54 protein-coding genes (2 of these 54 only partly in view) are annotated in these 56,219 nt (G+C 59.9%); 30 read left to right on the top strand and 24 right to left on the bottom strand.

Features of this window, described 5'->3' with window-relative positions; all coding sequences use genetic code 11:
• The 4 genes from ACR0KJ_RS02680 to ACR0KJ_RS02665 form a co-directional block, all read left to right on the top strand.
• Window positions 1-450, top strand: the 3' portion of a protein-coding gene (locus tag ACR0KJ_RS02680; RefSeq protein WP_170451267.1) for a DeoR/GlpR family DNA-binding transcription regulator. It extends 312 nt beyond the left edge of the window; 450 of the gene's 762 nt are visible here — the last part of the coding sequence; its start codon lies off the left edge, out of view; its stop codon occupies window positions 448-450.
• A 93-nt stretch (window positions 451-543) separates the two neighbouring features.
• Entirely contained in the window at window positions 544-900 is a 357-nt protein-coding gene (locus ACR0KJ_RS02675; RefSeq protein ID WP_170518099.1) for a DUF3302 domain-containing protein, read from the top strand.
• 21 nt (window positions 901-921) lie between these two features.
• On the top strand, window positions 922-2,067 hold the full coding sequence (locus ACR0KJ_RS02670; RefSeq protein WP_170621679.1) for an HlyD family secretion protein: 1,146 nt from the start codon (window positions 922-924) through the stop codon (window positions 2,065-2,067).
• 11 nt (window positions 2,068-2,078) lie between these two features.
• Window positions 2,079-3,641 carry an efflux transporter outer membrane subunit gene (locus tag ACR0KJ_RS02665; protein ID WP_170451273.1) on the top strand — a complete coding sequence of 521 codons (1,563 nt, stop codon included), beginning with the start codon at window positions 2,079-2,081 and terminating at the stop codon, window positions 3,639-3,641.
• A 3-nt stretch (window positions 3,642-3,644) separates the two neighbouring features.
• Here ACR0KJ_RS02665 and mprF read toward each other — a convergent pair whose 3' ends face one another.
• Window positions 3,645-6,254, bottom strand: coding sequence for a bifunctional lysylphosphatidylglycerol flippase/synthetase MprF (mprF, locus tag ACR0KJ_RS02660; protein WP_480625918.1), 2,610 nt, complete (start codon window positions 6,252-6,254; stop codon window positions 3,645-3,647).
• Between the two features lie 126 nt (window positions 6,255-6,380).
• Complete coding sequence (locus ACR0KJ_RS02655; protein ID WP_170451276.1) at window positions 6,381-6,809, bottom strand: Lrp/AsnC family transcriptional regulator; 429 nt, start codon at window positions 6,807-6,809, stop codon at window positions 6,381-6,383.
• 86 nt (window positions 6,810-6,895) lie between these two features.
• Between ACR0KJ_RS02655 and rocF the strand changes: the two genes are divergently transcribed.
• Together rocF and ACR0KJ_RS02645 are read left to right on the top strand one after the other, a co-directional pair.
• A complete protein-coding gene (rocF, locus tag ACR0KJ_RS02650) occupies window positions 6,896-7,816 on the top strand; it encodes an arginase (protein WP_480625917.1) in 921 nt (306 codons plus the stop codon).
• Entirely contained in the window at window positions 7,816-8,859 is a 1,044-nt protein-coding gene (locus ACR0KJ_RS02645) for an ornithine cyclodeaminase (protein ID WP_480625916.1), read from the top strand. Before rocF ends, ACR0KJ_RS02645 begins: the two co-directional genes overlap by 1 nt.
• Window positions 8,860-9,120: 261 nt before the next feature.
• On the opposite strand, the gene ACR0KJ_RS02640 is transcribed toward ACR0KJ_RS02645, so the two are convergent.
• Genes ACR0KJ_RS02640 through ACR0KJ_RS02630 form a run of 3 tightly spaced genes read right to left on the bottom strand, consistent with a single transcriptional unit; the run spans window position 9,121 to window position 12,234 of the window.
• Window positions 9,121-10,524: a TRAP transporter large permease gene (locus ACR0KJ_RS02640; RefSeq protein WP_170451282.1), complete on the bottom strand. Its 1,404-nt coding sequence runs from the start codon at window positions 10,522-10,524 to the stop codon at window positions 9,121-9,123.
• Between the two features lie 3 nt (window positions 10,525-10,527).
• Window positions 10,528-11,157: a TRAP transporter small permease subunit gene (locus ACR0KJ_RS02635; protein ID WP_480625915.1), complete on the bottom strand. Its 630-nt coding sequence runs from the start codon at window positions 11,155-11,157 to the stop codon at window positions 10,528-10,530.
• A gap of 60 nt (window positions 11,158-11,217) precedes the next feature.
• Window positions 11,218-12,234: a C4-dicarboxylate TRAP transporter substrate-binding protein gene (locus ACR0KJ_RS02630; protein WP_170451286.1), complete on the bottom strand. Its 1,017-nt coding sequence runs from the start codon at window positions 12,232-12,234 to the stop codon at window positions 11,218-11,220.
• Window positions 12,235-12,662: 428 nt separating this feature from the next.
• On the opposite strand from ACR0KJ_RS02630, the gene acs reads away from it, so the two are divergent.
• The 8 genes from acs to ACR0KJ_RS02590 all read left to right on the top strand — a co-directional run bounded on the left by acs (window position 12,663) and on the right by ACR0KJ_RS02590 (window position 22,133).
• Complete coding sequence (gene acs / locus ACR0KJ_RS02625) at window positions 12,663-14,627, top strand: acetate--CoA ligase (protein ID WP_170451290.1); 1,965 nt, start codon at window positions 12,663-12,665, stop codon at window positions 14,625-14,627.
• Window positions 14,628-14,634: 7 nt separating this feature from the next.
• Window positions 14,635-15,318 (top strand): adenylate kinase, encoded by a 684-nt coding sequence (locus ACR0KJ_RS02620; RefSeq protein WP_170451292.1) that lies wholly within the window; start codon window positions 14,635-14,637, stop codon window positions 15,316-15,318.
• Between the two features lie 181 nt (window positions 15,319-15,499).
• The gene (locus tag ACR0KJ_RS02615; protein ID WP_170451294.1) at window positions 15,500-15,784 is read left to right on the top strand and encodes a DUF4212 domain-containing protein; all 285 of its coding nucleotides are present in this window, start codon (window positions 15,500-15,502) and stop codon (window positions 15,782-15,784) included.
• Between the two features lie 15 nt (window positions 15,785-15,799).
• A complete protein-coding gene (locus ACR0KJ_RS02610; RefSeq protein WP_170451296.1) occupies window positions 15,800-17,584 on the top strand; it encodes a sodium:solute symporter family protein in 1,785 nt (594 codons plus the stop codon).
• Between the two features lie 109 nt (window positions 17,585-17,693).
• Window positions 17,694-19,517, top strand: a complete 1,824-nt coding sequence (locus tag ACR0KJ_RS02605; protein ID WP_480625914.1) for a DUF294 nucleotidyltransferase-like domain-containing protein — start codon at window positions 17,694-17,696, stop codon at window positions 19,515-19,517.
• 93 nt (window positions 19,518-19,610) lie between these two features.
• Entirely contained in the window at window positions 19,611-20,129 is a 519-nt protein-coding gene (locus ACR0KJ_RS02600) for a hypothetical protein (protein WP_480625913.1), read from the top strand.
• Between the two features lie 2 nt (window positions 20,130-20,131).
• Window positions 20,132-21,544: a 3'-5' exonuclease gene (locus ACR0KJ_RS02595; RefSeq protein ID WP_480625912.1), complete on the top strand. Its 1,413-nt coding sequence runs from the start codon at window positions 20,132-20,134 to the stop codon at window positions 21,542-21,544.
• An 88-nt stretch (window positions 21,545-21,632) separates the two neighbouring features.
• Entirely contained in the window at window positions 21,633-22,133 is a 501-nt protein-coding gene (locus ACR0KJ_RS02590) for a flavin reductase family protein (RefSeq protein WP_170451303.1), read from the top strand.
• Here ACR0KJ_RS02590 and ACR0KJ_RS02585 read toward each other — a convergent pair.
• From ACR0KJ_RS02585 to ACR0KJ_RS02575, 3 genes are read right to left on the bottom strand one after another with little or no spacing between them, the layout of a single operon-like run.
• Complete coding sequence (locus ACR0KJ_RS02585) at window positions 22,130-22,609, bottom strand: DUF6505 family protein (RefSeq protein ID WP_480625911.1); 480 nt, start codon at window positions 22,607-22,609, stop codon at window positions 22,130-22,132. The genes ACR0KJ_RS02590 and ACR0KJ_RS02585 overlap by 4 nt on opposite strands.
• Window positions 22,609-23,304 carry a biotin/lipoate--protein ligase family protein gene (locus tag ACR0KJ_RS02580; protein WP_480625910.1) on the bottom strand — a complete coding sequence of 232 codons (696 nt, stop codon included), beginning with the start codon at window positions 23,302-23,304 and terminating at the stop codon, window positions 22,609-22,611. The genes ACR0KJ_RS02585 and ACR0KJ_RS02580 overlap by 1 nt, the downstream gene beginning before the upstream one ends.
• The gene (locus ACR0KJ_RS02575) at window positions 23,301-24,362 is read right to left on the bottom strand and encodes an Mrp/NBP35 family ATP-binding protein (protein ID WP_480625909.1); all 1,062 of its coding nucleotides are present in this window, start codon (window positions 24,360-24,362) and stop codon (window positions 23,301-23,303) included. The genes ACR0KJ_RS02580 and ACR0KJ_RS02575 overlap by 4 nt, the downstream gene beginning before the upstream one ends.
• A gap of 105 nt (window positions 24,363-24,467) precedes the next feature.
• Here ACR0KJ_RS02575 and ACR0KJ_RS02570 point away from each other — a divergent pair, with 105 nt between their 5' ends.
• Entirely contained in the window at window positions 24,468-25,196 is a 729-nt protein-coding gene (locus tag ACR0KJ_RS02570; protein WP_170451310.1) for a hypothetical protein, read from the top strand.
• Here ACR0KJ_RS02570 and ACR0KJ_RS02565 read toward each other — a convergent pair.
• Complete coding sequence (locus ACR0KJ_RS02565) at window positions 25,190-27,145, bottom strand: 4Fe-4S binding protein (RefSeq protein ID WP_480625908.1); 1,956 nt, start codon at window positions 27,143-27,145, stop codon at window positions 25,190-25,192. The two genes, ACR0KJ_RS02570 and ACR0KJ_RS02565, sit on opposite strands and share 7 nt — an antisense overlap.
• A 263-nt stretch (window positions 27,146-27,408) precedes the next feature.
• On the opposite strand from ACR0KJ_RS02565, the gene ACR0KJ_RS02560 reads away from it, so the two are divergent.
• The 10 genes from ACR0KJ_RS02560 to ACR0KJ_RS02515 all read left to right on the top strand — a co-directional run bounded on the left by ACR0KJ_RS02560 (window position 27,409) and on the right by ACR0KJ_RS02515 (window position 36,590).
• Window positions 27,409-27,963 carry a DUF3305 domain-containing protein gene (locus tag ACR0KJ_RS02560; protein ID WP_480625907.1) on the top strand — a complete coding sequence of 185 codons (555 nt, stop codon included), beginning with the start codon at window positions 27,409-27,411 and terminating at the stop codon, window positions 27,961-27,963.
• Window positions 27,960-28,529, top strand: coding sequence for a DUF3306 domain-containing protein (locus tag ACR0KJ_RS02555; protein WP_170518063.1), 570 nt, complete (start codon window positions 27,960-27,962; stop codon window positions 28,527-28,529). Before ACR0KJ_RS02560 ends, ACR0KJ_RS02555 begins: the two co-directional genes overlap by 4 nt.
• 3 nt (window positions 28,530-28,532) lie before the next feature.
• Entirely contained in the window at window positions 28,533-29,144 is a 612-nt protein-coding gene (locus ACR0KJ_RS02550) for a molecular chaperone TorD family protein (RefSeq protein WP_170451314.1), read from the top strand.
• A 61-nt stretch (window positions 29,145-29,205) separates the two neighbouring features.
• Window positions 29,206-29,394 (top strand): twin-arginine translocation signal domain-containing protein, encoded by a 189-nt coding sequence (locus ACR0KJ_RS02545; RefSeq protein ID WP_170451315.1) that lies wholly within the window; start codon window positions 29,206-29,208, stop codon window positions 29,392-29,394.
• A gap of 132 nt (window positions 29,395-29,526) precedes the next feature.
• The gene (locus tag ACR0KJ_RS02540; RefSeq protein ID WP_480625906.1) at window positions 29,527-32,421 is read left to right on the top strand and encodes a formate dehydrogenase subunit alpha; all 2,895 of its coding nucleotides are present in this window, start codon (window positions 29,527-29,529) and stop codon (window positions 32,419-32,421) included.
• Between the two features lie 17 nt (window positions 32,422-32,438).
• Window positions 32,439-33,035, top strand: a complete 597-nt coding sequence (gene fdh3B / locus ACR0KJ_RS02535) for a formate dehydrogenase FDH3 subunit beta (RefSeq protein WP_039530246.1) — start codon at window positions 32,439-32,441, stop codon at window positions 33,033-33,035.
• A gap of 70 nt (window positions 33,036-33,105) precedes the next feature.
• Window positions 33,106-34,314, top strand: a complete 1,209-nt coding sequence (locus ACR0KJ_RS02530) for a formate dehydrogenase subunit gamma (RefSeq protein WP_480625905.1) — start codon at window positions 33,106-33,108, stop codon at window positions 34,312-34,314.
• Complete coding sequence (locus ACR0KJ_RS02525) at window positions 34,315-35,577, top strand: c-type cytochrome (protein ID WP_480625904.1); 1,263 nt, start codon at window positions 34,315-34,317, stop codon at window positions 35,575-35,577.
• Window positions 35,578-35,591: 14 nt separating this feature from the next.
• Window positions 35,592-35,717 (top strand): hypothetical protein, encoded by a 126-nt coding sequence (locus ACR0KJ_RS02520; protein WP_480581542.1) that lies wholly within the window; start codon window positions 35,592-35,594, stop codon window positions 35,715-35,717.
• Window positions 35,718-36,590, top strand: a complete 873-nt coding sequence (locus ACR0KJ_RS02515; RefSeq protein ID WP_480625903.1) for a substrate-binding domain-containing protein — start codon at window positions 35,718-35,720, stop codon at window positions 36,588-36,590. It begins immediately after the preceding gene.
• Between the two features lie 53 nt (window positions 36,591-36,643).
• On the opposite strand, the gene ACR0KJ_RS02510 is transcribed toward ACR0KJ_RS02515, so the two are convergent.
• The 10 genes from ACR0KJ_RS02510 to ACR0KJ_RS02465 all read right to left on the bottom strand — a co-directional run bounded on the left by ACR0KJ_RS02510 (window position 36,644) and on the right by ACR0KJ_RS02465 (window position 45,976).
• Window positions 36,644-37,459 carry a substrate-binding domain-containing protein gene (locus ACR0KJ_RS02510; RefSeq protein WP_170621657.1) on the bottom strand — a complete coding sequence of 272 codons (816 nt, stop codon included), beginning with the start codon at window positions 37,457-37,459 and terminating at the stop codon, window positions 36,644-36,646.
• Window positions 37,460-37,479: 20 nt separating this feature from the next.
• Window positions 37,480-38,214, bottom strand: coding sequence for an ATP-binding cassette domain-containing protein (locus ACR0KJ_RS02505; RefSeq protein WP_170451321.1), 735 nt, complete (start codon window positions 38,212-38,214; stop codon window positions 37,480-37,482).
• A complete protein-coding gene (locus ACR0KJ_RS02500; protein ID WP_170451322.1) occupies window positions 38,207-38,920 on the bottom strand; it encodes an ABC transporter permease in 714 nt (237 codons plus the stop codon). The genes ACR0KJ_RS02505 and ACR0KJ_RS02500 overlap by 8 nt, the downstream gene beginning before the upstream one ends.
• 158 nt (window positions 38,921-39,078) lie before the next feature.
• Window positions 39,079-40,068, bottom strand: a complete 990-nt coding sequence (locus ACR0KJ_RS02495; RefSeq protein ID WP_170734569.1) for an ABC transporter substrate-binding protein — start codon at window positions 40,066-40,068, stop codon at window positions 39,079-39,081.
• Window positions 40,069-40,130: 62 nt separating this feature from the next.
• Complete coding sequence (locus ACR0KJ_RS02490) at window positions 40,131-40,976, bottom strand: ABC transporter permease (RefSeq protein WP_170518042.1); 846 nt, start codon at window positions 40,974-40,976, stop codon at window positions 40,131-40,133.
• Window positions 40,973-41,905 carry an ABC transporter permease gene (locus ACR0KJ_RS02485; protein ID WP_480625902.1) on the bottom strand — a complete coding sequence of 311 codons (933 nt, stop codon included), beginning with the start codon at window positions 41,903-41,905 and terminating at the stop codon, window positions 40,973-40,975. Before ACR0KJ_RS02485 ends, ACR0KJ_RS02490 begins: the two co-directional genes overlap by 4 nt.
• Entirely contained in the window at window positions 41,902-42,336 is a 435-nt protein-coding gene (locus tag ACR0KJ_RS02480) for a GNAT family N-acetyltransferase (protein ID WP_170451326.1), read from the bottom strand. The genes ACR0KJ_RS02485 and ACR0KJ_RS02480 overlap by 4 nt, the downstream gene beginning before the upstream one ends.
• Entirely contained in the window at window positions 42,329-43,126 is a 798-nt protein-coding gene (locus ACR0KJ_RS02475; RefSeq protein ID WP_170451327.1) for an ABC transporter ATP-binding protein, read from the bottom strand. The genes ACR0KJ_RS02480 and ACR0KJ_RS02475 overlap by 8 nt, the downstream gene beginning before the upstream one ends.
• Before the next feature lie 53 nt (window positions 43,127-43,179).
• Window positions 43,180-44,634, bottom strand: coding sequence for a dihydropyrimidinase (gene hydA, locus ACR0KJ_RS02470; RefSeq protein WP_480625901.1), 1,455 nt, complete (start codon window positions 44,632-44,634; stop codon window positions 43,180-43,182).
• A 91-nt stretch (window positions 44,635-44,725) separates the two neighbouring features.
• Window positions 44,726-45,976 carry a Zn-dependent hydrolase gene (locus ACR0KJ_RS02465; protein ID WP_170451330.1) on the bottom strand — a complete coding sequence of 417 codons (1,251 nt, stop codon included), beginning with the start codon at window positions 45,974-45,976 and terminating at the stop codon, window positions 44,726-44,728.
• Window positions 45,977-46,146: 170 nt separating this feature from the next.
• Here ACR0KJ_RS02465 and ACR0KJ_RS02460 point away from each other — a divergent pair, with 170 nt between their 5' ends.
• Window positions 46,147-46,755 carry a TetR family transcriptional regulator C-terminal domain-containing protein gene (locus ACR0KJ_RS02460; protein ID WP_170451332.1) on the top strand — a complete coding sequence of 203 codons (609 nt, stop codon included), beginning with the start codon at window positions 46,147-46,149 and terminating at the stop codon, window positions 46,753-46,755.
• A 3-nt stretch (window positions 46,756-46,758) separates the two neighbouring features.
• On the opposite strand, the gene ACR0KJ_RS02455 is transcribed toward ACR0KJ_RS02460, so the two are convergent.
• The 4 genes from ACR0KJ_RS02455 to ACR0KJ_RS02440 all read right to left on the bottom strand — a co-directional run bounded on the left by ACR0KJ_RS02455 (window position 46,759) and on the right by ACR0KJ_RS02440 (window position 50,851).
• On the bottom strand, window positions 46,759-47,238 hold the full coding sequence (locus ACR0KJ_RS02455) for a hypothetical protein (RefSeq protein ID WP_170451334.1): 480 nt from the start codon (window positions 47,236-47,238) through the stop codon (window positions 46,759-46,761).
• A gap of 73 nt (window positions 47,239-47,311) precedes the next feature.
• Window positions 47,312-48,616, bottom strand: coding sequence for an NAD-dependent dihydropyrimidine dehydrogenase subunit PreA (gene preA / locus ACR0KJ_RS02450; RefSeq protein ID WP_170518020.1), 1,305 nt, complete (start codon window positions 48,614-48,616; stop codon window positions 47,312-47,314).
• A gap of 20 nt (window positions 48,617-48,636) precedes the next feature.
• Entirely contained in the window at window positions 48,637-49,473 is an 837-nt protein-coding gene (locus ACR0KJ_RS02445; protein WP_170451338.1) for a methyltransferase domain-containing protein, read from the bottom strand.
• Window positions 49,474-49,516: 43 nt separating this feature from the next.
• Complete coding sequence (locus ACR0KJ_RS02440) at window positions 49,517-50,851, bottom strand: NAD(P)-dependent oxidoreductase (RefSeq protein WP_170451340.1); 1,335 nt, start codon at window positions 50,849-50,851, stop codon at window positions 49,517-49,519.
• 288 nt (window positions 50,852-51,139) lie between these two features.
• On the opposite strand from ACR0KJ_RS02440, the gene ACR0KJ_RS02435 reads away from it, so the two are divergent.
• The 3 genes from ACR0KJ_RS02435 to ACR0KJ_RS02425 all read left to right on the top strand — a co-directional run bounded on the left by ACR0KJ_RS02435 (window position 51,140) and on the right by ACR0KJ_RS02425 (window position 54,213).
• Window positions 51,140-52,135 (top strand): hypothetical protein, encoded by a 996-nt coding sequence (locus ACR0KJ_RS02435; protein WP_170621649.1) that lies wholly within the window; start codon window positions 51,140-51,142, stop codon window positions 52,133-52,135.
• 71 nt (window positions 52,136-52,206) lie between these two features.
• Window positions 52,207-53,499 carry an O-acetylhomoserine aminocarboxypropyltransferase/cysteine synthase family protein gene (locus tag ACR0KJ_RS02430; RefSeq protein WP_170451344.1) on the top strand — a complete coding sequence of 431 codons (1,293 nt, stop codon included), beginning with the start codon at window positions 52,207-52,209 and terminating at the stop codon, window positions 53,497-53,499.
• A 3-nt stretch (window positions 53,500-53,502) separates the two neighbouring features.
• Window positions 53,503-54,213: a GNAT family N-acetyltransferase gene (locus ACR0KJ_RS02425; protein WP_170621648.1), complete on the top strand. Its 711-nt coding sequence runs from the start codon at window positions 53,503-53,505 to the stop codon at window positions 54,211-54,213.
• Between the two features lie 2 nt (window positions 54,214-54,215).
• Here the strand turns inward: ACR0KJ_RS02425 and ACR0KJ_RS02420 are convergent, their stop codons facing one another.
• Window positions 54,216-54,917 (bottom strand): SIMPL domain-containing protein, encoded by a 702-nt coding sequence (locus tag ACR0KJ_RS02420; RefSeq protein WP_480625900.1) that lies wholly within the window; start codon window positions 54,915-54,917, stop codon window positions 54,216-54,218.
• A 158-nt stretch (window positions 54,918-55,075) separates the two neighbouring features.
• Here ACR0KJ_RS02420 and ACR0KJ_RS02415 point away from each other — a divergent pair, with 158 nt between their 5' ends.
• A protein-coding gene (locus ACR0KJ_RS02415) for a hypothetical protein (protein ID WP_480625899.1) crosses the window boundary here: on the top strand, window positions 55,076-56,219 show its 5' portion. 818 nt of this gene lie beyond the right edge of the window; 1,144 of the gene's 1,962 nt are visible here — the first part of the coding sequence; its start codon is at window positions 55,076-55,078; its stop codon lies off the right edge, out of view.

The raw sequence follows: 56,219 nt of genomic DNA, 5'->3' as shown, positions 1-56,219 counted from the left end.
GCCGTCGCGCGGCAATTGCTGAACCACAAGACCCTGATGGTGGTGACCAACAATATGAATGTTGCAAACATACTGGTCGAAAACCCGGGCTGCGAGATTGTTGTGGCTGGCGGCGTGTTGCGGCGCTCGGACGGTGGTCTGATCGGCAACCAGACCGTCAACACGATCCGACAGTTCAAATTCGACTATGCGGTAATCGGATGCTCGGCGTTGGATACCGAGGGCGATTTGCTGGATTTCGACTTTCAGGAAGTGCATGTCAGCCAAACCATCATCGCACAGGCGCGGCGCACGTTTCTGGTGGCCGATCATTCAAAGTTCCAACGCTCGGCCCCGGCGCGGATCGCCTCACTGGCCGAAATCGACACGGTGTATACCGATCAGCCACTGCCTGCGGACCTGTCGGGAAAATGCACCGCCTGGGACACAAACGTTCGACTGTGCCCGTGACCCGGGATTGCGACCGCCTTCCACCATAAATGGATTGACGATCGTCCCCCTACACCTGAGGATGGGGCAACCGTCCAGAAAGGAGGCGCGAGCATGGGACTTCTGGGACAGCCTTTGGGCTACTACGATTACCTGACCTTCGTTGCATTGATCCTGTTGCTGGCCGCTGTGATGGCGCTGTTTCTGTTCATCATGGGTCTGCCCGGTCGCATCGCGATCAAACGCAACCATCCGCACGCCGAAGCCGTCAAGATCATGGGATGGATGGGGTTTCTGGCCGTTGTGCCATGGGTCCATGCCTTCATGTGGGCATTTCACGACGGCATCACGGTTGATATGCGTCGCGGCCCCGACGAAGAAAAAGAAGCCATCCGCAAAGACATTGAACGCTTAGGCGGGACCGTCAAAGAAGAATATCAGGCCGCGTCGGACGAGACGCAGAAAAGCTAAGGCCAAAGGAAACATCCGCACATGTTCGTCGCCCTGGGCATCACGCTTTTCTACATCATTTTCGTCTGGTTCATCTTCTTCAAGATGGAGTGGCTGAAGTTCAACATCGCCTGGGGGATTGTATCCTTCTGGGTCGGCGCGCATCTATTGCTGATCTTTTTGGTCGCGCTACGGTTCTTCCAGCCTTTCTCGGTCGACAGTCACGTCGTACGGTCCACCATTCAGATCGTACCCAAGCTAACACAGCCGACGATCCTGACCGAAGTTCTGGTGGAACCGAACACACCCGTCACCAAGGGCGATCCGCTCTATCGCTTCGACGATACGGTGTTTTCGCTGGCGGTGGACAATGCGCAGGCGCAGTTGGTGGCCGCGCAGCAGAACGCTAAAATCTTGGAACAGGATGTCATCGCCTCGACCGAAGCGGTTGAGCGGGCCATTGCGCAACTGGATTATGCCTTCACCCAGCAAGCGCGATACGAAAATCTCGTTCCCGCCGGAGGTGCGCGACAGGATGAGCTGGATCGCTGGAACGAACAAGTGACCGAGGATCAGGCGGCGGTGAAACAAGCCGAAGCCAATTTGCAAAAATCTATTCTCGCGCAGGAATCCCAGATCGACGGTGTGAATACCGGCATTCTGCAAGCGCAGGCGCAATTGGCCGAGGCCGAGTATTTCTTAAACAACACAACGATCTATGCCCCGGAAAACGGCATGATCGTCTCACAACAGGCCCGCCCCGGTCTTGTGGTCGGTGACATTCGACTGGGCGCAATCGCCAGCTTCGTGACCGAGGATAACCCTTATCTTCTGGCAACGTTCCGGCAGCAAAACCTGAAATTCGTCGAGGTCGGACAAGAGGTTGAGGTCGCCCTTGATCTATATCCCGGCGAAATCCTACCCGGCAAGGTCGAGGCGATCTGGTGGGCGACGCGACAGGGTCAGTATCTACCCTCGGGCCGCCTGCCCGGTTTCGAATTGCCGAAACTGCCCGGTCGGATCGCGGTTCAGATCACGGTCGATCTGCCCGAAGACCATATTCTTCCCGCCGGCGGTCACGCTGCCGTCGCCATCTATACCGGTCAGGGCAAAAGCTTTGAGTTTCTGAGGCGCATCAATATCCGCCTCTACTCCTTCGCCAATTTCATCCGACCGCTGGACATTTGAGGACGCAGAGCATGACACGGGCCAAACCCTTTCGATACCTGATGGGAACGGCCCTGTGCGCAGCGATGCTGACCGCCTGCACGCCGGTTGGCCCGGATTTTGTGCGCCCGAACTCTCCGGTCGTGAAAGAGTGGATCGAGGTCAACAGCCCCAGCACAGGGCCAAGCGGCCTGACCTCGCGCAGCGCGCCGGTGGTGAAGTGGTGGGAGACGTTCAATGACCCCACCCTCAACAAGCTGGTGGCCGAGGCTTATGCCCAGAACCTGACTTTGCAGGTTGCCGGAGCCCGTGTGTTGCAGGCCCGCGCGCAGTTGGGGATCGCCTTTGGCGAGCTTTACCCTCAGTCGCAGGCAATTGGTGGATCTCTGGAACGGCGACAGATCAGCGATAACCTTGGGCCGATCTCGGATATCAACCGCATCATCCCGCTGGATACCGAGTTTTCGACCTCGCAAGTAGGCTTTGATGCGCAATGGGAGCTGGATGTCTGGGGCGCGCAACGACGGGGTGTTCAGGCTGCACGGTCGAACCTTGCCCTTCAGGTTGCCAATTACGATGACGCGCTGGTGACGCTGACCGGGGATGTGGCGGCACTGTATGTCAATATCCGTGCCTTGCAGGAATCTTTGGCCGTTGCCCGCGAAAACATCACCCTTCAACAAGAGTCGCTGGACCTGACCCAGCTACGTTTCAACAACGGCGTCACAACCGAACTGGACGTTCAGGAATCCACCGCCCTGTTGAACAATACCAAAGCCTTGGTGCCCGAGTTAGAGAGCGACCTGCAACAAACCAAGAATGCGCTGGCCGTCTTGCTTGGCGCAACGCCCTCACGGATGACCAGCCTTTTGGGCAACTTCGGGCGCATCCCTTCCGCCCGGTCCAATGTCGCCGTGGGTGTTCCGGCAGAATTACTGCGTCGCCGTCCGGATGTGCGCGCGGCGGAACTGGCGGCCGCCACGCAATCGGCGCAGGTGGGTATCGCCATGGCGGACCTGTATCCACAATTCGTGTTGTCCGGCTCGATCGGCTTGCAGGCCTCGGGCGGGCGCGATCTGTTCAGCTCGAACAGCACGACGGGTCTGGCCAGCGCGGGCGTGGTCTGGAACGTGCTGAACTATGGGCGCATCAAGAACAATGTCCGCGCACAGGACGCGGCCTATCAGGCGCTGATCGCCAATTACCAGAACACCGTCCTGACCGCCTATTCCGAGGTCGAAAGCGCCATGGTCGCCTATGCGCAGGCCCGCAAGCAGGTCGGGCTGTACCAGCAAAGCGTCGATGCCTCGCGCAAGGCCGCGGATATTGCGGTCAGCCAATATCGTGACGGGATCGCTGACTATTCGCGTGTTCTGAATACGCAAACCGCGCTCTTGCGGTCTCAGGCTAATTTGATCGAGGCACGGCAACAGGTCTCAAGCAATTTGGTCGCCGTTTACAAAGGCCTCGGTGGCGGATGGCAAATTCGTCAGAACCAGGAGTTCCTGCCGGAAACGGTTCTGGCCGAGATGGCGTATCGCACCGATTGGGGCGACCTGTTGCAACAGGACCCCACCGGGGCGAGTCTAAACTAGGCGTTACTTTGTCAGCCCGCGCAGCCCGCCTGAAATCAGGATATTCACCTCATACAAAATGCGCGGCGCGGCCAGTCCGCCGGGGCTGGCCAGATAGTTCGGGCTCCATTCCGGGTCGAACTTCTGTTTGAACGCGCGCAGCCCTTCGAAGTGGTAGAACTGCTCGCCATGTTCATAGACAAACCCGCCGATCCGGTTCCAGAGCGAGGCCAACTGGCGGTTTTCAATGCCTGAAAACGGGGCCGCGCCCAGCGAGAACCAGTGAAACCCCTGCTCGGATCCCCAGACCATCATCTCAGCAAACAGCGCATCCATGACAAAACTGGGGCTGTCGGGTTCATACCGCATCAGATCCAGTGACAGTTCCGACTTGTTGCCGCCTTGAAACAGGTTGGCAAAGGCCATGATCTGCCCGGTCTCACCATTTCGCAGCACCGCATGATCGAAATAGGACAGGTAGTCGTCGTCGAATCCGCCCAGGGCAAAGCCTTTTTCAGCCCCTGCTTTCTGCGCCAGCCAGTCATCCGAGATTTTCCGCAGCTCCGGCAATATCGGCGCGAGGTTTTCTTTCGGGATGATTTCGAACACATACCCTTCCCGCTCGGCCCGGTTCTTGGCCTGCCGGAACCGTTTGCGGGATTTGCCATCCAGCGAGAAATCTTGCAGCGGAACGCGCGCGACCTCACCGATTTTCAGGATCGACAGGCCCAGATCAAGGAAGGTCGGCAGGTATTTGGTCGAGACGCTGTAGAAAGCACACAGCTTGCCTTCGCGATCCGCCATCTCTCGCAACTGCCAGACCAATTGTTGCCCGGCCTTTTCATCCCCTACCGGCTCGCCCTTGGAAATGATGGCGTTGCCGGTGTCGGCATAGGCAATGAATGCTGTCTCATCCGGAGCGATGAGGAATTGCTTGTCTCCGGTCAGGGAGATTTGGGATTCGGTGTCCTCACTCTCCATCACCAACCGCTCGACGACCTCGGGGATTTCGGTGCGGACCGGTGCCGGTATCTCGCGCCCGAACAACGAGGTCACGGCAACGATGCCCACGATTACCGCCACCACAAGGCTGGATCGCAGGAACCGCGAGGCGTCGCCGTTCCACGCGAATTCCCACCAAAGGGCGTTCTGGTATTCGACATGGGAATAGGCAAAGAGGCCGATCCAGAAGATCACCGCCAACAGGACGACCACACTGATCAGCCATGGGACGTTCAGCCGGAAAATCGACGCCCCGCTGACCCGGTAAAACGCGCCTCGGAACAGCGCCAGCACGGCAATCGTGACCAACAGGCCAATGGCTTCATGCGTGTCCAACCCCTTGGCGAGCGAGGCGGCAAAGCCCGCCACCATCAGCAACATCGCCACGACCCACGCCCGGTAGAGTTTGCGGAACAGACCCCGCGATACCAGCAGCAGCAGAACACCAACCGCGCTGCCCGCCAGATGCGACGCCTCGACAAAGGACAAGGGCAGCACGTCACGCAAGACACTCAGGTTTTGGGAATTCGACGGCAACGCGCCCGAAACCAACAGGATGATACCTGCGGTTGCGGTCACACCCGCTGCGACCATCGGCACAATCGGGCGGATGGCCCGGTACACCCAAACCGCTGCCCCGCCAATCCGGTGGCGCTGTGTCAGGGCCGAGGCGACTGCGATGGACAAGCTGGCAATTGCAAAAGGAACAAAGGTGTAAACAACCCGATACAACAGCAACGCAGCGATCACGTCCGACCGACCCGAGGCCCCCAGCCCCGCGATCAAGGTGGCTTCGAACACGCCGATCCCTCCGGGCGCGTGGCTGAGGATACCGACCGCAATGGCGGCCACGTAGATCGTGAAGAAATAGGGAAATCCGACGCCCAGATCGTCGGGCATGAGCACGTACAAAACCATCGACGCACCCAGAAGGTCGCCCAAGGCCGCCAGCGTCAGCAAGCTGGCCAGTTTGCCACCCGGCAGGTTGAACTCAAACCCTGCGAACGAGAACCGGCGCCCGCCGCTGGCCAGCCAGAAGAACACCGTGACCAACCCGGTCAGCAAACACAGGCCAATGATCGTCTCGACCGTTTCGCTGATCGGCAGAACTTTGGAGATCCCATCGGGATGCAACGTTAACAGCACCCCAAGGATCAGAACCAACCCCATCCAGAACGCGACCCAGGACGTAGCGATCACCCCGGCCACACGCCCCAGATCCAGGCCCAGCGAGGCGTAGATCCGGTACCGGATCGCCGTGCCGGTGATGTAGGAAAACCCCAGGCAGTTGGAAACCGCATAACCGCTGGCCCCCGCCAAACCCGCAATCGGCAAGGGCACCTTGCCACCGCCTACGCTTTGCACCGCAAAGACATCATACAAGGACAAGGAGAAATAGCTTACTCCGGCCCAGAACAGGGCGATCAGCAGCAATGTCCAGGGCGTCGCGGCGATGTCGGATTGCACATCCGCCCATTTCACATGCGACGACAGCTCGTGCAGAACCGTCAAAGCGATCGCTGTGACCAGAACCGGAATGGCGATACGCACCCAGGGTTTTTCCAGCATCCCGGTCAGCTTTTCAGCCCATTGCATCGCCTTGGACTCGTCGCTGTGGTCCTGTGCTGTCATGCTGCGCGCCCCTGCCGTTTTCTTAACCGTGTGCGACGCCAGCCCCTTGGTCTAACGCGCCCCTTTGGGGCGACACGCAAAGAAACTCTGTCACAATTTCCTTCCGGGTCAAAGCGCTATGCCCTGTCAGAACCGACCCTTGCGAGTAGACAGCAGCAGGTTCGTCTCGGATCGGGTGATCCCCTCCATCCGGCGGATCTGAAAAATCACCTCGTCCAATTCGACCAGCGTTTCGGTTCCGATCTCGGCAATCAGATCCCAGCTGCCGTTGGTGGAATGCACGGCCCGTACCTGCTGCATAGCACCGATACGGGCCATCGTACGCTCGGTCCCGCGCCCTTCGATTTCCAACATCATCAACCCACGCACCGGGCTTTGCGCCACGTCGCGGCGGGTCAGAACCGTAAAGCCGACAATCTCACCCGACTGTTTCAACCGCTGCATCCTGCTGCGCACGGTTGTGCGGGTCACCCCCAGCGTTTCAGCCAGTTCCGACAGAGACGCCCGCGCATCCCGGTGCAGCGCGCTGATCAGTCGATTGTCCAGTTCGTCCATAACTTGTTTCCGTTTCGGATTTCTTAAGTTCATTTTGAACAATTTGCCGTCTTCCAGCAAGATATATCGAACGGTTAAATGGACACATGGATATCAAGAACATCATATTGATCGGTGCACCGCTGGATGCCGGCAAACGGCGTCAGGGGTGCCGAATGGGCCCCGATGCCTACCGTGTTGCCGGGTTGGAAACCGCGCTGGCCGAGTTGGGGCACAAAGTCACCGACTGGGGCGATGTGGCCCCTGACGCGGTGCAGATGCCGGAACATGAACACCTGTTTTCGCTGCCCGAATGCGTGGGTTGGACAAGCGCGCTCAGCCGCGCAACGCAGAAGGCCGCGCCCGAGGGAACACCGGTCTTTTTGGGCGGGGATCACGCCTTGTCGATGGGCACCGTTGCCGGAATGGCAGCATATGCACAACAGATCGACCGCCCGCTATTTGTCCTGTGGCTCGACGCCCACAGCGATTTTCATACGCCGACCAGCACCGGCAGCGGAAACCTGCACGGCACGCCGGTCGCCTATTTCACTGGCCAGCCGGGGTTCGAGGCGTTTCCGCCCCTGCCCGCCACAGTGCCTACAAATCGGGTCGGCATGATCGGCTTGCGTTCTGTCGATCCCGCCGAACGCGCGGTTCTCGAGCAGGACCAGGCCATGCTGGCCGACATGCGCAGTATCGACGAACACGGGATCAAAGCACCTCTGATGGCATTTCTGGATCGGGTTCGGGCCGAAAACGGCCTGCTGCACGTGTCGCTGGATGTGGATTTCCTCGATCCGGCCATTGCGCCAGCGGTCGGAACCACCGTGCCCGGCGGCGCAACTGAACGTGAGGCGCATCTGGCCATGGAACTGCTGCATGAAAGCGGATTGGTCAGCTCGCTCGATCTGGTGGAACTGAACCCGTTTCTGGACGAACGCGGGCGCACCGCACGACTGATGGTGGATCTGACTGCGTCGCTGATGGGACGCCGGATCTTTGACCGCCCCACACGGAGCTTCTGATGACTGCACCTTCCGACAAGGCCCTGGTCCCGTTCGTATCCGTCGACAACATGATGAGGCTGGTCCACCACATCGGCGTCGAAGCGATGATCGCCAAAATCGCCACTCAGATCGAAGCCGATTTCAAACGGTGGGAAAGCTTTGACAAAACCCCGCGCATCCCAGCGCATTCCCCACATGGGGTGATCGAGCTGATGCCAACCTCGGATGGTGAGGCTTACGGGTTCAAATACGTCAACGGCCACCCGAAGAACACGTCTGAGGGGCTGCAGACTGTCACCGCATTTGGTCTGCTGGCAGATGTTTACACCGGCTACCCGACGCTGTTGACGGAAATGACCATTCTGACGGCGCTGCGGACTGCGGCCACTTCCGCCCTGGTGGGTCAATATCTTGCGCCCAAGGGCGCGACCACCATGGCTATGATCGGCAATGGCGCGCAGTCCGAATTCCAATGCCTTGCGTTCAAAGCAATGTGCGGGATCGAAACCGTTCGCCTTTATGACATCGATGCCAACGCGACCGTCAAATGCGCGGCAAATCTTCAGGGAAAGGGCTTGAACGTGGTGGCTTGTAAAACGGCCGAGGAAGCGATCGAGAGTGCTCAGATCATCACCACCTGCACGGCCGACAAGAAATACGCCACCATCCTGACCGACAACATGGTCGGACCCGGTGTTCACATCAACGCAATCGGCGGCGATTGCCCCGGCAAAACCGAACTGCACCGCGATATCCTGCTGCGCTCGGACATATTTGTGGAATACCCCGAGCAGACGCGGATCGAGGGTGAGATTCAGGCGCTTGACCCTGATTACCCCGTCACCGAGATCTGGCAGGTCATGACCGGCCAGATCGAAGGTCGCACCGATGACAGGCAAATCACCCTGTTCGACAGCGTGGGTTTCGCAATTGAGGATTTCTCGGCCCTGCGCGTGATCAAAAGCGTGGTCGAGGGGACCGATTTCTACGAACCGCTGGATATGCTCGCTGACCCCGACGACCCGCGCGACCTGTTTGGGATGTTGATGCGGGCGGGATGATAGCCCAACCGATCACTGCTTGAGCCATAGCCGGCAAAGGGGGCTCTGCCCCCGCCACCCTGCGGGCGACTCCCCCGGGATATTTATAGCCAGATGAAGAAACGGATCCTTAACCATTCTGGTCGAAAAGAGTTCTGCGGTACAGGCGGAGGCGCCGATGACCGCGCCAGGTGAAGCTCTCTGGCCTGTCGGTCAGAGAGTGGATCCCTGCTTCATCTGGCTAAAAATACCTCGGAGCGCGAGGCAGAGCCTCGCATGGCTCTACCCGGCCAAAGACGGCAGGTATAGAACGATCCCCGGGAACGCCACAAGCAAGGCAATCGTCGCAGCATCTGCGATGAAGAAAGGTGTGACGCCTTTGAAGACATCCTGAACACTCAGATCCGGCCGCACGCCTGCGACGACGAAACAGTTCAATCCGATTGGGGGCGTGATCAAACAGAACTCGGCCATTTTAACCACCAGTATTCCGAACCAGATGGCGCACATGGGGCCAGACATGCCAAAGGCGCTCTCGGCCGCGCTGACGGTTTCACCGCCGTTCAGGGCCATGACCGCCGGATAAACCACCGGAAGGGTCAGCAACAGCATGCCGATTGCGTCCATGAACATGCCCAGCACGGCATAGGCCAGAAGGATGCAGATCAGGATCAGCATCGGGGACATTTCCAAAGAGGTAATCCAGTCCGAGAACGCGCCCGGCAGGTCGGCGAAGCCAAGAAAGCGCACATAGATCAAAACGCCCCAGATGATCGAAAAGATCATGGCCGTCAGTTTGGCCGTTTCCAGCAGGGCGGATTTGAACTCGGGCCAGCGCATGCCATGAAACAGGGCGAAGCAGAACACGATGAAAGCGCCAATTGCGCCGCCTTCGGTTGGGGTACCCCAGGCTTTGTCTCCGAACGGGTTGTAGACAAAGCAGATGATGATCAGGATGACGGCAACGATGGGGATTGCGCCCGGCAGAGCAGCGAAACGTTGCTTCCAACTGAAGCCGGTGACGGGGGGGCCAACGGATTTGAACACAACCGCGATCCCAACGATCAGTAGCCCGTAGACAAGGGCTGAAAATGCGCCCGGTATGAACCCGGCCAGAAGCAGTTTTCCGACGTCCTGCTCGACGATGATTGCGTAGATCACAAGGATCGCTGATGGCGGGATGAGAGAGGCCAATGTGCCCCCAGCGGCCACAACACCAGCGGCGAAGCGTTTGTTGTAGCCGACGCTCAACATCTCGGGGATGGCGATGCGGGCGAACACGGCAGAGGTGGCGACTGACGCGCCGGACACGGCGGCAAATCCTGCGGTGGCGAAGATGGTCGAGACGGCCAACCCGCCGGGCACCCAGGCAATCCAGCGTTTGGCCGCTTCGAACAACGCTCGGGTCAGACCGGCGTAGTAGGCCAGATATCCGATCAGGATGAAGGTCGGGATCAGGCTGAGTGTATGGGCCGCCACCTTGGAATGCGGCACCTGCCCCGCCGTTTTGACGGCAACGGTGACGGCCTTGCCGAACCGGTCGGGGTCGTAACCGAACTTGGCCCAGAAGATCCAGATCAGGCCGAACAACCCGGCCAGACCCGCCGCAAAGGCCACTCGCATACCGGTTACAACCAGAACCAGCAGGCCACCTGTGACCCAAAGGCCGATCTCGATCGTGTCCATGCGCTAGTCCTGCCCTTCGAACTGATCGGCCTCAGCTGCGGCCTGTGCTGCGGCGTCCTGGATCAGGGGTACGGCCACCGGCGCATCCAGCCCCAGTACAAAAGCGCGCCCGTATCCCCAGACCTGCAAGACCAGCCGCAGACACAGCACCGAGAACGCCACCGGTGCCAGCAGTTTAGCAGGCCACAGAGGTATTCCGATGTCGATGGAACTGTCGCGGCTCCATAACGGTGCACCAAAATCGAAGGACCGGTCGAAATGGGACCAACTGCCCCAGACAAGGGCCAGCATCAGGGCAAGGATCAGGATGACCGAGATCATTTCGAACAGCCACAACGCACGCCCGTGCAGTCGCGAGATGACAATATCCATCCGGATATGCCCGCCATCCCGCTGGACGTAGGAGATACCCAGAAAGGCGATCAGGGGCATCGCCTGCTCGATCCAGTCCACATAGCCGGGCAAAGGCGCGTTGATTGCGTTGCGTCCGCTGACCGAAAAAACGGCCAGAACCATCAGGCCAAACACGGCAAGACCGCTGATCAGCGCCAGAAAACGCTCGAGCGTCAGCAGACGCTGATCCAGCTGGCTGAGGCGGCTGCCGTCTTCCAGCACCGTGGCTGTACCTGCCATTCCGGTGATCCTTTATGTCAGGGATGTCCGGGCACCCTGACCGAGCGCCCGGAGATACGATCAGTTGCCGCCGCGCTGTTGCTGCAACGTGGACTGAACCAGATCATAAAGCTCTTGTGCGGGAAGACCTTGCGCGGACATGTCGGCAATCCATTGTTCACGGATCGGATCAGCGGCCTTGGTGCGGAACTCTTCGATGACTGCATCATCGATCATCACCTTGGTCACGCCCTTTTCTTCCAGAACGCTGTCCCACTGTTCCAGCAAGCCGCCGTAATTGGCCAGATAGTGATCGATGGCCTCGTCAATCGAGCTGTCGAGCGCTTCGCGGTGTTCCGGTGACAAAGCCTCATACGCGTCGATATTGACCACAACCGGGCAGTTCACCGTGCCGGGGTTCAGGTTTGCGGTCCACCAGTCGGCCTCATTGATCGTGCCAAAGGACAGATGTGCATGCTGGGCAAAGGCCACTGTGTCGACCACGCCGGATTCCATCGCGTTGAAGGCTTCGGTGGCCGGAACCGAGGTCGGGACCCCTCCAACCGCTTCAAACGCTTGCCCCAGACCACCGGTTGCACGGACGCGCATGCCTTCGAACTCGGCCAGTTGATCGCGCGGATCGCCGGTGCCGACCAGATTGTATTGCGGCATGGGCGAGGTCATGAGCAGGCGCGCGTTCCACTGCGCCATCTCTTCCTGCACGGCGGGATGGTCATAGACCGCGTGGCTGACGGCAACCTCTTCCGCCAGGTTGTTTACCCCCAGAAATGGCAGTTCCAGAACGGTAATCGCCCGGTTCTTGTCGCGGTGATAACCTGCGCAGAACTGCGCCATCTCGAAGGCACCGATCTCGATCCCGTCCAGATTCTCACGCGGCTTGGACAACCCGCCATAGCTGACATTGATGGTAAAATCCCCGCCGGTCTTTTCATTCACCAGCTCTGCCAGTTTTTCGACATGTTCGGTAAAGGCCCGGCGCTTGCCCCAGACCGAGGCATTCCATTCGGTCGCTGATGCCTCGGCGACAAAGGCAATGCTTATTGCGGCGGCGGCAGCACCGCTCAACATCTTTTTCATGTGATCTCTCCCTTATGTGCACCTCCTCCCGAGGCGCTTGGAAAAAAGCTAGCGCCAACATTCGCCGATGCCAACCCTGCACAGAGATTGGCAAAGTTTTGCCGGACACTTTGAGAGGCGCTTGATCGGTGCATCCAGCGGATCCACCCACCCATCATGGAAGCCTGAGGGCAAGCCAGCGCCGTTGGTATCATTACAACTTAGCTTTTGTTTTTTAACTATATTTAATCAAAAATTTATATTTTGTTTACAAATTTACCCAACGGAAAGAAATTTTTTGACAAACAAATTCAAGGATTACGGCAATTTATTTCATTATTTTCTGAACCCGGCCATACTGCGATCGGGGAGGAATGGGATCGACTTTGCCCGATCTTGGGGAAAGAAATGACCCAGTGAAATCCAGTCCAGAGGGAGGAGCCTCAAAAATGACCACCGCTGCCCAGGCAGATGCCAAGACTTATCCGCCATCCGCAGAAACCGTCGCACGTGCGCATGTCGATGCCGCGAAATATGACGCGATGTATGCAGCTTCGATCAGCGACCCTGACGCGTTTTGGGCCGAACAGGGCAAGCGCGTTGACTGGATCAAGCCTTTCTCTCAGGTCAAAGACGTCGATTACAGCTTTGGCTCGGTCAAGATCAACTGGTATGCCGATGGTACGCTAAACGTCTCGGCCAATTGTCTGGACCGTCATCTGGAGACGCGTGGAGATCAGACAGCGATCATCTGGGAACCGGATGATCCAAACGACCCTGCCCAGCACATCACCTATGCCGAGTTGCACCGCCGCACCTGCCGGATGGCGAATACTCTGGAATCACTGGGTGTGCGCAAAGGCGATCGCGTGGTGATCTACCTGCCGATGATCCCCGAGGCGGCCTATACCATGCTGGCCTGCGCACGCATTGGTGCGATCCATTCCATCGTGTTCGCCGGTTTCTCGCCGGACGCGCTGGCGGCGCGGATCAACGGCTGCGATGCCAAGGTTGTCATCACCGCCGACGAAGCACCGCGTGGCGGGCGCAAGACGCCACTGAAATCGAACGCGGATGCGGCGTTGCTGCATTGCAAAGACACGGTGAAATGTCTTGTCGTCAAACGCACCGGTGGTCAGACCACCTGGATCGATGGCCGCGACTATGATTACAATGAGATGGCCTTAGAGGCAGACGACTATTGCGCGCCCGCCGAGATGAGCGCCGAGGATCCTCTGTTCATTCTCTATACATCCGGCTCGACCGGCCAACCGAAAGGCGTTGTGCACACCACCGGCGGCTATCTGGTTTACGCTGCCATGACGCATGAGATCACGTTCGATTATCACGAAGGCGACGTGTATTGGTGTACGGCGGATGTCGGCTGGGTGACCGGCCACAGCTATATCGTCTACGGCCCGCTGGCCAATGGTGCGACCACACTGATGTTCGAAGGTGTGCCGACCTATCCGGATGCCAGCCGCTTCTGGCAGGTTTGCGAAAAGCACAAGGTCAACCAGTTCTACACCGCGCCGACTGCAATCCGCGCCCTGATGGGTCAGGGCAACGAGTTTGTCGAGAAATGCGACCTGAGCGATCTACGCACACTGGGTACCGTGGGTGAGCCGATCAACCCCGAAGCCTGGAACTGGTACAACGACGTTGTCGGCAAGGGCAAATGCCCCATCGTGGATACATGGTGGCAGACCGAAACCGGCGGTCACCTGATGACCCCCCTGCCCGGCGCACATGCGATGAAGCCCGGTTCGGCGATGAAGCCGTTCTTTGGCATTCAGCCCGTGGTTCTGGACCCCCAATCCGGCGTCGAGATCGAAGGCAACGGCGTCGAAGGCGTTCTGTGCATCAAAGACAGTTGGCCCGGTCAGATGCGCACCGTCTGGGGTGATCATGAGCGGTTCGAGAAGACCTATTTCTCGGACTACAAAGGCTATTACTTCACTGGTGACGGCTGCCGTCGCGACGAAGATGGCGACTACTGGATCACCGGCCGTGTGGATGACGTGATCAACGTATCCGGTCACCGCATGGGCACGGCCGAGGTGGAAAGCGCTCTGGTCGCGCATGCCGCTGTGGCCGAGGCCGCCGTTGTGGGCTATCCCCATGAAATCAAAGGACAAGGCATCTATTGTTATGTCACTTTGATGAATGATCGCGAACCTTCGGATGATCTGCTGAAAGAGTTGCGCACATGGGTTCGGACCGAGATCGGCCCGATTGCCTCGCCCGATGTAATCCAGTGGGCCCCGGGCTTGCCCAAGACCCGTTCAGGCAAAATCATGCGCCGTATCCTGCGCAAGATTGCCGAGAACGACTTTGACAGCCTGGGCGATACGTCGACACTCGCCGATCCTTCGGTTGTCGAAGACCTGATCGAAAACCGTGCGAATAAGTGAGGATGTGATGGACGCTGCCACGACCATATCCCCCGCTGTTCTGATCCTTCTCGGGCCTCCGGGCGCCGGGAAGGGTACGCAAGCCCGGATGCTTGAGGACAAATTCGGCCTCGTTCAACTCAGCACGGGCGATCTTTTGCGCGCCGCTGTGGCCGCAGGCACCGAGGCAGGTAATGCGGCAAAAGCAGTAATGGAGGCTGGCGATCTGGTCAGTGACGAGATCGTCATCGCCATCCTGCGCGACCGTATGGCGGAACCCGATTGCGCCAAGGGTGTCATCCTTGACGGCTTCCCTCGTACAACTGTTCAGGCCGAGGCGCTGGATGCCTTGCTGGCGGAAAACGACCAGAAGATCAGCGCCGCAATCAGCCTTGAGGTTGAAGACGCCGAAATGGTGATCCGCATTTCGGGCCGCTACACCTGCGCAGGCTGTGGCGAAGGCTATCACGACCGGTTCAAACAGCCCGCCGTTGAAGGCACCTGCGACAATTGCGGCGGCACCGAGTTCAAGCGTCGCGCGGATGACAACGCGGAAACGGTGGCTTCGCGCCTGACCGCCTATCACGCGCAGACCGCACCGCTGATCAGCTACTACGAAACCCAAGGCGTGCTGAAACGCACAAACGCCATGGGCCAGATTGAGGACATCGCGCGCGACCTGGAGGTGATCGTCAGCGACGCGATGAAGTAAGGGGAGGAGAAAGGCCGCAAGGCTTTGATCCTACAACAGAATACTTCAATGAACCGCCCTGGCGGAACAGAGAAGTTATGCCGGACGTCACGGGGCGTTTGGAAACATCGAGAAGCGGCCCGCAGCACTGGAGGAGTTGGGCAACGGGCCGCCCAACGAGGAAGCGAAGGAGGAACCCGCAATGGCGGATCAATCTACAAACTCCGCGCAGACTGCCGAAGCCGATAAGGGCTATTGGCAGGCCAACCTGCGCCTCATCTACATCAGCCTCGCGATCTGGGCGCTGGTGTCGTTTGGATTCGGCATTCTGCTGCGTCCGCTGCTGTCCGGCATTTCTGTTGGCGGCACCGATCTGGGCTTTTGGTTCGCCCAGCAGGGTTCGATCCTGGTCTTTCTGGTGCTGATCTTCAACTACGCCTGGCGCATGAACAAGCTGGACGCCGAATACGGCGTGGATGAAGAGTAAGGGAGAGCGGGGACAATGGATCAGTTTACCATCAACCTGCTGTTTGTTGGCGCATCCTTTGCGCTATACATCGGCATCGCGATCTGGGCCCGCGCGGGTTCCACATCGGAATTCTACGCCGCCGGTCGCGGCGTTCACCCGGTCACCAACGGTATGGCAACAGCGGCAGACTGGATGTCTGCGGCCTCGTTCATCTCGATGGCGGGCCTGATTGCCTTTACCGGCTATGACAACTCGACCTTCCTGATGGGTTGGACCGGCGGCTACGTGCTGCTGGCTCTGCTGCTTGCGCCCTACCTGCGTAAGTTCGGCAAATACACCGTCTCGGAATTCATCGGCGACCGCTTCTACAGCCAGACCGCACGTGTCGTTGCGGTTGTCTGTCTGATCGTTGCGTCGGTGACCTACGTGATCGGTCAGATGACCGGCGTGGGCGTGGCCTTTGGCCGCTTCCTCGAGGTTGACAACACCACCGGCCTGCTGATCGGTGCCGCAGTTGTGTTTGCCTACGCGGTGTTTGGTGGGATGAAGGGCGTGACCTACACTCAGGTCGCTCAGTACTGCGTGCTGATCACCGCCTACACCATCCCGGCCATCTTCATCTCGCTGCAGCTGACAGGCACACCGATCCCGGCGCTGGGTCTATTTGGCGATACCGCAAGCGGTGAGCCGCTGCTGACCAAGCTGGACGCGATCGTGACCGAGCTGGGCTTTAACGAGTACACGGCCCACCATTCGAACACGCTGAACATGGTGCTGTTCACGCTGTCGCTGATGATCGGTACCGCCGGTCTGCCGCACGTGATCATGCGCTTCTTCACCGTGCCGAAAGTGTCTGACGCACGTTGGTCCGCTGGCTGGACGCTGGTCTTCATCGCTCTGCTGTATCTGACTGCCCCTGCGGTTGGTGCCATGGCGCGTCTGAACATCAGTGACATGATGTGGCCCAATGGCGGCATCGAAGGCGGAGCCGTGTCGGTCGAGGAAATCGACAACGATCCTCGCTATGACTGGATGGCCACATGGCAGAAAACCGGTCTGCTGGATTGGGAAGACAAAAACGGCGACGGCAAGATCCAGTACTACAACGATGCCAATGCAGATATGCAGGCACTCGCTGAAGAAAAAGGCTGGGTTGGGAACGAGCTGACCAAGTTCAACCGCGACATCCTGGTTCTGGCGAACCCGGAGATTGCCAACCTGCCAGGTTGGGTTGTGGGTCTGGTTGCTGCCGGTGGTCTGGCTGCTGCCCTGTCCACGGCTGCGGGTCTGTTGCTGGCGATCTCGTCGGCGGTGTCCCACGACCTTGTCAAAGGTGCGATCAACCCGTCGATCTCTGAAAAGGGTGAACTTCTGGCGGCGCGGATCGCAATGGCCGTGGCTATCGTGGTCGCAACATGGCTGGGTCTGAACCCACCGGGCTTTGCGGCGCAAACCGTGGCCTTGGCCTTTGGTCTGGCGGCAGCCTCGATCTTCCCGGCGCTGATGATGGGGATCTTCTCGACCCGCATCAACAACACCGGCGCGGTTGCTGGCATGATGGCTGGTCTGGTTGTGACCCTGGTCTACATCTTCCTGCACAAGGGCTGGCTGTTCATTCCGGGCACCAACTCGTTCACCGATGCTGACCCGCTGCTGGGTCCGATCAAGTCGACCTCGTTCGGCGCCATTGGTGCAATGATCAACTTCGGCGTTGCCTACGTCGTTGCCGGTATGACCAAAGAGACTCCGCAGGAGATCAAAGATCTGGTCGAAAGCGTTCGCATTCCCCGTGGTGCTGGCGCAGCTCAGAATAAATGAGCATGATGCGGTGCATGGATAACCTCTATGTGCCGCGTCTTTCGACTTACTGTTCCCGCCCGGCATTCCACCGGGCGGGATTTTTACTCAGACCATCCGGAGGTATCTGATGCCCCTGTCCCACGACCAGATCACCCGGTTTCTGAAATCCGTACACCCCTATGACGCGCTTCCCGACTCGGTGCTGGCGGATATCGCCCAGCAGATCGAAGTGTGGGAGGTCGACGAGGACTCTGAAGTCTATGATCTGGGCCATACCCTGCCCGGCGTATTTCTGATCTACGAAGGTCAGGTCGAAATATCCGATGAAAACGGCGCTGTGGTTTCGCAACTTGGGCTGCGTAATTCCTTTGGCGAACGCGGGCTGCTGAAGGACGGCAAGGCAGCCACCAATGCGCGGGCGCATTCGCCATCTGTGCTGATCGTTCTGCCGCCTGATCTGGTGCGCGAGCTGATCGACGGGCACGAAATCGTATCGAAATTCTTTGACCGGTCACGCGGCGACCGGGCCGGTCCGCAAAGTCTGGCAACCAGTGCCATCGACACGCTGATGGCGCATAACCCGGCCACCTGCCCCCCTGCGACGCCGGTGCAAGACGCAGCGCGCATCATGCGTGACAAGCGCATTTCATCCCTCTGCGTGACGGATGCCGATGGCTTGGTGGGAATTGCCACGCTGCGGGATATCTCGGGCAAATACGTGGCGGACGCGATGTCGGCGGATACCCCGGTCTCGCAGATCATGACGCCGAACCCCACGACGCTTTCGCCTTCGGACATCGGATCGGATGTGCTGCATGTGATGATGGAGCGTGGGATCGGCCATATCCCGATTTGCGAAGGGGGGCGTCTGGTCGGGATCGTAACGCAAACCGACCTGACCCACTATCAGGCCGTCAGTTCGGCGGAGCTGGTGCGCCGCATCGCCAATGCCAACAGCGCCGAGGACATGGCCAAGGTCACGGCAGAGATCCCGCAGCTTCTGGTGCAGCTTGTGGCCGGGGGTAACCGGCACGAGATCGTGACCCGGCTGATCACCGATATTGCCGACACAGCCACAAGACGGCTGTTGGCGCTGGCCGAGGAAAAACTGGGCCCACCGCCTGTTCCTTATCTGTGGCTGGCCTGCGGTTCACAAGGGCGGCAGGAACAGACAGGCGTGTCCGATCAGGACAATTGCCTGATGTTGGATGACAGCGCCTCCGACGCCGATATGCCATATTTTCAATCACTTGCGCAGTTCGTCTCGGACGGGCTGGACGTTTGCGGATATTTCTATTGCCCCGGCGACATGATGGCGACCAATCCGCGCTGGTGCCAGCCTGTGCGGGTCTGGCGCGAGTATTTCAGCGGCTGGATTGCCAAACCCAACCCCGAGGCGCAGATGCTGGCCTCGGTCATGTTTGACCTGCGCCCCATCGGCGGCGCGTTCGAGCTGTTTGCCGATTTGCACGCCAACACGCTGAAAGCGGCCAGTTCGAACTCGATCTTTGTGGCGCATATGATCTCGAACTCGCTCAAACATACTCCGCCGCTGGGCTTGCTGCGCGGGTTTGCCACGATCCGGTCAGGCGAGCATCGCAACACATTGGATCTGAAGCATAACGGCGTCGTGCCCGTGGTCGATCTGGCCCGGATTTACACCTTGCAAGGGCAATTGACCGAGGCAAACACCCGCGCGCGCCTTAAAGCTGCCGAGGCGGCAGGTGTTCTCAGCCCGTCTGGGGCGCGGGACCTATTGGATGCCTATGACCTGATCGCAGAAACCCGGCTGGAACATCAGGTCCGGATTGTGAAAGCTGGACGGGAACCGGATAATTACCTGCCGCCCTCGGACCTGTCGGATTTTGAGCGCAGCCATTTGCGGGACGCGTTTGTTGTCATCAAGACGATGCAATCGGCTGTGGGTCACGGCAAGGGGATGCTAGGCTAAACCTGCGCCTGTGTCGCACAAGGGATCGCCTTCGGCGACCGTATTTGGAACGAGAAGAAGGGGCGTGTCGCGCCCGAAAACTGGAGGAACCGCATGTTTCTGGAATTGATCGGCACAATATTCGCGGGTTTTGCATTCGCCGGGATCGTGATGGTGCTGAACAAACTGACGGGCGGTCTGTTGCCGCGTTGGGCCACTCCGGTCGCGGCAGGTTTGGGGATGATCGGGATGACGATCGCCAGCGAGTATTCCTGGTATGATCGCACCCGAGACACTCTGCCCGACAGTCTGGCGGTGATCCAAGAGGTCGAAAGCCGCGCGTTTTATCGTCCCTGGACCTATGCGGTGCCCTTTGTAGATCGGTTCGCCGCGATAGATACGGTTTCCGTGAAGACCAACGATCAGTTACCAGATCAGCGTCTGGTCGATCTGTATTTCTTCGGCCGGTGGTCGCCGGTCTCCAAACTGCCCGTCGCCGTGAACTGCGCCGAATATCGCCGTGCGAGCCTGGCGGATGGGGCCGAATTTGGCGATGACGGTCAGTTGCTGAACGCCGACTGGATCACAGCCGAGACCGGCGACCCGATTATCGAGGCAACCTGCGGAGTGTAACCATGCTGACCCGCCTCAGCCTTCGGATCCGGATTTTTCTGTTCTTCTGCCTTCTTGCCGCTGGCGGGGTGGTCGTCAGCACCGTTGCGCTGTGGGTCAGCTATGCCCGCGCAGACATGCCGGAATTGTTGGATGCCTTTGTCTTCTCGGGCCTGTTGATCGGGTTTGGGTTGCTGGCGCTTATCGCGGGGGTTTGGCTGTTGTTCGACGACAACGTCGCCAAGCCCATTGAGCGCCTCTCGGCTGAATTACGGGCCCGCGCGCATGCCGGGGTCAGCACCGATATGGATGTTGATGCGGCGAAATATCTGGGTGATCTGGCCCCTGCCGCTGCGGGCTTGGCGGATCAGCTATCCGACAAAACCCTGAATATCGCCGAGGCAGTCGCCGCCGAAACCGCCAATCTGGCCGCGGAAAAGCAACGCCTGACCGCGTTGTTGACCGAAATCCCGGTGGCCATGCTGCTGTCCAGCCCATCGCACAAGATCGTTCTTTATGACGCGCAGGCGGCAGAGGTTTTGGCGCAGATCGCACACCCACGCCTCAACGCGTCCCTGTTCGAATACCTCAATCCCGAGCCGCTGGAAAAAGCTTATGCCCGATTGACCAAGACCGGCATGGATGTCGAATGCACCCTGATCAGCATTGACGGCAATCAAAGCTATCAGGCTCGTATGAAGCCTTTGGGCGATGCGCCGGGCTATATGCTGATCTTCGACGACAGCGCCGCGCGTATTGCGCCCGAGGCCGCCCGCCCCCTGGTTTATGACTTCGACCTGCTGACCACGGCTGCAGAGGAAGCGTTCGAGCAGCGCGACCTGTCAGATCTGTGCTTTGTGGTCTTCGACACCGAAACCACCGGCCTGTTGCCGCACAAGGACGAAATCGTTCAGATCGGCGCGGTACGTGTCATCAAAGGGCGCATCGTCGAGGGTGAGCAGTTGGACATGCTGGTCGATCCGGGCATCCCGATCCCCGCAGCCTCGACCAAAGTGCACAAGGTCAGCGACCACATGGTTCAGGGCGCGCCGGATATCGCGCAGGCCGGACGGGTTTTTCATCAATTCGCACGCGACGCCGTGATCGTGGCGCATAACGCGCCGTTCGACATGGCCTTTTTGCGCCGTCATGCGAAACGCATGGATGTCGAATGGGATCACCCCATTCTGGACACCGTTCTGCTGTCGGCGGTCCTGTTTGGGGCCAGCGAAACGCATACGCTGGACGCTGTGTGTGACCGGCTGGACGTCACCATCCCCGAGGCGCTGCGCCACACCGCCCTTGGGGACGCCGTCGCAACGGCCGAGGCCTTGGTCAGGATGCTGCCGATGTTGCAGGCAAGGCAGATGACCACGTTTGGCGCGGTTATTGCCGAGACACGCAAACATGGGCGTCTTCTGGAAGACCTCAACTGATCGGGAAATATGCGCGCGACATTAAGCTTTTGATGGACAAACCAGATGGCGCGTGGCACCTCAGGCGCGCCGGAACCAAGAGCCTGCAATGACCGAAAACACTTTCACCCCCAGCCCCGATCAAAGCACCGCCTTCCGCGAGGCATTGGGCTGTTTCGGAACGGGTGTCACGGTCGTAACAACGCACACGGAAAACGGCCCGCGGGCGATCACCGTGAACTCTTTTGCCTCGGTCTCGCTGGATCCGCCTTTGGTGCTTTGGTGTCTTGCCAAGGATTCATACCGTTTCAACGCCTTCAACGGGTGCCAGCACTATGCAATCCACGTCATGGCACAAGAACAGCAGGACGCCGCGCTGAAATTCGCGCGCGACGGCACCGATTTCTCTCATGCCAAATGGGAACTGGATGCGGCCGGTCGCCCACAACTGGCCGAGTGTCTGGCCCGGTTCGACTGCCAGCTTCATGCCAAACACGAGGCCGGGGATCATCTGATCCTTGTCGGTCAGGTGGAACAGGTGATGTACCGCACCGGCAAGGGCCTGATCTTCAAGCGCGGTCAGTTCGGCGGCTTTGTCGACAACGTTTAATCGTCCAGCGACCCATGAACCGCCAGCGCCTCTAGCTGGGTTTCTTGCGGCGTGATCACGCGGAATGCCTCGTGCACACCGCTTTCGGTCAGCTCACGCGCGACGGTCAGCAGGATGTTCGGCGCGTGCTCATCGCACAGTTCCGACATATGCTCGATTTCTGCCTGCGCCACACCCAGCGCATCCTCGACCGATGGCGCGCCGTAGAGCTGCACGAAATGTTCGGCCAGGTTTTGGATGATCTGAACTTTTTCCGCCGCTTCGATCTGGGTCACCGCAACAAATGTCACACGCCCGAAGGTCTCTAACCCCAACCAGCCATTGGCGAAGGCCTGCCGGGATTTCCCCTCAAGATCGCCCTGCCCCCAGTTCGAGAATTCGAACCCGCCCGAGATGCACCATTCGCCGGTCCGCGCTGGGGAATGAAACACATTCATGTCGCTTTCATCGAAATGGATCGCGCGGGCGAGTTTCATCAGGTCGTCTCCAACAATTCTGTCAGCGGGCGCAAGTGGGTGTCTTCGCCGTCCCGGATCAGCATACCGAACCGCTCATCCGTGCCCAGAAAGACGCCCCGATGGGCCAGCGGTTCCCCGACGCCACGCAGAAGGCCCAGCCATTCGCCGTGCAACGGCGCGTTGCCGTCCTCTTGCCAGCGGTTGAGCCATGTCAGCATATGCCGTGACCAGCTTTCCACCAGTTGGGTCGCAGATACGTCGGCGCAGCCTTCGTCATACAGCGCGGTGATGTCCGGGGTGTTCCCCGGTGCATCGCTGGTTTGCAGCAGCGCCAGTTCCCATCCGATCACCAGCCAGTCGGGCATCTGATCCGGGTCGGTGGTCGAGGCTGCGACGTGGAACTGTCCGCATTTCGCGCCATTCACGCAGATCAGCCCGTCCCAACCAAGATGCACGGCCACTTCGGGCGGAGCCAGCGCGCCCAGCGCATTCTGGAACCCCACAGCGCACAGCGGCAGCATCGCCATGGCATCCTGCAATGGCACCTCAGGCGCGAAGACGATGGCCACGCGCAGGCGGTCGGCCTGAATGTTGTAGACCACCGACCCCGCATCACAGCCCAGTGCCGCCATGGCCGGCGCCTTCTCAAACGGGTCTTCCCCGCCCTGCGCAGGATGGCCCGTCAGCAGCGGAGGGAAGACCGGTTCGGTCATGCGTTACCCTTGGCAATCATGTCGCGGGCGATCTTCCGGAACGCTTCGGCCTGCGGGCTGTCGGGTTTGGTGACGACGATGGGCGCACCTCCGTCAGCGGCCAGACGGATGTTCAGATGCAGCGGAATTTCACCCAGCAGCGGGACGCCCAGCGCCTCGGCCTCTGCGGTGACACCACCATGGCCAAAGATATGTTCCTCATGCCCGCAATTGGAACAGATATGGGTCGACATGTTCTCGATCATACCGACGATGGGCGTTTTGAGCTGATTGAACATGTCGATCCCCTTGCGGGCGTCGATCAGGGCCACATCTTGCGGGGTCGAGACGACAATGGCGCCGTCCACCTGGAACTTCTGGCTCAGCGTCAGTTGCACGTCGCCAGTGCCGGGTGGCAGATCGACGATCAGCACGTCCAACGCACCCCATTGCACCTGGCTCATCATCTGTTGCAGCGCGCCCATCAGCATTGGGCCACGCCAGACAACCGCCTGCCCTTCGTTGGTCATCAGACCCATCGACATCATGGTGACGCCATGGTTGCGCAGCGGCAGGATCGTCTTGCCATCCGGGCTGGCGGGCCGACCCGAGACACCCAGCATCCGGGGCTGCGATGGGCCGTAGACATCCGCATCCAGCAGACCCACGCGCCGACCCTCGGCGGCCAAGGCACAGGCGAGGTTGGCCGAGACGGTGGACTTACCCACCCCACCCTTGCCCGAGGCAACGGCGATGATCCGATCCACACCCGGAACCGCCTGCGGCCCGGTTTGCGAGGGTTTGGGCTTGGGCTTCAGATCCGGCGGGGCCTTGTCGGAATGCGCGGTCAACATGGCCGAGACCTTGGCGACACCGTCCACCATCTGCGCGGCCTGTTCGGCAGCGGCGCGCACAGGTTCCATGCGTTCGGCCTGCTTGGGATCGATCTCGAGCACAAACCGCACGGTGTCACCTTCGACATTCAGCGCGCGCACGACACCGGCGCTGACGATATCCTGACCGGACACCGGGTCGGTGATCTTTTTCAGGTTTGCAAGAACCGCGTCACGGACACTCATGCCTTCATCCCCTTACCCTGCATCGCATGGTTGCTTTTCATTGCATGTGTCTCCGTCTTTCTTCGTTCATTTGACGCATTTGCCAATTGGCCGTTAGGTTTGGCCATGCGCTTTGTCCTGTTGTGCCTCAGCCTGACGCTCACCGCCACCCCTTCCGGGTCGCAAGAGGCCATCGGCCTTGCCGCCCCGCCCGAGGTTTCAGACACGGGCCTTTTGCAACATATTCTTCCGCGCTTTTCACTCAAGACCGGGATACGCGTTATTGCCGCAGAAGACGGTGTTATGACGCTGTCGGCTGAACCCAGCGGCGATCCTGTCTTTGCCCGCGATACGGTGATCTATCATCTGAGCATTCAGGACGACCCGCGCCAGTCCCGGTTCCGTGACTGGCTGCTGTCGGACATTGGCAAGCGCACGGTCGAGAGTTTTGCACCGGATCAAGGCGCGCCGTTCAGCGCCAGTTTCGAAGTCGTCACTACCGACGACACCCCGACCACCGATGGTGACACGGCATTGGGCGAGGAACTGTCGATGACCCATTGCGGCAGGTGCCATGTGATCGGCCCTCAGAACCGGATGAACGGTCTGGGCTCGACCCCGTCTTTTGCGGTGTTGCGCACCCTGCCCGACTGGTCCGAACGGTTTCAGGCCTTCTTTGCGCTGAACCCGCACCCGGCTTTCACGCAGATCGATGGATTGACGCCGCCGTTCGATCCGTCGCGCCCCTCGCCCATTCATCCGGTTGAAATGACGCTGGACGATCTTGAGGCCATCCTTGCCTTTGTCTCGGTCATCGATGCGGCGGATCTGGGCGCGCCGCTGCAGCATCAATGATCCTTCCGTTTTGAGAAATAGTCGTCCGTAGTGACCACCCGAGGTTTCGGATTGGACTGGAACGGATTGTCCTGGATCTTGAACTGCGCATTCACCCGGCAATTGTCACACATCTGGATCATCCGCGCCTGCTCGGACGAGGCAAACATCGGATGCGTGCCTGAAAGTTTCTCCATGATGCGCTCGACCGTTGATTTCACCCCGAACAACGCGCCGCATTCCACGCAGGCAAACGGCTCTTCTTCGTTCAACACCTGCTGGGACAGGGCCGCATCGCTCAGGTCAAGCTGCGGCACCAAAGCAATTGCATCTTCCGGGCAGATATTCCGGCAAAGGCCGCATTGCAGGCAGGCGTCCTGCTGGAAGTTCAGTTGCGGTTTGTCCGGGTTGTCGATCAATGCCCCCGATGGGCAAAGCGACACACAGCTAAGACACAAGGTGCAGGCGTCGGTGTTCACCGCAACTGCCCCATATGGCGCACCTTCCGGCAGTGACAAAGGCGCGTCGGCTTCTGGGTTCAGGGCCTGCGCAGCCAACCGGGTGATTTGCCGACGGTTGCCCAAGGGCAGAACCGGATCGGCCAGCGGTGTCGGAACCTCTTGCGCGTAAAGCTGATCCGACACGGTGTCCGGGTCAGCCTCATCAATTAGTCCCAATGCGCCATCTCCGGCTATGGCTTTCGCCAGTTCAAGCTCTTGGTCCAGCGCGTCCCGCTCGGTTGTGGGGGCAAGCAGTATATCGACCCGCGCAAAGCCATGGGCCAGGGCGGCCAGCATTTCTGCATGGCCAAAGCCTGAAATCACGCTCAACTCCATCGGGATCACGTTAGCGGGCAGACCCCGGCCAAAGCGCGCGGCCAGACGGATCATCTCGGCCCCGTGGGCATCATGCACCAGCAGGCGCGGCGCTGCACCTCCGGCCCGGCGGTAAGTGCGGGCCAGAACATGCATCCGGGACAGGATCGCCGACACGGGCGGGTCCTCATAGGTAATCGCGGTCGAGGGGCACAGGGCGGCGCAAGCCCCGCAACCCGCGCAGATCATCGGGTCGATCGCAACATGCTCACCCGCCGGGGTGATTGCGCCAGTCGGGCAGATGTCGAGGCAATTGGTGCACGCAACCTGTTCGGCGCGGGAATGAGCACACAGGGTTTCCTCCAACCGGACATATAGCGGCTTTTCGAAGGTCCCCACCAACTGCGCGGCGTCAAAGGCCAGACGGGCAACCGCCACCGGATCGCGCGGGTCAGCGCGCAGATACCCTTCGCGCTTGGTCGGGGCCTGAACCAAGGCCGTGCCGCCGGTCAGGTCAATCAGGATATCGCATGCGGATTTCGCACCATCGCGGGGATCTGACCATGTGAAGGCCCCGCGCCCACCCGGTTCGACCTGCTGAACCTGATCGATCTGCAGCGAGAATCCCCCCAAGGCACCAGTGACCGAACGCACTTGCCCGCGCACCACATCAAAAGCGCGGCTGAAGGGAACACTGTCCTCGGACGTCAAAACCGTGACCGCCAAGGTACCGGACAGACGTTCCGCCAATTCAAACGCAGCCTCGGCGGGGCCAATGATGCAGCATGTCCCTTCGCTGATCACATCCACGCTGGGTGTGATTGGCAAGGGCACCAACGCCTCGGCGGCCAACGCGGCCATCTTGGGCGCAGCGTCCCGTGCCTGATCCGACCAACCGGCGCGGTCCCTCAGGTCTACAAAGGCGGGTATGTCAACCTCAAGATCCTCGGCCAGATCGCGGAACACCTCCTGCTCTTGCCCGCAGGCGATCAGAACCGGATCATCGCCTTTCATGAACTCGGCCACCACGCCAAGCTCGCGGGTGCACAGGGCTGTGTGGGTTCTGGAACATTCGACTTCGCAGGCAGAGCCTATCCGGTCGGCGTCAACGGGCTGTGACCCTTCGCAGTCACATAGGATCAGTTTGGTGGCCATGTCCCTCCCCCGGACAGCTTCCTTACTTGTCTACATTAGATGGTATCCTGCCGCTGGCAATCCAGCCCCTGCGCCCAAGCAGCGGCAAGTTGTTGGATAAATCGGAAATCCCCTTGTTTTCCGACTGAATCGGTCGGAATTTCACATGTTAAATTCTAGGTGATCACGCCCGTTTTCACGTGATTGAGACTTGGCATGATAGCGCTATGTGTACCATAGTAGACGCTAGGTAAGGCAGGGGAGAGCCTTACGGGGAGGAGCCAGTGGCCAAGGCCGCAAGCCGTATCGAAATGCCTGTTGGCGTCGTTGTGCGCAAAACACCCGGTGTGACCCGCTGGGCCAAGTGGAACTGGCGCGCTATTGCGGCGCTGCCCGGAGCGGGCCCGGCCGATTGGCTGGAGTTGCGGCGCGAAGGCGAAGCGGTCGAATATCACGCCGCCACCCTGCCCCTGACCTTGTGGGCAGATGAGACCGAGGCTTACATGGTCAACCTGTCTGACGGTCAGCCTTCGATCTATCTGGTTCTGCGCGATGCTTTGGACGGGAAACGCCCGATGGATGCGGTGCTGATCACCGCCTCGCCCTTCGAAGGTCAGGATTACGCCGATACCGGCGAAGAGATCGTCGAAAAAATCCCGATGACCGATGGCCTGATTGCCTGGATGCGGGACTTTACCCTTGAGCACCACCGCGATGAGGTTTTCGTCAAACGCCGTCGCGACAAGAAACGGACCGATCTGATTGAGGACGGCAAGGGCGATGCGCGGATCCGGCAGGACTCGGACGTCTACCGCGCCCCGCGGAGGGTTGTGCAATGACCCAAGCCCGCGATTTCTGGTCCCGCCGCAAAGCTGCCGTTCAGGCCGAAGCCAAGGCCGAAGTGATTGCGGCGGAAGAACAGGCTATCGCAGCACAGCACACCGAACTGGAAGAAAAGGCCGACGCAGAAATTTTGGCCGAGTTCAACCTGCCCGACCCGGATCAGTTGCAGGCGGGCGACGATGTCTCGGGCTTCATGGCCAAGGCGGTGCCGGACCGGCTGCGTCGTCGGGCGCTACGTCGGTTGTGGCGGCTGAACCCGGTGCTGGCCAATGTGGATGGGCTGGTCGATTACGGCGAGGATTACACGGACGCCGCCTGCGTGATCGAGAACCTCCAGACAGCGTATCAGGTTGGCAAAGGCATGCTGGCGCATGTTGAAGCACTAGCTGCTGAGGCAGAGGAAGAAACGCCCCAAGACCTGGCTGAGCCACCTGAGATCGAACAGGAACCGGCTTTGGATCAAGCCCCTCCTGAACCCGTTTCGGTAGCCGCAGCCCACGAGCCGGAAGAGGCTGAACTGCCCCCTTCCCCGCGCCGTATGAGATTTGAATTCGAAGGATAACGCATGACCGCAGATAACGCGCAGACCATAGACATCTCAGCCGAAGATCGGCTTCGCGCGGATTTCTACAACTTTCTGGGTCTGCTGCTGGCTGGCCCGCCCGATCAGTTGCTTTTGGATCAGATGGCGGGCCTAAGCGGCGACGACACCGATCTGGGTCAGGCCATTCAGGCGATGGCGCGGGTGGCAAAAGTCACCAAACCCGCTGCCGCCGAGCGTGAGTTCAACGCGCTGTTCATTGGGCTGGGTCGTGGAGAATTGCTGCCTTACGCAAGTTTCTACCTGACCGGGTTCCTGAACGAAAAACCCCTCGCGCAGCTTCGCAACGACATGGCCGCGCGTGGGATCACACGGGCGCAGAATGTGTTCGAGCCCGAGGACAACATCGCCTCACTGATGGAGATGATGGCGGGCATGATCGTAGGCCGCTTTGGCGCGCCTGCCACGCTGGAAGACCAAAAAGCGTTCTGGAACAAACATATCGGCCCTTGGGCCGCACATTTCTATTCGGATTTGGAAGCCGCCGAAGCGTCGGTTCTCTATGCCTCGGTCGGCACAGCCGGTCGGGTGTTCATGGAGATCGAACGCGAGGCATTCCGAATGACGACAGCGTGATGCGCTGTCACTCGCCAGCGCCCCGTTTGGCGCTAGATCGCAACTGGGACAGGAGGAGCCCATGAGCAAGACCAAGGAAGAAGGCACCACACGCCGGAACTTCCTCAAACTGGCCGGAACCGCAGCACCTGCTGCCGTCGCCGCCGCCAGCCTGAGCGGTCAGGCCGAAGCAGCCGAGCTGCCAACGGATGAGACCCGTATGCAGGACACCGCGCACACCCGCGCATATTTCGAAAGCACGCGCTTTTGAGCGACGATGAAAGCACCCGGTTCTAGGATCGGACGTTTTCACCATCCGACTGACGGTTGCGATTGGCCCTGACGTCGGCATCACCAGCACCAAGCCAGCCATGGCTTACATGGCCAGCAAGGGAGGAAACCAATGTTAAGGAAAAAGACCAACGGGGTTGCGAGACGCCCCCAGCGGACAAGTATCCTGTCCCAGGTCGGCGAGAAAACCGTCGATCGCCGCGCATTCCTGCGTGGCTCGGGCCTGACGATCGGCGGCCTTGCCGCGATCAGCGCCACGGGTGGAACCGTGACGCCAGCCAGCGCCCAGACAGCGGCAAACACAGCTGTCGAAAACATCAAATCCGTATGCACCCACTGTTCGGTCGGCTGTACGGTCGTCGCCGAAGTTCAGAACGGTGTCTGGGTCGGGCAGGAACCCGGCTGGGACAGCCCGTTCAACCTGGGTGCGCATTGCGCCAAGGGGGCCTCGGTCCGCGAGCACGCCCATGGCGAACGCCGCCTGAAATATCCGATGAAAAAGGAAGGCGGCGAGTGGAAACGCATCAGCTGGGAACAGGCGATCAACGAGATCGGCGACGGCATGATGAGCATCCGCGAAGAATCCGGACCGGACAGCGTGTACTGGCTGGGCTCGGCCAAGCACAATAACGAACAGGCCTATCTGTTCCGCAAGTTCGCCGCCTACTGGGGCACGAACAACGTGGACCATCAGGCCCGTATCTGCCACTCAACTACCGTTGCGGGTGTTGCGAATACATGGGGCTACGGCGCCATGACCAATTCGTATAACGACATCCATAACTCTCGGGCCATCTTCATCATCGGCGGCAACCCGGCCGAGGCGCATCCCGTCTCGCTGCTGCATGTTCTGCGCGCGAAAGAGCAGAATAATGCCCCGCTGATCGTCTGCGACCCGCGATTCACGCGCACCGCAGCGCATGCGGATGAATATGTGCGGTTCCGTCCCGGCACAGACGTTGCGCTGATCTGGGGTATCCTGTGGCACATCTTCGATAACGGTTGGGAGGACAAAGAGTTCATCCGTACCCGTGTCTGGGGTATGGACCAGATCCGCACCGAAGTTGCCAACTGGAACCCGGAAGAGACCGAGCGTGTGACCGGCGTTCCCGGCTCGCAGCTGAAACGCGTTGCCCGGACCATGGTTAACAACCGCCCCGGCACCGTGATCTGGTGTATGGGTGGAACCCAGCACACCAACGGCAACAACAACACCCGCGCCTATTGCGTGCTGCAGCTTGCGCTTGGCAACATGGGCACCTCGGGTGGTGGCACCAACATCTTCCGCGGCCATGACAACGTGCAGGGCGCAACGGACCTTGGTGTTCTGTCCCACACTCTGCCCGGCTATTACGGCCTGTCCGCAGGGGCATGGGGCCATTGGAGCCGCGTCTGGGGTGAGGATCTGGATTGGCTTAAAGGTCAGTTCGCCACGATCAAGGACAAGGAAGGCAAGGACAAGCCGCTGATGAATGAGCGCGGCATCCCGGTCTCTCGTTGGATCGACGGTGTTCTGGAAGACCCGGCCAACATGGATCAGGACAACAACGTCCGCGCCATGGTTCTTTGGGGCCACGCGCCCAACTCGCAGACCCGGATGACGGAAATGAAAACGGCGATGGAGAAGCTGGACATGCTGGTCGTGATCGACCCGTATCCCACCGTTTCTGCCGTTCTGCATGACCGCACCGATGGCGTCTACCTGCTGCCCGCCTGTACGCAGTTCGAAACCCGTGGTTCTGTCACGGCCTCGAACCGCTCGCTGCAATGGCGCGATAAGGTGGTCGATCCGCTGTTCGAAAGCCTGCCGGACGAGGTCATCATGGCCAAGTTCGCCAACAAGTTCGGCTGGGCGGATCGTCTGTTCCGCAATATCGAGATGGAGGATGCCGAGACCCCCAACGTTGAAAGCATCACGCGTGAGTTCAACGCGGGCCTCTGGACCATCGGCTATACTGGTCAGTCGCCGGAACGTCTGAAAAGCCACATGGCCAACCAGCACACGTTCGACAGAACCACGCTGCAAGCCATTGGTGGACCAAACGACGGCGAGTATTACGGACTGCCATGGCCCTGCTGGGGCACGGCCGAGATGGGTCATACGGGGACACCGAACCTCTATGATATGTCCAAGCCGGTGGCCGAAGGTGGCCTGACCTTCCGCGCTCGTTTCGGGGTGGAACGCGATGGTGACAACCTGCTGGCCGAAGGGGTCTATAGCGTTGGATCGGAAATTCAGGATGGTTATCCCGAATTCACGATGCAGATGCTGATGGACCTCGGCTGGGACGGCGATCTGACGGCTGAGGAACGCGCAGCCATCGACGCCGTTGCGGGACCAGAGACCAACTGGAAAACCGACCTGTCCGGCGGCATCCAGCGGGTTGCGATCGAGCATGGCTGTGCGCCCTTCGGGAACGCCAAAGCCCGCGCGGTTGTCTGGACCTTCCCGGATCCGATCCCGCTGCATCGCGAACCGCTCTATACCAACCGGCGCGATCTGGTGGAGGATTATCCGACCTACGAAGACCGGCACGCGTATCGCCTGCCCACCCTTTATGCTTCGATCCAAAAGAACGACTTTTCAAAGGATTACCCGATAATCCTAACGTCAGGTCGTCTGGTCGAATATGAAGGCGGCGGTGATGAGACACGGTCGAACCCGTGGCTGGCCGAGCTTCAGCAGGACATGTTCGTCGAGATCAATCCCCGCGATGCCAACAACCTGGGCATTCGTGACGGATCACAGGTCTGGGTCGAAGGTCCTGAGGGTGGCAAGGTCAAGGTGATGGCGATGCTGACCAACAGGGTCGGTGCCGGTGTGGCCTTCATGCCGTTCCACTTTGGTGGCCATTTCCAGGGCGAGGACCAGCGGCACAAATACCCCGCAGGTGCAGACCCATATGTGCTGGGTGAAAGTACCAACACCGCCCAGACCTATGGCTACGATTCAGTGACCCAGATGCAGGAGACCAAAGCGACTCTCTGCAAAATCTGGTCAGCGTAAGGGAGGAGAAGAGAAAAATGGCAGCAAGAGCAAAATTTCTCTGCGACGCCGAACGCTGCATCGAGTGCAATGCCTGCGTCACCGCGTGTAAGAACGAACACGAGGTGCCGTGGGGCGTGAACCGCCGCAGGGTGGTGACGATCAATGACGGTGACCCGGGCGAACGCTCGATCTCGGTGGCCTGTATGCATTGTTCGGATGCGCCCTGCATGGCGGTGTGCCCGGTCGACTGCTTCTATCAGAACGAAGAAGGGGTTGTCCTGCACTCCAAGGACCTGTGCATTGGCTGTGGTTATTGCTTCTACGCGTGCCCGTTCGGCGCGCCGCAATACCCACAGGCGGGCAACTTCGGATCGCGCGGCAAGATGGACAAATGTACCTTCTGTGCCGGCGGTCCCGAGGAAACGCACTCGACCGCAGAGTTCGCCAAATACGGTCGCAACCGGATCGCCGAGGGCAAACTGCCCATCTGCGCCGAAATGTGTTCCACCAAGGCCCTGCTTGCCGGTGACGGCGACGTGGTCTCGGCCATCTACCGCGAGCGCGTCGTCGCGCGCGGGTTTGGTTCGGGCGCGTGGGGTTGGGGCACGGCCTACGACCAGAAAGACGGATAAACCGTCTGCATCAAACTCAGGTGTCCCGCCCGCGCGGGTCGCCTGCTTTGGAATTTTGACCGAGGTTCAGATGTTCCGCTTATTCTTCGCATTATTGCTTACGATTGGACTGGCGCAGGCCGCACTTGCGCAATCCGACGAGACCGAAGCACCTGCCCCCACGACCGAGCGCAGTTCGACCGGCGGCGCGACGACGCTCGAGGATATTCTGGCCCGACAGCGCGGCGAACAGGTGGATAACGCCTATCGTTCGGAAAACACCGGCCAGGGCAATGTTGAGGGTCTGCTGGGCCAGTTTGGCCCAAGCGGCGTGTCATCGGACAGCGATGTCTACCGTGCGTTACGCTTTGGTTCGGCAGACGTCACCGTCTCATCCCGTGGGCCTGCCGACAGTGTTCTGATACAGGACGGCGGCATGTGGTGGTGGGAATTCCGCACCGGACCGTTACGCGAATACGGCGGCTATATCATCGCAGGAATGCTTGCGATCATCGTCTTGTTCTTCCTGATCCGCGGAAAAATCCGCATCGATGGCGAGAAAACCGGCCGGACTGTCCTGCGCTTTACCAGTTTTGAACGCTTCGGGCATTGGCTGTTTGCCGGGTCCTTCCTGATCCTTGGCCTTACTGGCCTGCTGACGCTTTATGGGCGCGACTTCCTGATCCCGATCTTCGGCAAGGAAGGCTTCGCGACCATCGCCCAGGGCTGCAAATGGCTGCACAACAACCTGGCCTGGGCCTTTATGCTGGGGCTCATCATCGTCACCGTGAACTGGATCGCCCACAACATACCAAACCGCACAGACCTGAAATGGCTGGCCGCCGGAGGGGGGCTGTTCACCAAGGGCTCTCACCCGCCCGCCAAAAAGTTCAACGCCGGGCAAAAGATCATCTTCTGGGCCTGCATCCTGCTGGGCGTCTCGATCAGCCTGTCGGGCCTGTCGCTGCTGTTCCCGTTTGAATTGCCGATGTTTGCCAAGACTTTCTCGGTCGCAAACGCCACCGGCATTCCGCAAGCATTAGGCCTGAACCTGCCGACACAAATGGCACCGCAGGAAGAGATGCAGTATGCGCAGGTCTGGCACGTTATGGTGGCCTATGTCTTCATTGCCATCATCATCGCCCACATCTACCTCGGCTCGGTCGGGATGGAGGGCGCATTCGACGCCATGGGCACCGGTGAAGTCGAAGAGCAATGGGCGCGCGAGCACCACTCGCTGTGGCTGGAAGAGGTGCAGGATAAAGAGGCCGGTAAAGCAGCGGCTTCACCCGCAGAATAGATGCGCGGGCTGATCCTGGCCCTGGTGCTGGTCCCCCTGCCCGCCTGGTCCGAATTCTTCACGCTCAAAGGTCATGGCGGTCCGATCATGGGGATCGCCACCGCGCCGGACGGGCGCATTGCGACGGCCAGTTTCGACAATTCCGTGGGTCTATGGTCGGACAAATCCCCCGAATGGCTTGAAGGCCACGAAGCCGCCGTCAACAGCGTCGTGTTCAACGGAACCGCGATCTATTCCGCCGGGGACGATTTCACCCTGCGTCGCTGGCCCGGCGGTGAGATTGTCGGCCAGCACAAAGGCAAGATCGTCGGGCTTGCTGCCTCAAAAACCCATGTTGCCACGGCCAGTTGGGATGGCACCATCGGGCTTTGGCCGGTCGACGGGTCAGACCCTGTTTTGCTTGGACCAACCGGCAGCGGTGTAAACGCAGTGGCCTTTTCGCCGGATGGCGCGCATCTTTATTCAGCGGGGGTCGATGGCGCTCTGCGACTTTGGGATGTTGCCAGCGGTCAGGAAACAGATCGGTTGGTCGAGCATGGCTTTGGCATCAACGAATTGATCCTGAACACGCAGGATAACTGGATCGCCTATGGCGCGGTTGACGGCGTCACGCGCATTCTGGACCTGTCCACGCGGGAAGAACGAGACTTCACCCTCGACCGCCGCCCGATCCTTGCCCTTGCCCTCAGCCCCGACCGCAGCCTGCTGGCGGTTGGTGATGGCGAAGGCTACATCATGGTGATCGACACGACCGAATGGCGCATCGCGCAGGATTTCCGCGCCACCCTGCGCGGGCCGGTCTGGGCGCTGGCCTTTTCCGCCGACGGGCAGAACATCCACGCGGGCGGCATCGACGACGCCATGTATAGCTGGCCGGTATCAGCCCTAGGCGATCAGGACCAAATGGCCGCTGTCGAGCCAAGCTTTCTGAAAAACCCAGACGAAATGAGCAATGGCGAACGCCAATTCGCCCGCAAATGCTCGATCTGCCACAGCCTCACACCTGATGGGCAACGACGCGCCGGTCCGACGCTGTATGGACTGTTCGGTCGCCCGGCCGGAACCTTGCCGGGCTATTTCTACTCGGAAACCTTGCAAGACTCTGATATCATTTGGAATGATGAGACGATAAATGCCCTTTTCGACGAAGGGCCGGATCACTACATTCCAGGGTCAAAGATGCCGATGCAGCGGATCACCCAAGCGCAGGACCGGGACGATTTGATCGCCTTTCTGCGCCGCGCAACGGTTGACCAGGACTGAACCCGGAGGAGACCATGAAAGCCTTTTTTGCCGCCCTGGCCGCGATGGTCGTCATCACCGTTGCAGCCCCTTACACGCTGGAGCAGATGGGCTTTAGCGCCGAAGAGGCCACTTCCGGCTCAGCCGTGCGCCTCGACTGAATGTCCGACTACCTGACCACCAAAGAACTGGCCGACCTGCTGCGGATCGGCGAGCGAAAGGCCTACGATCTGGCCTCCTCGGGCGAGGTGCCCTGCGTCCGCGCCATGGGCAAACTGCTGTTCCCCCGCGCCGAGGTGATCGCATGGCTCAACGCCTCTCGATCCGGTCCGCAGGTGGCCGAACCACCCCTGCCCGCCATCGTCGCAGGCAGCCATGATCCCCTGCTGGACTGGGCGCTGCGGGAAAGCGGATCGGGGTTGGCGACTTATTATGACGGCTCTTTCGACGGGCTGACCCGCCTTGCAGATCGCAGCGCGCAAGCCGCGGTCTTGCACATCCACGAAGAAGATGGGTTCAATACAACCTCCCTGCGCGATGCGCTGGGCGAAGCGCCCGTGGTTCTGGTCGAAATTGCCCGGCGGCAGCGCGGGTTATTGCTGGCCCCCGGCGTCACCGACATAAGCGGGTTTGCCGATCTTAGAAATCGGCGCGTCATCCTGCGCCAGAACAGCGCCGCAAGCCAGCGCCTGTTTGACGCGCAACTTAAAGCGCACGGCATGGCACGGGATGATCTGAACGCCCTGCCAAACTGCGCCCGCACCGAAGAGGAACTGGCCATATCCTTACATGACGGCAAGGCCGAGGCCGGGTTCGGGTTGGGTGCTCTGGCCAGTCTCTACAACCTTGGCTTTGCGCCGACTCATTCCGAACGTCTGGATCTGGCCATCTGGCGGCGCGCCTATTTCGACCCACCGATGCAGAAACTGCTGCGCTTCTTGCGCTCCGACCAATTCCACGCCCGGGCCTCCGAATTCGGCGGCTACGATCTGAACGGATTGGGACAGATCCACCATAATGGCGCCAGCGGGTAACGCTTCATCTTTTAAAAAAATACTCTCGCCGAAGGCATTGGCCGCAGGCCAATTCACTGCGCGTTTGGAAAGAACACCTGCTGCCCCTGCAGCCGGAATGACTCGATGGCCGCCTGACCGTCCGGCCCCAGCAGCCAGTCGATAAACCTCTGCCCTGCGTTGGCGCGCACTGTGGGGTGTTTGTCGGGGTTCACAAGGATCACGCCATATTGGTTGAACAAACGCGGGTCGCCCTCGACCAGTATTTCAAGATCGCCCCGGTTGCCAAAGGACAGCCAGGTTGCCCGGTCGGTCAGCGTATAGGCCCCCATGCCGCTGGCCACGTTCAACGTCGCCCCCATGCCCGAGCCGGTTTCGCGATACCACGTCCCGGACGCCTCGGTCGGATCAATACCGGCCTCCGCCCAATGGCCGAGCTCGGCCTTGTGCGTACCGCTGTCATCCCCGCGCGAGACAAAAACGGCCTCTACCGCCTCAATCGCCGCCAATGCAGACAGAATATCCGACCCGCCCTTGACGCCAGCCGGGTCCGATTTCGGTCCGACCAGAACAAAATCGTTATACATCAGGTCAAATCGCTCAACGCCCCAGCCATCGGCCACGAACTGCTCCTCGGCCGGCTTAGAATGCACCAGCAGCACATCCCCGTCCCCATTGATCGCGTTGCGAATGGCCTGACCGGTTCCAACAGCCACGACGCGCACATCGATCCCGCTCTCCGCCTCAAACCCCGGCAGGATATAGTCCAACAGGCCCGAGTTCTGGGTAGACGTGGTGGATTGCACGACAATGAACGGCTCCTCTGCCAAAGCAGTCCCTGCCATCAGGCCAAGACCCACCAGTGCTGCGCGCAAAACTGCCCGAACCATCGCGACCTCCAAGTTTCCTGCTAAGTGACCAAACCGCCTGCCAGGTAGCGCCGGGATGCCTCGCTTTGCGGGGCATCCAGAACCTGCTTTGCGGAACCATGTTCAACCACATGGCCGCCCTGCATCATGACAATATCCGCCGCAAGCCGCCGCGCCTGCCCGATGTCGTGGGTGACCATCACAATCCGCACACCCCGAGACGACGCGCGCAGGATCATACGTTCGATCATCTGCGTGGCACTTGGGTCAAGCGCGCTTGTGGGTTCGTCCAGAAACAAAGTCTCGGGGTTCACCGCCAGCGCGCGCAGGATCGCAAGCCGCTGCGCCTCACCGCCTGACAGTGAACGCGCGGATTGCCGGGCTTTGTCCTCAAGCCCACCCTCGGCCAGCAATTCAACGATCCGGGCTTTGCGCGCGGCGCGTGCCAGCCCCTGACGTTTCAGTACAAAATCCAGATTGGCGGAGACCGAGCGTCGCAGCAGAACCGGCTGCTGAAACACCATCGCCTGCCGCGACAGATGATCAGCGTTCAGCGGTGTGTCGTCCTGCATCACCCTCCCCTGATCCGGCGCAATCAGCCCGTGCAAACAGCGCAGCAACAGGCTTTTGCCGGCCCCGTTCGGCCCTAGCAAAAGGGTCGGCCCCGGCCCGTCCAGCACCAGACCGGCGACATCCAGCAATGCTTTCCCGTTGCGGCGGATCTGCACGTCGCGGACATGAAGGCGATTTGTCATATCCGAGACCAGATCACGCATGGCGCAATCCCTCCTGCTCGGCCCGCAGGCTGGCGGCGCTGACCATCGCATTCACGGCCACCGCAATCCCGATCAGGATCGCACCCAAAGCCAGCGCCAGCGCCAGATTGCCTTTCGAGGTTTCCAGCGCGATCGTCGTGGTCATCACCCGTGTCACATGGTTGATATTGCCGCCCACGATGATCACCGCCCCGACCTCGGCAATCGCGCGGCCAAACCCGGCCAGCAGCGCGGTGATCAGGGCAAGCCGCGCGTCCCACAGCAGCACCGGAACCGAGGCCAGACGCGACACCCCAAGCGAGCGGAGTTGTTCCGAATACTCCTCGGCCAGCATCTCAACCACTTGCCGGGTCAGCGCGGCCACGATGGGCGTCACCAGCACGACCTGAGCAATGATCATCGCGGTCGGAGTATAGAGCAGTTCCAGCACGCCCAGCGGCCCCGAACGGGACAGCATCAGATACACCAACAGCCCCACCACCACCGGCGGAAAGCCCATCAGCGCGTTCATCAGCACGATCAGAACCCGCCGTCCGGGGAACCGGGCAACAGCCAGAGCTGCCCCAACCGGCATCCCGATCAGCGCAGAAATCAGTACCGCAAACAGGGAAACTTTCAGGGACAGAAGCACAATGGCCCACAGCTCTGCATCCCCATTGAGGATCAAAGACAGCGCGCCGCTGAATTCTGATGCAAATCCCTGCATTATTTCCCCAGTTGCAACGCAAATCGGATGAAATGCGATAAATTACAAGGAAATATTAGCCCGGTTTGACCCCAAGTACATACACATTTCCGACAGTCGGAATGAAAAACGCGGCCCCGTTTGGGACCGCGCCGTGACGTGCGAAATGCCCGTTTGGCTTAGTTCAATGCCGCATCGGTGATCTGATGCGTCCAGGCACCTTCGGGCTGTTTGGTGATAACCGGGTCAGAGCCACCGGCCAGCAAGGTGCCAACGGTCCGCTCGAAATCCGCCGGGTCCAGCGCGCCGTTCGAGCCCGCGGTCAGCTTTGCGATCTCACCCATCATGCGCTTTTGATGCTCTTCGGTCTGCGCACCGGTCGCGTCATTGTCCAGAACGATCAGAGCGGCCTCTTCCGGGTTCTCCTCGGCATATTTCCAGCCTTTCATCGAGGCGCGGACGAAGCGCTGCATCTTTTCAACAAAAGCCTCATCGCTCAGGTTCTCTTCCAGTACATAAAGACCGTCTTCCAGCGTCGCGACGCCCTGATCTTCGTACTTAAATGTCACCAGCTCATCCGGACTGACGCCTGCATCGATGACCTGCCAGTATTCGTTATAGGTCATGGTGCTGATGCAATCGGCCTGACGCTGCAACAGCGGGTCGACGTTGAAACCCTGTTTCAGAACCTCAACCCCGCTCTCGCTTTTGCCGCCGGTATCGATGCCAAGCTGGCTCATCCAGCTCATGAACGGGAATTCGTTGCCAAAGAACCAAACACCCAGGGTGCGGTTTTTCAGATCCTCCGGCGCGGCAATCCCGGCATCCTTCCAGCAGGTCAGCATCATGCCCGAACTTTTGAACGGCTGCGCGATATTGACCAAAGGCAGCCCCTTTTCGCGGGCAGCCAATGCGGCAGGCATCCATTCGACGGTCACATCGGCCCCGCCACCGGCGATCACCTGCGTCGGTGCAATATCCGGACCACCCGGCAGGATGGTCACGTCCAGATTTTCTTCCTCATAAAACCCCTTGTCCTTCGCCACATAGTAGCCAGCGAACTGAGCCTGCGTGACCCACTTAAGCTGCAAGGTCACCTCATCTGCGGCCAGTGCTGAACTGGCGGCCAGGCTAAAGGCGGCAACCGCCCCGCTGAGTAGCTTTTTCATCTTCATCTTCTCCTAGTTGCGTGTTGTGCCCCATTTTCGGGGTCTGTTAAGTCTTCTTTTTGTTATCCGCGTTGTGAGGGGTGCCAGAAGGTTACCACCTTTTCGAGCCCCGCCACCAATGTATAGAACACCGTCCCCGCCATGGCCGCCACTGCAATCTCGGCCCAGACCAGATCGATGGACAGGCTGCCCACCCCGGTCGAAATCCGAAAGCCCATGCCGCGCGTCGGCGATCCGAAGTATTCGGCCACGATAGCCCCGATCAGCGCCAGCGTTGTGGCGATCTTGAGGCCGTTGAAAACGAACGGCATCGCCGCAGGCAGGCGCAGCTTGATAAGCGTTTGCATGTAACTGGCCGCATAGGTGCGCATCAGATCGCGCTGCATGGCGTCCGCCTCGCGCAGGCCCTGCACCGTATTCACAAGGATCGGGAAGAACACCATCACGACGACAACAGCCGCCTTGGATTGCCAGTCAAACCCGAACCAACTGACCAGAATGGGCGCAATCCCCACGATGGGCAGGGCCGCGACAAAGTTCCCGATGGGCAGCAGCCCACGTGTCAGGAACACCGACCGGTCTATCAGGATTGCAGTCACGAAAGCGGCGCTGCTGCCGATGGCAAAGCCGGTGAACGCCCCTTTAAAAACCGTCTGGGTAAAATCCTGCCACAGAATATCCGTCGAATTCGCAAAGGTCTGCGCCACCATTGACGGCGGCGGCAGGATCACGGGTGAGACGTTGAGGCCCCGCACCAGTCCCTCCCACAGGATTAGCAGCGTGACACCAAACAGCACCGGCACAAAGACCCGAATACCCTTCGAGTCGCGATAGATCGACCGCGCCAGCCAGGCATTCAGCCACCAGGCACCGGCCCAGAAGATCAGGGAAAAGATCAGCCAGTTCATGCGCCCATCCCCATGCGTTTTAGGGTCACCCGTTGCAGCACGTCCAGCAACGTCACCAGGATGCCGGCCAGAATCGCCGCCGCAAACAGCGCCGCCCAGATGGCCAGCGGCGTGCCGAACTGATCCCCGATCAATATCCGCGCACCCAGGCCCGAGATTGCACCCGTCGGCAACTCGCCCACAATCGTCCCCACCAAGGCCGCCGCGATCCCCACCTTCAGCGAGGTAAACAGATACGGCACCGAGGACGGCAGGCGCAGCTTCAGAAACGCCTGCAGTCCGTTTGCATTGTAGGTTCTGAGCAAATCCAGTTGCGAAACGGCAGGCGACCGCAGCCCTTTGACCATCCCGACCAGAACCGGGAAGTAACACAAGTAGGCCGAGATAATGGCCTTGGGCACCCCACGCCCCTCGATCCCCAATTGCGAACTCAGGACAATGATCATCGGGGCCAGCGCCACAATCGGCACCGTTTGGCTGATGATGGCCCATGGCATCAGGCTCATGTCGACAACGCGGGAATAGACAATGGCGACGGCCCCCAGAATGCCCACGGCAGTGCCCAACAAGAAACCCCAAAGGGTGGATTGCAGCGTGATCCAACCGTGATAGATCAACGACCGCTTTGACATGGCCCGCCCGCGCATCGCCATCTCACCAGTGGTTTTCCACAGCTCCTGCCCCACCTGAATCGGGGTCGGCAGGCGCGGACGGTCGAGTTCGTAGCCGCGAACGATATGCGCTGAATTCTGCGTCATCAGAACCCAGACCGAGACCTGCTGACGGTCCCGTGACGCCTCGGGCGTGACGGTTTCGCCTGCGCGTTCGGCCTGATCCAGCGAGACACGGATATTCATCGGTGCAACCGCCAGATACCACAGCACAACAATAGCCAGCAGAACGGTCATGACTGCAAAGAACTGTTTCATGCCCGCCACTCCATCCGCAGGACAGGAACGGTGTCCGGAGGCACCGGCGGTTCCTCGGCCGTCACCTCAAACCCTTCGCGCCGGTAAAATCGCTGCGCCGCCGTGTTGGGGGTATGGGTGGTCAACCAAAGAAAGTCCCGCCCCTCTTTGGCCTGATCGACAAATCTCTTGCCGATCCCCTGTCCGGTTCGGCTGCAATAGAGCCCACCGATTTTGTTTTCCTTTGGATCGACCGACATATAGCAATCAATCGGGTCTCCGGTGACCCAGATTTCGCGCGCATCAAACGCCTTGCGGATCATGTCGGCGATTTGACCTACGGGCAGTTCGTCCGACATCCAGTCGGTTTGGCTGGCCCAGTCATGAACCACCCGCGCGCATGCCTCCACATCCTCGGGCCTTGCGCGTCTGATTTGGACGGCGTCAGTCATCATAGGAATGCCCCGCCCGCAGCCCGTCGCGCACCCGATGCGCGACCTCGATGAATTCCGGCGTGTCACGAATGTCCAACGGCCGCTCCTTGGGTAAGGGGCTGTCGATCACATCCGTAATCCGCCCGGGTCGGGGGCTCATGACCACGATCTTGGTGCTCAGATACACCGCCTCGGGGATCGAGTGGGTCACAAAGCCAATCGTCTTCTCGGTCCGTGCCCAAAGTGCCAAAAGCTGCTCATTCAGGTGGTCGCGCACAATCTCATCCAAAGCCCCGAACGGTTCATCCATCAGCAGGATATCGGCATCAAAGGCCAGGGCTCGCGCGATGCTGGCCCGTTGCTGCATTCCGCCAGACAACTGCCATGGAAATTTCCCACCAAACCCTTCAAGATCAACAAGTTCCAGTACGTTCCTAACACGCTCATCCTGTTCCGCCGAGGAATAACCCATAATCTCAAGCGGCAGTTTGATGTTCTTGGCAATGGTCCGCCACGGATACAGGCCTGCCGCTTGAAACACATACCCATAAGCCCGCTTGCGCCGCGCCTCATCCGGGGTCATGCCATTCACGGTCAACGTTCCCCCGGTCGGGGTCTCCAACGCAGCAACGCAGCGCAGGAACGTGGTTTTACCGCAGCCCGAAGGGCCTATGAAGCTGACAAAATCGCCCTTGTCGATTGTCAGGTTCACATCCTTGAGGGCATGAACCGGCCCGTCATTGGTTTGGAAGGTCAGGTCAAGTTGCCTGGCTTCGATCACGGACGGGGTCTTACTTTCAGTATTCATTCCATTGCCTTGAAAAGAGTGGATTTGAGCCGCCGCAAGACGGCTCATCTACGTCATACGCCCGTTGCCGGAATACCCGTCCGCTCGACCGGCCTCGGCGCGGTCAGCTCTTTCCATGTGCTCAACGCCTTGTTCACGGTCGTATTCGCCTCACGCGCTACAAAGTCACCGTGGCCTTCCTGCGTGCGGATCTCTCCATCATGCACAGCGACCTGACCACGTGTCAGGGTAAAGCGTGGCAGGCCCTTGACCTCTTTGCCTTCAAAGACGTTGTAGTCGATGGCCGATTGCTGAGTGCCCGCGCTGATGGTCTTGGATTTCTCAGGATCCCAAACCACCAAATCGGCATCCGCGCCGACCAGAACAGCGCCCTTTTTCGGGTAGCAATTCAATATCTTGGCGATGTTTGTTGAAGTTACCGCTACGAACTCGTTCATGGTCAGGCGCCCGGTATTCACCCCATGCGTCCACAACATCGGCATCCGGTCTTCAAGCCCTCCGGTCCCGTTCGGGATCTTGGTGAAATCCCCCACGCCATAGCGTTTCTGTTCCGTGGTAAAGGCACAATGGTCCGTGGCCACAACGCTCAGCGTCCCGGATTGCAACCCGTTCCACAGGCTGTCCTGATGCTGCTTGTTCCGGAACGGGGGGCTCATGACCCGCCGCGCCGCGTGATCCCAATCCTGATTGAAATATTCGCTTTCATCCAGGGTCAGATGCTGGATCAAAGGCTCTCCCCACACCCGCTTACCCTGCATCTTGGCCCGCCGAATGGACTCATGCGCCTCTTCGCACGAGGTATGCACGACATAAAGCGGCACGCCCGCCATATCCGCGATCATGATCGCCCGGTTGGTCGCCTCGCCTTCCACCTGCGGCGGGCGGGAATAGGCATGCGCCTCGGGGCCGGTATTACCCTCGGCCAGCAGTTTGGCGCTCAGTTCCGCCACCACATCGCCATTCTCGGCATGGACCATCGCGGTGCCGCCCAGCTCGGCCAGACGCTTGAACGAGGCGAACAATTCGTCATCATTCACCATCAACGCGCCTTTATAGGCCATGAAATGCTTGAACGTGTTGATGCCCCGCGTCTCAATCACCGTCTTGAGGTCATTGAACACCTGCTCGCCCCACCAGGTCACCGCCATGTGAAACGAGTAATCGCAATTCGCACGCGTCGACTTGTTGTCCCAGCGCTTCAACGCATCCAGCAGGCTCTCGCCCGGGTTTGGCAGCGCAAAATCGACCACCATGGTCGTCCCACCCGCCAAAGCCGCCCGCGTGCCGCTTTCGAAATCGTCGCTGGAATAGGTCCCCATGAACGGCATCTCCAGATGCGTATGCGGATCGATGCCGCCCGGCATGACGTAACATCCGGTCGCGTCCAGCTCGGTATCGCCCTTCAGGCCCATCCCGATCTCAATGATCACGCCGCCTTCGACCAGCACATCCGCCTTGTAAGACAAATCTGCCGTAACAACGGTTCCGTTCTTGATGACTGTGCTCATGTTAAACTCCCTGATGTGGTCTGCGCCACTTGCTTCTTCTGTTCAAAAATACCTCGGGGGAGTCGCCCTTGGGCGACGGGGGCAGCGCCCCCTATTCCACGATTTCCGCCGTCTCGACGACCGCATGAAACAGAACATCGGCCCCGGCCGCAGCCCAGTCCTTGCTGATCTCTTCGGCCTCGTTATGGCTCAGCCCATCCACACACGGGCACATCACCATCGCGGTCGGTGCAACCCGGTTGATCCAGCAGGCATCATGCCCGGCGCCCGAGATGATGTCCGTGTGCGAATAACCCAACCGTTCCGCCGCATCGCGCACGGCAGCAACACATCCATCATCGAATTTGACCGGATCAAATCCGCCGACCTTCTCGAATTCGATCTCAAGGCCCATCTCATTGACAATGTCCTCGGCCGCGACGCGCAACCGGTTCTCCATATCGGTGATCACATCCAACTCGGGCGAGCGGAAATCGACCGTGAACACCGCCTTGCCCGGGATCACATTGCGTGAGTTCGGATAGATGTCGATATGTCCCGCCGCCCCAACGGCATGGGGTGCATGGGACCAGGCGATCTCATCCACCTTCTCAAGAATGCGCGCCATCGCCAGCCCGGCATTCTTGCGCATCGGCATTGGGGTCGATCCGGTATGCGCATCCTTGCCGGTCACGGTTATCTGAGTCCAACTCAACCCCTGACCATGGGTGACGACCCCGATATCCTTGCCTTCGGCCTCCAAAATCGGCCCCTGTTCAATGTGCAACTCAAAGAACGCATGCATCTTGCGCGCGCCGACCTCTTCATCGCCGCGCCAGCCGATACGCTGCAACTCGTCGCCAAATTTCTTGCCCTCAGCATCTTCGCGACCGTAGGCCCAATCCTGCGTGTGCATCCCGGCAAACACGCCCGAGGACAGCATGGCAGGCGCGTATCGCGTGCCTTCTTCATTGGTCCAGTTCGTCGCCACGATAGGGTGTTTGGTCTTGATCCCAAGATCATTCAGGGTCCGGATGATCTCCAATCCCCCAAGCACGCCCAGAACGCCATCATATTTGCCCCCCGTCGGCTGCGTATCAAGATGCGAGCCCACATAGACCGGCAGCGCATCCGGGTCCGTGCCCTCGCGCCGGGCAAACATGTTACCCATCTGGTCCAGCCCCATGGAACAGCCCGCATCCTCGCACCATGTCTGGAACAGGGCGCGGCCTTCGGCGTCTTCATCGGTCAATGTCTGGCGGTTGTTACCGCCCGCGACGCCGGGCCCAATCTTGGCCATTTCCATCAGGCTGTCCCACAACCTGTCGCCATTGATCCTGAGATTCTGCGCCGGAGCTGCCATTGTCTTTTTCCCTGTCGCTTGCGATTTGGCTCGCTTTTGGTGTCTTGATTTGACCATCTGGTCAAACTCACGCTATCACGGGTTCGACATCAGTCAAGAAATTGCGAAACACAGCGGAATTTTTCCGCATAATTCACACTCACTTGGCTAAAAAGAGACACGCAGGAACCATGCCCAAAGACCGCGCACCAACCCGAATTCAGAAAAAGAACCGCGCCGCGATTCTCGAAGCCGCTTTGAACGTGTTCTCGGCGCATGGGTTTCGCGGGGCGACCGTCGATCAGATCGCGGCCGAGGCCGGTCTGAGCAAGCCCAACCTGCTGTATTATTTCCCCTCGAAAGAGGCGATCCACACCGCGCTTTTGTCCGGTTTGCTGGACGTTTGGCTGGCCCCATTGCACGATCTGGACGAAAACGGCGATCCGATGCAGGAAATCCTGTCCTACATCCGGCGCAAACTGCAGATGAGCCGCGAATTACCGCGCGAAAGCCGCCTGTTTGCCAATGAACTGGTACAGGGCGCGCCGCGCATACATGATGCCCTGTCCACCGACCTCAAGGCCCTGGTCGACTCGAAATCCGAGATCCTGACCAGATGGATGGATGACGGTAAAATTGCCCGCGTGCACCCCTATCATCTGTTCTTTTCGATCTGGGCCTTGACCCAGCATTACGCCGATTTTGACGTGCAGGTCCGCGCCATTCTGGGCGAGGAAGACCCGTTCGAAGGGGCCGAACCCTTTGTCGAGATGCTCTATCGCAAACTGCTGACACCCTAAGGTTTATTTCGCGGGTTTCAGAGCCAGTATTCGTTTCAAAATCACGATGGCCATGGCCAGCAATATGGTCAGATCGCCCATTGTGTTAACCGTGTTGATCTTGGGCACTTTCCCGGCATCCCGTACGATGGCGGTATACATCTTGGGCTGCTGGACGCCGATGGAATGCTCACGCTCGGACGCTTTGATGAACTTGTCAAAGTCCTGTAATGCTTTGACCTTTTTCTTGACCTGCCCCAGAAAGCGCTGATCCAGCTGGCGATCCTCTTTCAGCTTTTTCAGCATCTCTTCGATCGAGCGGCGCAGCTTGATCATCTGATCCAGGTCCTTTTTGACCTGCTTTTGGTGCAGCACGAAATTCTTTGCCGCCAGCGCGTCTCGCTGTTTGGCTTTGGACAGGGCGACGTTCTTTTTGGATGTGTCCCGGTCAAGCTTTGTGACCCGGTTGCCACCCTTGTTACGGCCCGGTGGTGCCGCTGGCATGACATTCTCCTTTGATCCTGTATGTCAGCGGCACTGTATCACCGAACCGGTATTTGCGGGATACCGGTATCTCTTACTCGGCGGCTTTCGCCATCGGGTTGTTCGGGTGGGACGTCCAGTTGGCATATTCCTCCTGAACAACCTTGCCGGTGCGCGGATCGACCGCGCCCGCGGCCATCGGCTCCATCGAGATGCAGCCTTCGACCGGGCAGACATCCACGCAGAGGTTGCAGGCGACGCATTCCTCGTCGATCACCTCGAACACGCGATCCGGCGACATCGAAATTGCCTGATGACTGGTGTCTTCACAGGCGGCGTAGCAACGGCCGCATTTGATGCACTGGTCCTGATCGATCTTGGCCTTGGCGATGTAGTTCAGGTTCAGATACTGCCAGTCGGTCACATTCGGCACCGCGCGCCCAACGACTTCTGAGACGCTGGTATAGCCTTTCTCATCCATCCACTCGGACAGGCCCGCCGTCAGTTCATCGATGATCTTGAACCCATAGGTCATGGCCGCCGTGCAGACCTGCACATTGCCACAACCCAATGAGATGAATTCTGCCGCGTCGCGCCATGTGGTCACGCCGCCAATGCCCGAGATCGGCATGCCATGCGTCGCCTCGGCCCGTGCGATTTCCGAGACCATCGACAGCGCAATCGGCTTGACTGCCGGGCCGCAGTAACCGCCATGGCTGCCTTTGCCGTCAATCGAGGGTTCGGGGCTGAACGTGTCCAGGTTGACGCTGGTGATCGAGTTGATCGTGTTGATCAGCGATACCGCGTCTGCCCCACCATTCCGCGCCGCAGCTGCAGGTTTGCGGATGTCGGTAATGTTCGGCGTCAGCTTCACGATGACCGGGCGGTCATAGTACATCTTGCACCAGCGGGTCACCATTTCGATATATTCCGGCACCTGCCCAACGGCAGACCCCATTCCCCGCTCGCTCATCCCGTGAGGACAGCCGAAGTTCAGTTCGATGCCGTCCGCGCCCGTTTCGGCAACACGCGGAAGGATGGCTTTCCACGCTTCTTCCTCGCACGGCACCATGATCGAGGCGATCAGCGCGCGGTCCGGGTAATCCGCCTTGACCCGCGCCATTTCTTCAAGGTTCACTTCCAAGGGCCGGTCAGTGATCAGTTCGATATTGTTGAGCCCCAGCAACCGCCGATCCGCGCCATATATGGCCCCGTAACGCGGGCCGTTGACGTTCACGACCGGAGGGCCCTCGGCCCCCAGTGTCTTCCAGACCACACCACCCCATCCGGCCTCGAAGGCGCGGCGGACGTTGTATTCCTTGTCGGTCGGCGGGGCCGAGGCCAGCCAGTAGGGGTTGGGGCTGGAAATGCCCAGAAAGTCTGTCGTCAGGTCAGCCATGGGTACTCCTTTCCGGCTCCTCAGCCGGTTTTCTTGAAAATCATCTCGGTCGGGCGAATCCGCCCGGCATGCAGGTTTGCGACGTAGTTTTGAAACTTCTCTGGTGCCGTATCACCCATCATCAGGTGGATGCCCAACGGCGCGGGGCCGGTTTCGGCAATCTTTGCAAAGACTTCCTCGAAGAACTTGATGGCGAATTCGGTACGATCCGTCTCGGTCACCAATTCAAGCCCCGCCGATGCGGCTGCGTCCTTATAGACCTCTGGCGCGTGCACAAACGAAGTCTCGGCCACAGTCGACCAAGGCAAGGGGAAAGCCAACGGTTCGTCTGTTGCACCAGCCATCACGTCGAACAGGGCAAAGCTGCCACCCGTGGCAAGTGCGCGCGACACCTCGGCAAACAGCCCGGCCTTGTCTTCGATGTTCATGCCGACATGCAGCATCACCGCCAGATCGAACCCGGCATCCGGTACTGGCATGTCCAAAGCACTGCCGACGTGGAACTCGACCTTGTCGGAATGCCCCACGATCTCGCTGAGTGCCGTTGCCGTTTCGACAAACTCAGGTGTCAGGTCGACCCCTGTCACCCTCGAGTCGTACCGGTCCACGACATAACGCGATGTCCCGCCGATCCCGCAGCCCACATCCAGCACCCGCGTCGCATGGGTGGGCGACAGCTGGGCAAACAGATGATCCGTGGCGAGAACCCCGCCAGTGTGAAACTCGTCACCGGCTTTCAGGTCCGCGACCGTGGCCGCGTCGGGGTCAACGCCACTGGCTTTCAGGGCATCGCGCACGCGATCCGTCAGAGCGCCGGTAGTGTAGTGTTGGGCAACTGCGTTTTCGATCTGGGACATAACGGTACCTCAGCGAATGGGATGAGTTGAATGCCTCACCCTATCACGAAACAAGGCTCGCGTGGATGTCCATCGCCGCGTCCCGGCCTTCGGCAACGGCGGTCACAGTCAGGTCTTCCCCGCCCGCGGCGCAGTCGCCGCCCGCCCAGACACCAGCCATCGAGGTGCGTCCGGCCCCGCTGACGGCGATCTTGTTGCCGTCCAGTTCCAGACCTTCGGGCGCGCCGTCCAGCGTTTGACCAATCGCTTTCAGCACCTGATCTGCAGGCAGGCGAATGGTCTCGCCGGTTCCAGTCAGCTGACCATTCTGGCTTGAGGTATATTCCAACTCGACCTCGACCGCCGCACCGTTGCCATGAACCGCAACAGGCTGAACATTAGTCATGATCCGAACCCCGTGCGATGCCGCGAGATCCTGCTCATACCGGCTGGCACCCATTGCGTCCCGCCCACGGCGGTAGGCAATCGTGACATGCTCGGCACCCAGCAGTTTCGACTTCACCGCCGCGTCAACAGCAGTCATGCCGCCCCCGATCACAACGACATTGCGCCCCACTGGCAAATCGGCCAGATCCGACGCTTGCCGCACGTCCGAGATGAAATCGACCGCAGCGCGCACGCCGTCCTTGTCTACCCCTTGCGCCCGCAGCGCGTTCACGCCAGCAAGACCGATGGACAGGAACACGGCGTCGTAATTCTCGATCAGGCCTTCAAGCGAGAGGCCCTCGCCCAACAGCGACCCCGTTTCGATGGAAATACCGCCGATCTTCAGCAGCCAATCCACCTCGGCCTGCGCGAAGTCATTGGTCGATTTGTAAGCGGCAATCCCGTATTCGTTCAGACCGCCGGGCTTAGGTTTGCCTTCATGGATCACCACATCATGGCCCAGCATTGCCAGCCGATGCGCGCAGGCCAGACCGGCAGGCCCTGCCCCGATCACAGCGATGGTTTTGCCCGTCGCGGCGGCACGTTCGAACGGATGAACGCCCGAAGCCATCACATCATCAGTCGCAAAGCGTTGCAGACGCCCGATCTCAACCGGTTTGCCTTCGGCTGTTTCGCGCACACAGGCCTCTTCGCACAAGGTCTCGGTCGGACAGACACGGGCGCACATGCCGCCCAGAATGTTCTGGTCCAGAATGGTCCGTCCCGCAGATTGCGGCTGACCCGCCTGAATCTGGCGAATGAACAACGGAATATCGATATCCGTCGGACAGGCCGTCACACATGGCGCGTCATAGCAGAAATAGCAGCGATCTGCGGCCACGGCAGCCTCGTGCGGGGCCAGCGGCGGATGCAAATCGGTAAAATTCGAGGTCAGCTCATCGCTGGAAAGCCGCCCGGAAACGATTCCGGGTGCCATCTGGCCCTGTGCCATCGCTCTACTCCCTGTAGATATGTTTGTTGTGACCTCAGCTTGCCACATTTTGATTTTTTATCAATTGGTAAAATTTGCCAAATGGTCAAAAATTTGAATCCGGCAGCCGATACAGACCGGATTTGGCCCCGTTTTGCTCACTTTCTAAGCATTTTGCAGGGCGGCGTGTCGGGATAACCCGTTCAAGTCGGGTCGCCGGACCTCAACAGTCTTTTGACGCCCTATCCGGCTTGCTGTAAGCCCGAAGGCAGGTGCGTGAGACAACGCGCATGTTTGGGACGGGCACAGATGCGGGCAGCTTCGCAAGATTTCAACATCGTCATCATCGGTCAGAACAACCGCCTGCAATACGAGGCCGTGCTGTTCGCTGCCTCGCTGCGCCATTCATCGCCCGATTTCAAAGGGCGTCTGTTTGTCGCCACGCCCAATCCCGGCCCGCGCTGGCCTCAGAACCCCGCCATTCAGGACGAGGACGTTCTGAAAGCCCTGAAACATCTGGGTGCCGAGATCCTGCCCTTCGACAGCCATGTCTTTGGCGAAAGCTATCCCTATGGCAACAAGATCGAGGCGCTTTTGGCCCTGCCCGAAGGCGAACCCTTTGTTTTCTTTGATACAGATACGCTGATCACGGGCGATCTGGGCAGCGTTCCGTTTGATTTCGACCGCCCCGGCGCATCCTTGAAGGTCGAAGGCACCTGGCCCAAGCCGACCCTGTACGGGCCGGGATTTGATGGCATCTGGTCCGCGCTGTACCGGCGTTTTGGTCTGGATTTCGACAGCTCGATTGACACCAGCCAACCGCACGAGCACTGGCGGCGGTATCTGTATTTCAACGCGGGCTATTACTTCTACAAATGTCCGCGCCAGTTTGGCGAACGGTTTCTGGACTTCGCGCGCACCATCCGGGACGAGCATTTTCCGGAACTGGTCGGACAGAACCTCGATCCCTGGCTGGATCAGGCCGCCCTGCCCCTTGTGATCCATTCCTTCGGCGGCGGACGCGATGCCCTGCCCGAGGGGCTTCTGGAAGGCTCGGTCAGCTGTCACTACCGCCTGTTTCCAATGCTTTATGCCCGCGAAAGCGACCATGTGATCGATGTTCTGGAAACCGTTACGGCCCCGAACAAGATCAAGAAGGTCCTGAAACAGTACGACCCGATCAAAAAGCTGGTGATCCAGGGCAAGGGTAAGAAAATCCGGGACCTGTTCGACCGCAACGCGCTGCCCAGCCGCGAACAGGCCATTCGGAACCGGATCAAAGCGCAAGGCCTGTGGATGCGCTGACAGCAGCGTTGTGTGACGGCGGGCAATGTCCTACAGATTCGGCAACACACATTCCAACAGGAGATTTTTTGATGTCTGACGGCCCCACCTACGGTTTCGACACGCTGCAAATTCACGCGGGCGCACGCCCGGACCCGGCAACCGGCGCGCGGCAGACACCGATCTACCAATCCACGGCCTATGTGTTCCGCGATGCCGACCACGCTGCAGCCCTGTTCAACCTGCAAGAGGTTGGGTTCATCTACTCGCGCCTGACCAACCCGACGGTGGCCGTGCTGCAAGAGCGTGTGGCGACCCTGGAAGGCGGCGTTGGCGCGGTCTGCTGTTCGTCGGGCCACGCGGCACAGATCATGGCGCTGTTCCCGCTGATGGGACCGGGCTGCAATGTGGTGGCCTCGACCCGTTTGTATGGCGGCACCGTCACCCAGTTCAGCCAGACGATCAAACGCTTTGGCTGGTCGGCCACGTTTGTGGACACCGATGATCTGGACGCGGTGAAGGCTGCCATCGACGAAAACACCCGCGCGGTGTTCTGCGAATCCATCGCCAACCCGGGCGGCTATGTCACCGACATCCGCGCGCTGGCGGATGTGGCTGACGAGGCAGGCATTCCGCTGATCGTCGACAACACCTCGGCCACGCCCTACCTGTGCCGCCCGATTGAACACGGGGCGACGCTGGTTGTGCATTCGACCACCAAATACCTGACCGGCAATGGCACCGTCACCGGCGGCTGCATCGTGGATTCGGGCAAGTTCGACTGGTCGGCCAACGACAAGTTCCCCTCACTCAGCGAACCGGAGCAGGCGTATCACGGCCTGAAATTCCACGAGACCTTTGGGCCACTGGCCTTCACCTTCCATGGCATCGCCATCGGGTTGCGCGATCTGGGCATGACCATGAACCCGCAAGCCGCGCATTACACGCTGATGGGGATCGAGACCCTGTCGCTGCGGATGGAGCGTCATGTCGAGAACGCGCAAAAGATCGCAGCATGGCTCGAAGCCGATGATCGCGTGGACTACGTGACCTATGCGGGCCTGCCCTCGTCGCCCTATCACGACCGGGTCAAGGCGCAGTACCCTCGCGGCGCGGGTGCGCTGTTCACCTTTGCCGTCAAAGGTGGCTATGACGCCTGTATCAAGCTGGTCAACGCGCTGGAGATTTTCAGCCATGTCGCCAATCTGGGTGATGCCCGGTCGCTGATCATCCACTCGGCCTCGACCACGCACCGTCAGTTGACACCGGAACAGCAAGAGGCTGCGGGCGCAAGCCCCAACGTGGTGCGTGTATCCATCGGGATCGAGGATGCCAATGACCTGATCGCCGATCTGGATCAGGCCCTGGCCAAAGCCAGTAACTAAGCCATGAGCGGGCACGACACCAACGCGCTGGGTCAACCCATCGGTCTGCCGGTCACAGGCGATTTCCCGCGCCCGACACCGCCTTATACGCCGATGATGGGCCAGTATTGCTCGGTCGTGCCGCTGGACGTGAACAGACATGCGCCCGGATTGTTCCGGGCGTTTGCCAATGACGCCGATCATCGGAACTGGACCTACCTGCCCTACGGCCCGTTTGAGTCCGAGCCGGATTTTGAAACCTGGGCCCGCGCCAACTGTATGGATGCGGATCCGATGTTTCACACAGTCTTGGATGCGGATGAGGTGCCGGTGGGCATGGCCTCGTACCTGCGGATTGCGCCTGCGGCCGGGGCAATTGAGGTGGGGCACATCCACTTCTCCCCCCTGTTGCAGCGCAAGCCGCAATCGACCGAAGTTATGTACCTGATGATGAAACGTGTCTTCGACGAGTTGGGCTATCGCCGGTATGAATGGAAATGCGACGCGCTCAATGCCGCCTCGTGCCGGGCGGCGCAGCGATTGGGTTTCACGTTCGAGGGCATCTTCCGGCAGGCGACCCATTACAAGGGCCGCAATCGGGATACGGCGTGGTACGCGATCATCGACAGTGACTGGCCCCGTATCAAGGCCGCGTTCGAAGAATGGCTGTCGCCCGACAATTTCGACGCGGCGGGCCAGCAACGAAAACCGCTGATGACCCGCGCCGAGGCGTAGTCTTACTCGGAAATCTCGAATTCCATCGAGACGCTGACCGAAACCGAAATCTCTCCGCTGGCCACGGGTACACTACCGGCATCCGCCGCGCTGAAAGCGCGCATCTCGGCCATAGGGCGCACACCGCCACCGCGTTCCGAGATTGTCTGGACCGGACCCAAAGTGACATTTGCCGCTTGCGCCAGTTGCTCGGCCTTGGCTGTAGCTTCGCCCACCGCCTTGGCGCGGGCCTGCACCTCAATCGGTTTGGGGTCCTGCAAACCAAAGCTGAGGCCGCCGAAATCATTGGCCCCGTCCTGAATGACGGCATCCATGATCTGTCCCAACTGGCTCAGATCTCGCACCCGCACAAATACCCGGTTCGACGCAACAAAGCCTGTGATCTCGGGCGCGCTGCCGTCCCGCTGATTTCGATTCGACCAGACCGGCGACAGGGACAGGTCGCGCGTTTGCACATCCCGATCCTCGATCCCCATGTCGGTCAGACGGGCCAGAACCTGCGCCACAGCGTCCGATGTCGCCTGCATCGCCACAGAGGCTTCGGCGTTTTCGTTTGTCACGCCCAGCGTGATCGTCGCCATATCGGGCGCGACCTGCACGGTTCCCGTGGCGTCCACATTGATGCGACGTTCTTCCGCATGTGCCAGCCCGGCGGTTGTTGCGGCCATCATGGCGGCCAGAAAAGCGAATGTCTTCAAGGTCATCCCTCCAAACTAATTGCCTACAACATGGGTTGGCAGGGCTTTGCCATACAAGGGGGGTGCTTGGCTTTTTCTTTCCCTCGGCGGCTTCCTGCTTTAGGGTCGGTCTGCAGGCGTGTTATCGTTTGCGCTGATGATATGAGTTATGGTTCCACGGGATTATGAAACCCGCCTTTGCGCTGTCATTTTCTACAACCGGAATTTCGCTGCACCACCTGTCCGAGGGCGAGTGGTACAGTATTGGAACCGTTTCTCTGGATGCGGATGATCTGAACGCGCAGATCCATGCGTTGCGGGATCAGGCTTTTGCGTTGGAAAACGACCTAAGCTGCAATGTGGTGATTCCGGCGGATCAGATTCGCTATCTCTCGGTTGAAACGGGTGATCTGTCGCCTGAAGACAGCGCACAGAAGGTTCGCGATGAGCTGGTTGCAGCAACGCCCTATCAGCAATCGGAACTGAGTTTCGCCACTGTCACTCAGGACCGAACGACATTTGGCGCGGCGGTGTCGCTGCAAACGCTGAACGAAGCGCAGAGCTTTACTGCTGAACACGGGTTTGTCCCGGTCGCCTACACGGCTGACCCCGACGAAGACACATTTCCCGGCAAGCCGATATTTGATCTGGAGCCTGCGCCGGTTGCGCCCGTTGCAGTGCCCGAAATCGAACATCCCGCTGCACAGGTAGAGCCCGAGGTCGAGGAAGAACCAGAGCCAACGGTTCACGCCATTGCCGAAACGGCAGCGCCCGATGCTTTCCGCTCGCCTGCTCCGCCGGATGCTGATGTGCCTTCGGGTGGCAACGGTTTTGATCCCAAACGTCTGACCGTTCCAGCCATCGCAGCGGCTGCTGTGTTGGCGGTGGCAATCGGCGCATGGTCCCTGATGGGCGCGCAGGATGAGGATGTTCTGGCCGAAGGCGAGCCAGACCTTCTGACCGCGACACCGGATGAAGAAGCCGCCCAAGACCTTGCCGAAACACCGCCTACTAAAACCGAGGTGGCAGGTGCGCCAGCAACCGACCTTGTCCCGGATGACGATGTCGTGGCCTCGGTCGAACCTTCTGCGACACAACCGAAGACGCCCGACGACCAGCCCGCCTTATCGCCAACAGACGCGGCGATTCTGGAGGCGTTGAAGGTGCAGCCAACCCCGGTGGAAGAGATCGAACGGGACTCCGACACCGCGCAAGACGTTGAACCGGGCGTCGTGGTTGTTGATCTCGCACCCGACCGCCCCAGCGAACCATCTCTGATCGAGCCGGACGATCTGTACCTTGCCTCAATCGACAAGTCCGACTTCTCGA

It is taken from the genome of Ruegeria sp. AD6 (assembly GCF_056542325.1).
The sequence above is the reverse complement of the archived record's forward strand: the minus strand, read 5'-3'. Positions and strand labels throughout refer to the sequence as shown.

Excerpts from the sequence above, each read along its gene's own strand:
- ACR0KJ_RS02550 (WP_170451314.1), top strand. The coding sequence starts at position 28,533 with ATGACCGCAGATAACGCGCAGACCATAGACATCTCAGCCGAAGATCGG.
- ACR0KJ_RS02555 (WP_170518063.1), top strand. The coding sequence starts at position 27,960 with ATGACCCAAGCCCGCGATTTCTGGTCCCGCCGCAAAGCTGCCGTTCAG.
- ACR0KJ_RS02610 (WP_170451296.1), top strand. The coding sequence starts at position 15,800 with ATGGATCAGTTTACCATCAACCTGCTGTTTGTTGGCGCATCCTTTGCG.
- ACR0KJ_RS02620 (WP_170451292.1), top strand. The coding sequence starts at position 14,635 with ATGGACGCTGCCACGACCATATCCCCCGCTGTTCTGATCCTTCTCGGG.
- ACR0KJ_RS02455 (WP_170451334.1), bottom strand. The coding sequence starts at position 47,238 with ATGCCAGCGGCACCACCGGGCCGTAACAAGGGTGGCAACCGGGTCACA.
- rocF (WP_480625917.1), top strand. The coding sequence starts at position 6,896 with ATGGATATCAAGAACATCATATTGATCGGTGCACCGCTGGATGCCGGC.
- ACR0KJ_RS02500 (WP_170451322.1), bottom strand. The coding sequence starts at position 38,920 with ATGCAGGGATTTGCATCAGAATTCAGCGGCGCGCTGTCTTTGATCCTC.
- ACR0KJ_RS02655 (WP_170451276.1), bottom strand. The coding sequence starts at position 6,809 with ATGGACGAACTGGACAATCGACTGATCAGCGCGCTGCACCGGGATGCG.
- ACR0KJ_RS02675 (WP_170518099.1), top strand. The coding sequence starts at position 544 with ATGGGACTTCTGGGACAGCCTTTGGGCTACTACGATTACCTGACCTTC.
- ACR0KJ_RS02565 (WP_480625908.1), bottom strand. The coding sequence starts at position 27,145 with ATGGCCACCAAACTGATCCTATGTGACTGCGAAGGGTCACAGCCCGTT.
- fdh3B (WP_039530246.1), top strand. The coding sequence starts at position 32,439 with ATGGCAGCAAGAGCAAAATTTCTCTGCGACGCCGAACGCTGCATCGAG.
- ACR0KJ_RS02420 (WP_480625900.1), bottom strand. The coding sequence starts at position 54,917 with ATGACCTTGAAGACATTCGCTTTTCTGGCCGCCATGATGGCCGCAACA.
- ACR0KJ_RS02590 (WP_170451303.1), top strand. The coding sequence starts at position 21,633 with ATGACCGAAAACACTTTCACCCCCAGCCCCGATCAAAGCACCGCCTTC.
- ACR0KJ_RS02635 (WP_480625915.1), bottom strand. The coding sequence starts at position 11,157 with ATGGCAGGTACAGCCACGGTGCTGGAAGACGGCAGCCGCCTCAGCCAG.
- ACR0KJ_RS02510 (WP_170621657.1), bottom strand. The coding sequence starts at position 37,459 with ATGGTTCGGGCAGTTTTGCGCGCAGCACTGGTGGGTCTTGGCCTGATG.
- ACR0KJ_RS02520 (WP_480581542.1), top strand. The coding sequence starts at position 35,592 with ATGAAAGCCTTTTTTGCCGCCCTGGCCGCGATGGTCGTCATCACCGTT.
- ACR0KJ_RS02545 (WP_170451315.1), top strand. The coding sequence starts at position 29,206 with ATGAGCAAGACCAAGGAAGAAGGCACCACACGCCGGAACTTCCTCAAA.
- ACR0KJ_RS02600 (WP_480625913.1), top strand. The coding sequence starts at position 19,611 with ATGTTTCTGGAATTGATCGGCACAATATTCGCGGGTTTTGCATTCGCC.
- ACR0KJ_RS02475 (WP_170451327.1), bottom strand. The coding sequence starts at position 43,126 with ATGAATACTGAAAGTAAGACCCCGTCCGTGATCGAAGCCAGGCAACTT.
- ACR0KJ_RS02490 (WP_170518042.1), bottom strand. The coding sequence starts at position 40,976 with ATGAACTGGCTGATCTTTTCCCTGATCTTCTGGGCCGGTGCCTGGTGG.
- ACR0KJ_RS02595 (WP_480625912.1), top strand. The coding sequence starts at position 20,132 with ATGCTGACCCGCCTCAGCCTTCGGATCCGGATTTTTCTGTTCTTCTGC.
- ACR0KJ_RS02460 (WP_170451332.1), top strand. The coding sequence starts at position 46,147 with ATGCCCAAAGACCGCGCACCAACCCGAATTCAGAAAAAGAACCGCGCC.
- ACR0KJ_RS02665 (WP_170451273.1), top strand. The coding sequence starts at position 2,079 with ATGACACGGGCCAAACCCTTTCGATACCTGATGGGAACGGCCCTGTGC.
- ACR0KJ_RS02515 (WP_480625903.1), top strand. The coding sequence starts at position 35,718 with ATGTCCGACTACCTGACCACCAAAGAACTGGCCGACCTGCTGCGGATC.
- ACR0KJ_RS02505 (WP_170451321.1), bottom strand. The coding sequence starts at position 38,214 with ATGCGTGATCTGGTCTCGGATATGACAAATCGCCTTCATGTCCGCGAC.
- ACR0KJ_RS02575 (WP_480625909.1), bottom strand. The coding sequence starts at position 24,362 with ATGAGTGTCCGTGACGCGGTTCTTGCAAACCTGAAAAAGATCACCGAC.
- ACR0KJ_RS02445 (WP_170451338.1), bottom strand. The coding sequence starts at position 49,473 with ATGTCCCAGATCGAAAACGCAGTTGCCCAACACTACACTACCGGCGCT.
- ACR0KJ_RS02495 (WP_170734569.1), bottom strand. The coding sequence starts at position 40,068 with ATGAAAAAGCTACTCAGCGGGGCGGTTGCCGCCTTTAGCCTGGCCGCC.
- ACR0KJ_RS02640 (WP_170451282.1), bottom strand. The coding sequence starts at position 10,524 with ATGGACACGATCGAGATCGGCCTTTGGGTCACAGGTGGCCTGCTGGTT.
- ACR0KJ_RS02435 (WP_170621649.1), top strand. The coding sequence starts at position 51,140 with ATGCGGGCAGCTTCGCAAGATTTCAACATCGTCATCATCGGTCAGAAC.
- ACR0KJ_RS02645 (WP_480625916.1), top strand. The coding sequence starts at position 7,816 with ATGACTGCACCTTCCGACAAGGCCCTGGTCCCGTTCGTATCCGTCGAC.
- ACR0KJ_RS02630 (WP_170451286.1), bottom strand. The coding sequence starts at position 12,234 with ATGAAAAAGATGTTGAGCGGTGCTGCCGCCGCCGCAATAAGCATTGCC.
- ACR0KJ_RS02440 (WP_170451340.1), bottom strand. The coding sequence starts at position 50,851 with ATGGCACAGGGCCAGATGGCACCCGGAATCGTTTCCGGGCGGCTTTCC.
- preA (WP_170518020.1), bottom strand. The coding sequence starts at position 48,616 with ATGGCTGACCTGACGACAGACTTTCTGGGCATTTCCAGCCCCAACCCC.
- mprF (WP_480625918.1), bottom strand. The coding sequence starts at position 6,254 with ATGACAGCACAGGACCACAGCGACGAGTCCAAGGCGATGCAATGGGCT.
- ACR0KJ_RS02605 (WP_480625914.1), top strand. The coding sequence starts at position 17,694 with ATGCCCCTGTCCCACGACCAGATCACCCGGTTTCTGAAATCCGTACAC.
- hydA (WP_480625901.1), bottom strand. The coding sequence starts at position 44,634 with ATGAGCACAGTCATCAAGAACGGAACCGTTGTTACGGCAGATTTGTCT.
- ACR0KJ_RS02525 (WP_480625904.1), top strand. The coding sequence starts at position 34,315 with ATGCGCGGGCTGATCCTGGCCCTGGTGCTGGTCCCCCTGCCCGCCTGG.
- ACR0KJ_RS02465 (WP_170451330.1), bottom strand. The coding sequence starts at position 45,976 with ATGGCAGCTCCGGCGCAGAATCTCAGGATCAATGGCGACAGGTTGTGG.
- ACR0KJ_RS02570 (WP_170451310.1), top strand. The coding sequence starts at position 24,468 with ATGCGCTTTGTCCTGTTGTGCCTCAGCCTGACGCTCACCGCCACCCCT.
- ACR0KJ_RS02485 (WP_480625902.1), bottom strand. The coding sequence starts at position 41,905 with ATGAAACAGTTCTTTGCAGTCATGACCGTTCTGCTGGCTATTGTTGTG.
- ACR0KJ_RS02480 (WP_170451326.1), bottom strand. The coding sequence starts at position 42,336 with ATGACTGACGCCGTCCAAATCAGACGCGCAAGGCCCGAGGATGTGGAG.
- ACR0KJ_RS02540 (WP_480625906.1), top strand. The coding sequence starts at position 29,527 with ATGTTAAGGAAAAAGACCAACGGGGTTGCGAGACGCCCCCAGCGGACA.
- ACR0KJ_RS02585 (WP_480625911.1), bottom strand. The coding sequence starts at position 22,609 with ATGAAACTCGCCCGCGCGATCCATTTCGATGAAAGCGACATGAATGTG.
- ACR0KJ_RS02530 (WP_480625905.1), top strand. The coding sequence starts at position 33,106 with ATGTTCCGCTTATTCTTCGCATTATTGCTTACGATTGGACTGGCGCAG.
- ACR0KJ_RS02615 (WP_170451294.1), top strand. The coding sequence starts at position 15,500 with ATGGCGGATCAATCTACAAACTCCGCGCAGACTGCCGAAGCCGATAAG.
- acs (WP_170451290.1), top strand. The coding sequence starts at position 12,663 with ATGACCACCGCTGCCCAGGCAGATGCCAAGACTTATCCGCCATCCGCA.
- ACR0KJ_RS02580 (WP_480625910.1), bottom strand. The coding sequence starts at position 23,304 with ATGACCGAACCGGTCTTCCCTCCGCTGCTGACGGGCCATCCTGCGCAG.
- ACR0KJ_RS02425 (WP_170621648.1), top strand. The coding sequence starts at position 53,503 with ATGAGCGGGCACGACACCAACGCGCTGGGTCAACCCATCGGTCTGCCG.
- ACR0KJ_RS02670 (WP_170621679.1), top strand. The coding sequence starts at position 922 with ATGTTCGTCGCCCTGGGCATCACGCTTTTCTACATCATTTTCGTCTGG.
- ACR0KJ_RS02430 (WP_170451344.1), top strand. The coding sequence starts at position 52,207 with ATGTCTGACGGCCCCACCTACGGTTTCGACACGCTGCAAATTCACGCG.